Below are 55,246 nucleotides of genomic sequence, written 5' to 3' on the forward strand. Positions count from 1 at the left end.
CGGGTGACGTCAAAACAAACCGACATCGCAAACTCGGTCAGAAGATGACTCCCGGAGTCACCTCGGAACGACTCCCGCACTGAGATACAAAGCCAGGCGCGTCGTGTACGGCCTGCGCCCCGCACCCAAGACAGCCACGCACCGGCGGGAAGTCCACGTCGTCGCGGTCCGGCCCCGGGCGGGCGTCTACGACGAAGTCGGCCGCCGCCTGGGCCTGACCCGCCGGCCGCGCAGCGCCCGCACGCACGCAGCCCGTTCCCGTTCCCCGCAGCTGAGCACGCGTGGTGCCGGCCTGCGGCCACCGCTGCCGTCCGCGGTGCCCGGCCTGCCCCGCCCCGCACAGACCTTCCCGCACCGCCCCACCCGCTGACCCTGGAGTCCCATGCCTTCCGAACCCGTGCCGGGCCCGGTCCGGCGCGCGGTCTCCTCACTCGACCACCGCATCGAGGCCGTCACCGGCCACGACATCGACACCCTATGGGCCCACCGCGACTCCGGCCTTCTGGACGAGGCCCACGCCGAACTGGTCGACCGGCACCGTGAACTGGCCGAGGCCGAGCGCGGCGTCACTTTCCACCGCACCCTCCTGCACCGCCTGTCCAGCGGCGAGTTTCCTGTCGACGGGGCCCTGTTCGTACGCATTGACCGCACCGTCGACCAACTGGAACGGGCCGCCGACACCCGCGACACCCTCACGCAGCGGGTGCTCGTCGCCCTGGCGCCGGTCGAGGCGGCTGCCCGCACCGCTTCCGGGGACACCTCCGAGGCGCTGTCCACCACTGATCAGGCGGCGCTGCTCGCCATCGCCGGCGGAGCCAGACTCCACGAGCACCTCCTGACCAGCCGGCTGTCGGTGACCACCGCCTCCGGTGCCCGTATCCCCTACGCCAGCTTCCAGCGCCTGGAGGCCGCCGGGCTGGTCGCCCTCGACACCAGTCACCCCGTCCACGCCGGACAGCCGGTCACCCTGACCGACGCCGGCCGCGCCGCACTCACCGCACGCCGCCGCCCCCAGCCGAATCCCGCACCGACACCGGGGCCGAGGCCGGGAGCATGGCCGGCCCGCCCCGCACCCCGGCGCTGACCCGAAAGAGACCGCATGGCCCCACGCGAAACGACCCCGGACGCCGGCGAAGGCCCCGACACTCGCCTGGACTTCCGGGTGGACCAGTTGGACCGCGACAAGCAGGCCAGCATGGCGTTCTACCGCGCGGTCTATGTGCGGTGCGACATGCTCGATGCCCTTGCCCAGTACCACAGCGCCGACGACACCCGCAGCTTCTACCTCCTGTACGACCGCAGCGCCACCCACGGACGCCCGGGCAGCCCGCACTACATCGCGCTCTACCTGCAACGAGACCACCAGCACCGCGCCTTCGGCTTCGAGTACGAGACGCTGCCGCTGCCTTCCATGGCCCAGTCGTGGCTGATCTACCGCGGCTGCCCGCCCGAAGCGATCGCCCTCGACCCCGACCGCGGCACCACCGCTGCCGACCAGATGACACAGTCCCTGGAGCGGCGGCTCATCGGGGACGGCGACCACTACGCGCTGGGCTGGTCCTACACCCGTGACGACGCCGATGACCATGTCACCGTGGCGGTGCTGCGCGCTCTCGACGACGGTGCTCCGTCCCCGTTCCGTGTCCTGGTCGAGGAAGTCGACCTCGATACGTGGACGCACACCCTGCGCGAGGGCGGCTGCGACACGGTGGACGAGGCCATGACGTGGTCCCGCGACCGCCTCACCGGCACCGCCGGACCTCTTCCCTCAGTGCGCCCGAAGCCCTTGTCTTCCCGCCCGGCGTCCGCCCAGAAATCGGCCGCTTCCCGTCTGCCGGGCCGCTCTCGCTGAGCGTGTAAGCGCGGCCGGCGCAGCGAAACATAGCCGACGATCGCCGGTTGGCCAAACCGGCGATTCTCCGGACTCTATTACCGGCCGCAGGGATAACGCCCCGGCCGCCTTTCCCGCAGTTCCCGCTTTTCTCGTTCGGAGGTTTCTTCCGCGTGCGCGCAAACCGATTCGCCATATCCGCCGCGATGCTCGGAGCACTCGCTGTGCCGGTGCTGTCCGCGACCGCCGCCTATGCCGCGCCGACTGCCGGCGCGGTGACGCTGGCCAGTTCCAGCAGTTGCCGCAGTCTCCCGCCGCTGCCGTACAGGGTCCACGCGAAGGCCGTGACCATCCGGTCCAAGGCCACCACGAAGTCCACCGCGGTTGGGGTCTTGTACAAGAGCCACAAGTTCACCGTGCACAAGTCCAGCGGCAACTGGCGCTACATCACCGACAAGACCACCGGCGTCAAGGGTTGGGTCTCCGGCACTTACGTCTACCGCGACGTCCGCATGTGCCTTTCCTGAGCCGCTCCACGGAGCCCGGCAGACGTTCTGCCGCGCCGACAATCACTGCCGTCTTCCGCGAGCGACGGCGGCACGACGCTGTGAGGAGAGAAGTCCCGTTGTCCGATGACATGTCCGGTGGTGAAGTGGTGGCGGTGCTCACCGAACAGACCGAGGCCCGGTTCGGGATGAGCATGGACCAGTTGAGGGCCGCGGTCGCCGCCGCACCTGCCGCCAACCCCGAGGCCACCGATGTGGTCAAGTGGCACGGCATGCTCCTCGAAGCACAGGCAGCCCTTGACCGAGCGGAGCACGATCTGCTCACCGTGCTGCAGACCCAGCACCCTGACTCCGCAGGCCCCTCGCGGGACCTGGTCAGCCGCGTGGAGGCGGCCGTGACCGCACGCGACGGGCGGGCCATGGTCGTCCGGTGGCTGCTGGACCCGGACGCCCCCGGCAAGCAGGACATGGCCGCTGAACGGCTCGCCCGGCTCCGCGGAATGCGCAGGGACGGCCCGGCGGTGCCGGTCACCGCACCACCGCGGGCCGCGACCGCCCCGCAGTCCGCAAGGAGCCCGGTGCGGTGATGAGTTCCCGAACCGCACCCAGCTCAGTGGACAGCCGTCTCAGAGAGGTTTTCGGCGCCCCGGTCGCCGACCTCTACACCACGGCCGTCGGCCCCGACGCCTCCGCCGCTCTGATCCGCGTATTGGAGCTGCGGTCGTTCCTCGCCCTGGCCGAGGAACAGGTCACCCGGGTCCGCGACCGCGTCCACCACGCCATGGCCCCCGAGCGGAACATGAACGAGCTGTCCGCCGACGACCTGCGTATGGACGCCCAGTGGCTGGAAGCCGCACTCGAAGCCCGCGACGGCTACCGCACCGCTCTCGACCGTCTGCTGCGCACCATGCCGCCTCCCACCCAGCGGGCGCGGCCCGTCCGTCTGGTCCAGCCGACGCTGAGCACCACCTTGTCTCCGGCCGCCCCGGCACCGCAGCGTGCCGGGACGGCCCGGGCCAGCCGACCGTGAAAGCACCACCTGATTGACCCAGTTGACGTCCACCGAGACTGCCCGGCAGATCGAGGACCTGTACGGCGCCCGCCTCGCCGACCTCGAAGCCGCTGCCCAGGACCAGCCGCCCGGCATGCTCTCCGCGCTCCTCGCGATGCACCACGACCTCGCCTTCGCCGAGCAGAGCATCACCTTCCACCGCGACCGTCTCACCCTTCTCGTCCACCCCGAGCGGCAGATCGGCACGCACGAGGTGTCCCACGTCCTGGACTGCGCCCGCCGCCTTGCCGAAGCGGTCACCACCCGCGACATCCAGGCCCGCACGGTGACGGCCGTGCTCCGCAGCCTGGGCCGCGTCTCCACACCCGATCCGGAGGCGGCCCCGGCTCCCACCGTGACGCCGCCGGTGCCCGCGCCCGCTGTCCCGGCCGCGAGCACCGCCCCGGGCCGCTGACCGGCCCGGCCCCGTCCTTCCGGCCCCTGAATCCAGGAGTTTTTCTTGTCCCTCACCGGTCTGCCTCCTGACACCGATGCCGATGTCACCCGGGTGTCCGAGGCCCTCGCGATGATCACTCCGCGCTGGAACGTACGGATCCTGCTCGCCCTTTCCGGGCCGCCGCTGCGCTACAGCGAGGTGGCGGACAAGCTGTCCTGGCTGCGCAACAGCCAGCTCCACCCCAAGCTGCGGTCGCTGCGCGACGCCGGTCTCGTTAAGCGCACCGAGCACGACGCCCGGCACGTCACCTACACCCACACCAGCCGGGCCACCGCCCTGCTGCCGGTGCTGCCCCTGGTCGTGGCCTGGGCCGAGCGGCATTTGGAACAGCCACAGGAGCCGCTGCCCGCCATCGAGCAGATCGAGGACAGCCTCACCCTGCTCACCCGTCGGCACGCCGCGACGATCCTGTGGACGCTCAAAATCCGAGGGGAGACCAGCGGCCGGGCGCTGGCCCTCACGGTCATGCCCGGCAAGGACTGGACCAACATCTATCCCCCGCTGCGGCAGCTGGTCGCTGACGGCCTGGTCGACACCTCCGGCACCGGACAGCCCTACCGCCTGTCCGCCGCTGGCGAGGACCTCGGGCCGGTCTTCGGCGCGCTGTCCGCCTGGTCGGCGGGACAACCGCTCACCCAGGCCGCCCGGCACCCGGTCTGGGGTCAGGACCGTGCCCCCCAGTTCTCGCGGACTTGGGTCAGCCACCAGGCCCGGACTTCTCCTCTGGCTCCCCGTCCGGCTCCGGCCCAGCCTGTGCAGCGCCCGAGCTGGCAAGGCACCGACCTGTTCTCCCACGCCGCTCCGGTCCGCCCGGTGCCCGCCCTGACGACCGGAGGAATCCGCCGATGAACCCCGCCCTCTCCCACCACCAGACGGCCTGCCGCTCCCTGTCCTCCGCGGGTCTGATCCGCCTGGTCAGCGAGATAGACGACCACGGAGCGATACCGCCGCGCGCCCTGGCCCGCACCCTGAGCGACCTGTCCACCACGCAGATCAGGACGGCCATGGAACAGGCGGACAGGCTCGGTCTTCTGGACCGCTCCGGTTCCGGCCTGGGGCTCAGCCCGGCCGGCCGTGGCCTCGCCGATCTCTACGACGCCATCGCACGCTGGGCCCGCCACCACAATCACCCGCAGCGCATCGGCACCTTCACCGAACGGATCCGCAGCGTGCTCTCCGTGCTGGCCGAACCGGCCAGCACGGAGCCGCTCCTGCGTGACGACGACGCCACCACCGGCCTGGGCCACATCCGCCGGCTGCTGGCCGATTGGGTCGAGACCCACCAGCAGCCAGAGCACCAGAGCAGCTACGGCGTCGCCGCGTGACACAACGGACCGGGAAGCGCCCGGCGGTGAGCCCGCTGGGCACTCTCTACCTGCCCCGCGGGGCGGACGCCGCCGCCTCCGCGATGGCCACCTACGGCATTCCCCTGCTGGTCCTGGCCACCACCAAATCCGTCGCCTGGACCGGGCTTTCCTTCGTACTGCAGTGGCTGCCACGCATCGCCGCGTTCACCGTGGCCGGAACCCTCGTCGACCGCTACGGCACCGCCCCGTGTTTCCGGGCCGCGAGCCTGGCACGCGCCCTGGTCGCGCTCGCGGCAGCCGTCGTCATCGCCGCGGCCGGAGCTCAGAGCCAGGCCGCGGCGGTCACGGTGATGCTGCTCGCCGCGACGACCGGTGCGTTGAGCGAGTTCAGCTACGTGGCCGCCGAGACCGCCGGTGCCACGGCGAGCCGCGCGACCGGAAACCGGGCACACCGCGTGCAATCGGCGCTGATCACCATCGACCAGACCGCCACCCTGGCCGGCCCCGCCGTCGCCGGCCTGCTCCTCGAACACGGCGGCAGCGCGGCGATGCTCGGCACGCTCGCGTTCTTCTCTCTCCTCGCCGCTGCCGTCGGCCCGCGCCACAGTCCGGTACCGGCCGGGGAGACAGCCCCTCAGCAGGGGCTCGGTACGGGATGGGCGACGCTGCGCTCGCTGCCCGCGCTGGCCTGGCTGGTGGGCGGCCTGATGGTCTCCAACGGTGCGGTCGCCCTGCTGCAGGCCGCCGTCCCGGTCATCGTCGTCAGCGAGCTGGATCACTCCAGTACGGACGCCGGGCTCATCTGGTCCGCAGCGGCCGTCACGTCCCTGCTCGCTGTCACCGCCTCCCGCTGGGTGATCGACCGGTGGGGCCTGTGGCCGGTCGGCGCCGCCGCCGGCACCGTAGCGGCAGGAGCAACGCTCGCCGTCGCCCATGCCGACACCTACCGCGGCTACCTGCTGCTGATCGCCGTCGTGATGGCTGGCGAAGGCGGACTCACGGTCGTCCTGCGCACCGTGCGCACCCACCTGATCCCGGCTCGCGTGTTCGGCAGCACCCTCGCGGTGACCATCCTGCTGCTTCTGCTGCCCTACCCCGCCGCCGGCCTGATTGTCGCCGCCCTCCCGGTCACCCAGCTCGGGCACGCCATCACTGCCGCAGCCCTCGTACAGGCCGCCGGCCTCGCGGTCGCCGTCACCCGGCTGCGGCGTCTGACCTTTCCGACATGGAAGGAGCCCTCCTCCCCATGCCCGCTCTGACGCACGACGGCCTGCCCGGCCTCGACCTCCAGCCCCGGACAGGGAGTTCGATCACCGATCAGTTCCACGCCTTCGACTCCGCTCATCCCTGGGTGTACCGGGCGCTGGAGCAGCTCGTGGCCCAGCGTCTGGCCGCCGGCGCCAACAGGGTCGGGATGAAGGCGCTGTTCGAGGCGCTGCGCTGGCGCCACCCGCATGGCGTCAAGGGACTCAACAACAACTACACCGCCCTGTATGCCAGACGGCTGCTCGCCCAGCACCCCGAGTGGGTCCCCGTGATCGAAACCCGCCGTCGGCACAGTCCCTGAGCACCGCCTTGGCCCCTTCCGTCCCACCGCAGCCTCTGAGGAGTTCCTTCTTGTCCCGTCCTGTCGTTCTGGTCGTCGCCGCACCTGATGAGAGCTACCGCCGCTACTGCCTTGAGACCGTCGCCGAGGCGTACGACGTCGTCCTGATCACCACTGAGGAGCCCTCCTGGGAGGTGCCGCTCATCCGGGACTGCGTGATCGTGCCCGATCCCACCGACCAGGCCGCGCTGGCCGCCGCCGGCCGCATGCTCGCCGAACGCCACGACCTTGCCGGGGTGTTCACCTGGACCGAGTGGTACGTCGTCCCGGTCGCCCGCCTCGCCCGCAGTCTCGGCCTGCCCACCACCGCCCCGGAAGCGGTGCGGGCCTGCCGTGACAAGGCCACCGCCCACACCCTGTTCGCCCGCCACGGCGTGCCCTCGGCCGCATCGGTGAGCGTCCGCACCTGCCAGGAAGCCGCAGCCGCCGCCGAACGGATCGGCTACCCGGTGGTCCTGAAGCCCTCCTCCCACGCGGGCGCCATCGGCGTACAGCGGGTGGACACGCCCGCCCAGCTCACGGCCGCCTACCGGGCGGCTGAGCGGACCGCCGGACAGGGCACGGAAAACACCCGCGTGCTGGTCGAGGAGTACCTCGACGGACCGGAAATCTCCGTGGAGTGCGTCACCTACCACGGCGCCACCACCGTGGTCGCGGTCAACCGCAAGACCCTCAGCCCGCCCCCGCACTTCGAGCAGCTCGCCCACAGCGTGGACGCCGACGACCCGCTCCTGGACACCGTTGCTCCGGCCGCCCGGGCAGCGATCCGCGCACTGGGGATCACCGACGGGGTCAGCCACGTCGAGATGCGCCTGGTCGACGGCCGGCCTCGCCTCATCGAGGTCAACGGCCGCCTCGCCGGCGACATGATCGGCCACCTCGTCCGCCTCGCCACCGGCATCGACCTGGCCCGCGCCGCCGCAGACATCGCCTGCGACCGTGCCCCCGACCTCACCCCCAGCCGCTCCTCGGCCGCCGCCATCCGGCTGCTCTACCCCACCACGTCGGGCACCCTTACCCACCTCTCCTACGACCAGCCCCGCCCCGGCTGGCTGGACCGGCTGCACTTCCAGTGCCGCCCCGGCGACCACCTCCTCCTCCCTGCCGACGGAGGAAGCCTGTTCACCGCCCGGATCGGCTACCTGATCACCACCGCCGGCACCGGCCGGCAGGCGCTCACCCGCGCCGGCCGAGCCGCCGACGCCGTCACCGCCGTCCTCGACCGGAACACGGCGACGGGCAACGCGGCGTGAGCACAGCGTCCGCGGCTGACCGACGCAGCCGAAGGCTGCTGACCGGCTACTTCCTCGGTCTCGGCACCGTCATGGCGGTGTGGGGCGCCCGCATGCCCGAGGTCCAGCACGCCGCCCACCTCAGCACCGGAATGCTGGCCCTGGTCCTGCTGGCCGCCGCCCTCGGCATGGTCGCCGGACTCCACATAGGAGGCCGCCTGGCCCGGCTGGCGCGGCTGCCCGCGCTGCTCACCACCGGATCCCTCGCCCTGGCCGGATGCCTGATCCTCCTGGGCCGCAGCAAGAACCTGACCGAGCTGCTGGCGGCGGCCCTCGCCTTCGGCGTCGCGCACGGAGTCCTCGACGTCGCAGCCAACACCACGGCCATCCGCTGCCAGCACGGCATCGGCCGGCCCATCATGTCCGGCCTTCACGCCGCCTACTCCCTCGGCGCTCTCGCCGGAGCCGCCCTCGCCGCAGCCACCGCCCACGCCCCGCACAGCGCACTGTTCACCGCGACGGGCCTGCTGCTGGCCGCAGTCGCAGCCGCCGCGGCCCCGGACACCCGCTCTGTGACCGGCGCCGACCGCCCGGCAGCGCACGCCAGCACCGATCTTCATGTGGAGCCGTCGCGCCCGTCGCCGGGACGGCTCTGGCTCCTGGCGGCGCTGGCCGCGTCGAGCCTGCTGGGGGAGGGGGCCGCCGCCGACTGGTCCGCCGTGCACCTGCACACCCTGGGCGCCACGACGACCGCGAGCGCCGCCGCGTTCGCCCTGTACAGCGCGGCCATGGCCGCAGGACGGCTGACCGGAGACCGGCTCACCGCAGCCTTCGGCGGCCCCACGGTCGTCCGGACCGGCGCGGTCATCGCCGCATCAGGACTGGCCACCGGCATCGCCAGCGCGAACCCCGCACTCGCGCTAGCCGGCTGGACGGTATTCGGGCTCGGCCTGTCCACCACCGTCCCCTCGCTCATCACCGCCGCCGGAGCCGGCGGCGCCCAGGCCGTGGCCACGGTCACCGCCACCGGCTACCTCGGCCTCCTCGCCGGCCCGGCCCTCATCGGCGCTCTCGCCAGCGCCACCACTCTGACCACGGCCCTGCTCCTGCTCGCCCTGCTCGCCGCAGTTGTCGCTGCCCTCGCCCACCGCGCCCTGGAGACCACTACCCCTTGACCCCCGCCACTGCTAACCAGGGCCTGGACGCCGTCATCCTCGACTACAACGGCGTCATCGGCCTGCAGCCCACCACCAGCCAGTGGCACCGCCTGGCCCGCACCGCCCTCTGGCCCGAAGACGACCTCCCTGCCTTCCAGCACGCCTTCTGGAACGCCCGCACCGCATACGACGCCGGCCGGCTCAGCGACCTTGCTTACTGGGCGCAGGTCCTCGGCCACCACCCTGGCGCCCGCCGGCTGCGTGAACTCCGCGACGCCGACACCGACATGTGGACCGCCGCCGACCACCGCGTCGTGGAAATCCTGCACCGCGCCCACCGGGCCGGGCTGCCCCTCGTGCTGCTGTCGAATGCCCCCGGCCACCTCGGCGATGTCCTCGACCGCCAGGACTGGCGCCCGCTGATGACCCAAGCCCTGTACTCGGCCAGGCTGCAGGTGTGCAAGCCCGATCCGGCCGCCTACCAGCACGCGATGGACACCAGCGGCGCAGCCGATCCCCAGCGCGTCCTGTTCGTGGACGACCGGGCCGACAACTGCCACACCGCCCGCCGCCTGGGCCTGCGCACCCTGCACTACACCGCCCGCCCTGCCGACCTCGCCGCCGCCTTGCACCTCGCCGTCTGACCCGCCCCGTCTCGCCCTCTCAGGAACCTGTGCCTCACGACAATCACGACACCATCGACGGAGACGTGTACGTCTCCCCGCGCTATCTGACCGGTAGCACAGCGGTGGGTGATCCCGGCTTCGAGCCCCTCCGCAACCTCGGCTGGGACCTGCACAACGACGATCTCGGCAACGCCTACCTCACGGCCCCCGACGGCAAGATCCGCCTTGGCTACCTCCCCGAAGGGGAAGACGACGGCCTGTGGCGCATCAACGCCTACAAGGACGCTTTCGGCCCGCCGGCCTGGGGTGTCTGCTTCAACGACAGCGCGCCGACGGAGTTCGTCACCGCCTTCACGACCGCACTCGCCACGGCCTACCAGCACGGCCCCGACCACTACCTCGCCCGTCCGCTTCCCGGAAGCGCCGACCGCGACCCGTTCCTGGCCGTCGACCCCCTCATTGACCAGGGCTGGCGGTTCGACCGTCCCCGACTGGACGCCTTCACCATCACGTCACCCGACGGGCTCGCCACCCTGGAGTACACCGTCGGCGACCTCGAACCGGCGACCGAGCTGGACTCGCGCACCGCCCGCTGGCACCTGTGGGCCGGTACCGATGTCGACCGGCCCTTCTGGTACGCCACCGCCAGCACCGACACCCCCGCCGCCCTCCTGCGCGCCGTCACCCAATGCGTGGCCGACCCGGCGCCGCTGCCCCGCTGGCGAGAGGACACCTACAGCTACATCAAGAGCCACGCCCAGCTCACCCCGATCCTCCCGCCGACGCCGGCGGCTCCCACACCGCTCGACATCCAGCGATCCTCCGCGCGCCGCCCGGCCGCACTCCCAGCGACCAGCGTCCCGCGCTGGAGCACCACCAGCCGACCGGCTCTGCCCGGACCTGGTCCCCGCCGCTGACACCAGCCCATCCACGACCGGAGTTCCCCCTGTCCCTGCAGGCTCCCGAGTTCATCGCCGAGCTGCGCTGTGCCTTTCCTTCCACGACCATGCCGTGGTGGGCAACACCTACTTCGCTGCTCCCGTCCAGGGCCGACCGCTGCGGCTGAGAATCAACTTCAGCGCCACCATCAATGCACCCCGGAGTCCGTTTTCCGTACCACGCGGAGAAAGAGAGTCCCCAGTGATGCCTCGCGAATGGCAGGGATGGATTATAATGGATATCGTGCTGCCGAGACTGCGCTTCTTGTCCACAGCAATGTGCCGATAAAAAATCAACGCTTCCGAGGAGAACTCTGTGTCCATCTTGATAGGGCGGCAGTCTCTATCTGTGCGTGTAGATTTCAACGGTTGGTGTCTACAGGATTGGGATGATATGCAAGTCCCGGAGAGGTTCCCTGGCGGCTTCGATTCAAGCAACTTTCTGACGGGGCATCCAGGGCGTCTGGACTTTGGAAGCGCTGGCCATACGCATACCGCCAACCTTGTAGTCGAAGTCTGGGACGCACGGCCGCAGGCGCCCTTCGGAGAGTGGGATGAAGGAGCGGAGTCTCGTGTGAAGTGCACGTCGGGGATGCTGAGGGTGTGGAGCGTCACAGGAGGCCCTGGCCGGACTTTGGTAAAGCTATCTGAGGGGGTGAGTGAATGGAAGGTGAGGGCCGTTTGCGCCGGACGTCAAGAGGTAGCAGAGCTGGCAACTCAAGGTGTTCCTGAAGGAATTGAGCGCTATATTGTTCAATTTTGGCCGAAGGGTTGACGGAGGTGGCACACCGGCCGATTTGAGCCGAAGCACGGTAGTTGTCACATAGGCAGGCTGCTTGTCACCAACGGCGTCACGGCGGAGAGTCACGTCAGTTGGGGCGGCCGTTTGGCCATTGGTGTCTGGTGCTCATGGCATGGAAGACCTTCTTCGGTTCCCATCGGGTCTCGTGCATGCCCACGACGCCGTAGGAGGCGATGTCGCGGTCGCGGGGCTTGTCGTGGTTGATCTTCTTCGTCGAAGATGATTGAGGAGTTTAGGTAACGGACCTGCTCGTCCTCGTCCGGGATCGCTCCTTGCGGTGGCTGCCAGGCCATGCCCACTGGCAGATGATCTCTTCCGCAGACTGCTCCCCATAACCAGCACAAGCACCCCGGAAGTCCGTCACACCATCCCTTTGACCTGCTTCTTCAAGTTGGCGGAGGCTCCCTGGGAAACATCGGCGTGGTCAGACCGACAGACGGGCCGCGATGCCGTCGAGGACGCAGTCCAACCCGGTCTCGAACTGCCACAGCAGGTCGTCCTTGCGGTCGGCCTCGCCGATGTAGCGTGCGTACATCGGGAAGCGGCCGGTGCCCATGAGCCAGGCCATCTGCGGAGCGAGTCCCGAGCGGGCCTCCTCACGGTTGGCCCAGCCGCGCACGCGCAGCAGCTGCGTCAGACCGACCTCCGAGTCGACGGCGCCGTGCACGTACGCGGTGACGGTGCTGTAGACCGCCATCGCCGTGTCCGCGTCGAGCCCGCGGCCGTCGAGCGCGGCCAGCGCGGCCTCCGGCACGGCCAGTTGGTTCGGGGTCGGCGCGCACCAGGTCGTCCGGGTCACCCAGGAGTGCCGCAGCAGGACTTCCCGGATCCGCAGGGCCAGCGTGCGCATGGTCGTGCGCCAGCCCTCCGTTCCGTCTGGCAGGTCAAGTTCGCCGTAGGCGAAGTCGATCATCAGTTCGATGAGCTCGTCCTTGCCGGTGACGTAGCGGTATGCGGCCATGGGGGCCACGCCGAGCTCGGTGGCCAGGCGCCGCATGGTGACGGCGTCCAGTCCTTCGGTGTCGGCGATGCCCACCGCGGCCTTGGCGATCCGCTGCGGGGTGAGCGTGGTGCGAGGGGCCGGTGCCGGGCGTTCGAGGCGTTCCCACACGGAGACGTGGTCCCGTTCCTCGGTCTGTGCCTGTCTCTGCTGGGAGGCCATCGCCTGGGTTCCTTCCGCCGGACGGTGCTGCGTACAGCGTATCAGCAGTAGACAACGTACACGTCGGTGTGTACGTTGTACGTGAAAGATACGGCGTACACACCCCGGAGGTGCTTTCCATGGCTGACGTGACCGGCGGCCCGCTGCGGACCGCGGTGATCATCGGCAGTACACGAGACGGGCGGTTCGGTCCGGTCGTCGCCGACTGGATCAGCGAACACATCTCCCAGCGCGAGGACATGACGGCCGACCTGCTCGACCTCGTCGAGACGCCGCTGCCGACCGTCCTCCCCGCCTACGGCCAGACCCCCTCGGACGAGGTCATGGCCCAGCTCGGCGCGGTGACGCCGCGACTCGCCGAGGCCGACGCCTTCGTGATCGTCACCCCGGAGTACAACCACAGCTTCCCGGCATCGCTGAAGAACGCCATCGACTGGCACAACGAGCAGTGGCACGCCAAGCCGGTCGGCTTCGTCTCCTACGGCGGCCTCGCCGGAGGCCTGCGCGCCGTCGAGCAGCTCCGCGTGGTCCTCGCGGAACTTCACGCGGTCACCATCCGCAACACCGTCAGCTTCCACAACTACGGCGAGATCTTCGGCGCCGACGGCAAGCCGGCCGACCCCGGCTGCGACGCCGTCGCCAAGGCCATGCTCGACCAGCTCACCTGGTGGGCGCACGCGCTGCGTGACGCCAGGCGTGTCCGCCCGTACGCCGCCTGACGTCCCGCCACTCGCGACCTGGGGGCAGCGATGAACGACAGCCCGACACCCACTCCCGCGCCAGACCGTCCCGTCCTGCCCCGGCTCGGCGTCTTCGGGCTGATGCTCGGCATCTTCCTGGCGACGCTCGACGGACAGATCGTCAGCACCGCGCTGCCCACGATCGTGGGCGACCTCGGCGGCCTGGACCACTTCTCCTGGTCGGTGACGGCCTACCTGCTCACCATGGCCGCCGCCACCCCGCTGTGGGGCAAGCTCGGCGACCTCTACGGCCGCAAGGGTGCTTACACCAACTCCGTAGTGCTGTTTCTGATCGGGACGATGCTGTGCGGCCTGGCGCAGAACATGGGACAGCTCATCGCCTTCCGGGCCGTCCAGGGCCTCGGCGCGGGTGGCCTGATGGTCGGGGCTCTCGCGGTCATCGGCGTGCTGGTGCCCCCGCAAGAGCGGGGACGTATCCAGTCGATGGTGGGCGTCATGCTGCCGGTGTCGTTCGTCGGCGGACCCCTGCTCGGCGGATTCATCACCGACTACATGGACTGGCGTTGGACGTTCTACGTCAACGTCCCCATCGGCATCGTCGCCCTGCTGGCCGTCGCCAAGGGCGTAAGACTGCCCGCACACCGCGTCAAGGGACGGGTCGACTACCTCGGCGCGAGCCTGCTGACCACCGGCATCCTGGCCCTCACCCTCCTTGCCGGCTGGGCCGGTACCACCTACGCGTGGACGTCCTGGCAGATCGCGGCGCTCGCGGTGGCAGTCGTGCTGAGCCTCGCCTGGTTCGTCCGCGTGGAACAGCGCGCCGCCGAACCCATCACGCCGCCGCGACTGTTCTCCAGCCGGGAGTTCACCCTCGCCCAGGTCCTCAGTTTCCTGGTCGGCGCGATCCTGGTGTCCGTCATCAACTACCTGCCGCAGTACATGCAGTTCGTCCACGGTGTCTCACCCACGGTCAGTGGCATGCTGATCCTGCCGCTGATGCTCGGCATGCTGACGGCTCAGCTGACCACCGGCCGGCTGATGGACCGCGGAGGCCTGGATCGTGTCGTGCCGCTCACCGGCGGCACCGTCACCGTCGTCGGCGCGCTGCTGCTGCTCCTGCTGGGCACGGACACCCCGCTCGCCGCGGCCTCGGCACTGACCCTCGTCGTCGGAGTCGGTGTCGGGACCCTCATGCAGAGCACCCTGCTCACCACCATGAACAACGCCGCCCCGCGCGACATGGGCGCCGCGACCGGCACCGTCACCCTGGTGCGTACGATCGGCGGTTCCCTCGGTGTCGCCGTCCTCGGAGCCGTGCACAGCAGCCGCATGGCCGACGTCCTGAGCGGCCGGCTCGGCCCAGCCGCCGAGGAGCGGCTGACCGCCGGCGGCGAGCTGACCCCCGCGCTGCTGAAGGACATGTCCACCGGCGTGCGCCACTCAGTCGAGGACGCCGTCAGCAGCGGACTGCACGGTGTCGTGGTCGGCGCCGCCGTGCTGTCCGTGATCACGCTCGCCACCGCGTGGTTCATCCGTGCGGCACCGGCCCCCGACCCGGCAACGGCGGAGACCGTCACGGAAAGCACCCCGGAGACGGACTCCGTCCGCACTCCCCCCGCGGACTGAGCGCGGGCCGGGCCACGTCCGAGTGCCCCGGCACCGGGCCGGTCCGCCCGCACCCATGCTGCACCAACCCATCCGAGTTTCCGGCCGCACGGCGAATCCAATCCCCCGTCACCGTGCGGTCGGCTCCCTACCGAAGGCAGACACTGATGCCCACGAATCCGGTCGAGCGTGCCAAGGACATCCTGCTCCGTCCCTTCTCCCTGGGCGGCCTCAACCTGCCCAACCGCGTCGTGATGGCGCCGATGACGCGCGAGTTCTCCCCCGGTGGCGTTCCGGGCGAGGACGTGGCGCGCTACTACGCCCGTCGGGCGGCGGGCGGCGTCGGCCTGATCATCACCGAGGGCACGTACGTCGGCCACGACTCGGCGGGCAACAGCGCCCGCGTGCCGCACTTCTACGGCGACGACGCGCTGGCCGGCTGGTCCGCGGTGGCGGACGCGGTCCATCAGGAGGGCGGCAGGATCATGCCGCAGCTGTGGCACGTCGGCATGGACCGCACCGTCGGCAACCCGCCCGTGCCGGACGCCCCGCGGATCGGCCCCTCCGGCCTGGCCCTGGACGGCACGCAGTCGGGCCACGCGATGACCCAGGCCGACATCGACAACGTGGTCGCCGCCTATGCCTCCGCCGCAGCCGCGGCCGAGGCCCTGGGCTTCGACGGCGTCGAGATCCACGGCGGACACGGCTACCTCATCGACCAGTTCCTGTGGTCCCGCACCAACCGGCGTACCGACGGCTACGGTGGTGACGTCGCCGGCCGCACCCGCTTCGCCGCCGAGATCGTGGCCGCCTGCCGGGCAGCCGTGTCCGACGAGTTCCCGATCTCCTTCCGGTTCTCCCAGTGGAAGACGAGCCACTACCAGGCCCGGATCGCCGAGACCCCGCAGGAACTGGAGACCTTCCTCGGCCTGCTGGTGGAGGCCGGCGCCGACCTCTTCCACTGCTCCACCCGCCGCTTCCACCTCCCCGAGTTCGAGGGCTCCGACCTCAACCTCGCCGGCTGGGCGAAGAAGGTCTCCGGCAAGCCCTCCATCAGCGTCGGCTCGGTGGGTCTGAGCAACGAGTTCCTCCAGGTGTTCCAGGGCGAGCAGGCCCACACCACGGACATCGAGGAGCTGCTCGACCGCATGGAGCGCGACGAGTTCGACCTGGTGGCGGTGGGCCGTGCCCTCCTGGGCGACCCCGAGTGGCTGGCGAAGGTCCTCTCCGGGCGCCACGACGAGCTCAGGCCCTTCCACGTGGGTCTTGTCGGCAGCCTCAGCTGAGCCGTACGACCCGGTGGCCCCAGCGGTCGTACGCCCGCTCGACCGCGGGCGGCCGCGGTTCCCTCCATCCCGCGGCAGGAGCCGCAGAAGCTGCTCGATGAGGACGATCGGTGGCCGCTCCTCCAGCGCTGCCTGACCGACGATGCCCTGCCCACGGACGTCCGAGCCGCCAGCGCGATCACCCTGCTGTTCGGCCCGTCCACCGAACGTCTCTGTCATCTGACGCCCGAGCACCTCAAGCTCGACGGCAAGCACACCCACCTCGTCCTGGGCCGCCACCCCGTCCTGCTGCCTCCACGGCTCGCCGAGCTCCTTCGCCACCTCGCCGAACAACCCGAGCTACGGCCACAGCTCTCACGAGTGGTCTGCTCGGCAGGCATGTAGACCATTCCCTCGGAGCCCATCAGCAGCACGTTCAGAGGTTCGGGGTCAGCCATGTCCGGGCCCTTCTGAGTCGGTTCTGTAGGTGTCATCAATCGCCGAGGCCAGTTGCTTGGCGTGGGTGTCGAGCAGCGGTTTGAGCGCGAGGTAGTACGGGTGTTTGTCGGCTTCTCGGAGCCAGTGGCAGATGTTGTGCCGCTGTCGGCTCCATTCGGCATGAAGTTCTGGGTCGCGCGCGATGTGAGGTGGGCAGGGCGCGAGTTCGTGTTCGCCTTCGGTGACGCGGGTCCAGATGTAGACGCTGACGGCCAGGCGCTTTCGGTCGTCGCTGATGGGAGGCCGGTTTCCGAACACGGGGAGCGCTCTGACCATGCGCTGCCAGGCATGGGCTTCGAGGGTCCAGGAGTGCATGGCTTCGCGGCGTCGTTGGTAGTCGACCAGGGGGTTGGAGAGGAGGTCGGCGGCGATGGCGTCGAGGGCCAGCTCGAAGTCGTGCAGCAGGTTGTTGACCCGGAGGTAGTGGGTCAGCTTGGTGGTGAAGCCGATGGTCTTGCCCGGAGTGCTGATGCCGAGGAACTGGGCGGCTTCGTCGAGGGTGCCGCCTTGCGCGCGGCGGACGAGGAAGACGGACGCGTTGCGGCGGCGCATTTTGGGCGCGACGTCTGTGAAGGCGCTCAGGTGGCGGTCAGCCAGCGCCTGGGGCAGGGAAGCGGGGATGTGCTCGGGGCGGTAGCGGATGCCGACGGCGGGGAGGCGGGGGCCGCCCTTGCCGGTGCGGCGGTAGGTGGGAACGAGGGTGTCGGCGGCGAGCTGGAATCGCTCGGAGCAGGCGCTGTGCAGCTTCCTGAAAGCCTGGTCCCAGAGCACGTGCCTGGTGGGCGAGATGCCGGTGCGTGTGCGGTTCTCCTGAGGCGCGAGAGGAACGAGTGCTGCGCGCAGGTCGTCGGAGGTCAGGATGCGATCGGTGATCTGGAGGACTCCCGCGCATGCCCGGGAGTCGAGGGGCGGTTTGTTGGAGTGGTAGGGAAGGGCGCCGGCTTCGTCGCGGCCTGTCAGGTACTCGTCGATGGCTGCGGCCAGCGAGCTGGTGGTGCCGGCGGGCCGGATGCGGGACCAGGACGTCATGACGAGCGCGGCGAGTAGTTGGAGCTCGGTGAAGTACTGGTGTGCCGGTTTTGCGGGCTGGTCGGGGCTGAGCAGGCTGAGGATCTTGTTCTGGAGGGCGAGCAGGGCGGGCCCGGGCCGGTGGGTGAGGCGGGGCCCCTGCCCGAGGCGGGCTCCGCAGGGGGCGGCCCATCGGTTCTTTCGGTGTTCGGCCCCGGTTGAGCGGCAGTGGGCGGGGTGGATGCCCGCGACGGCTGGCCGTGCGATCAAGTGGGCTCGGTAGTTGGCGTTGATCGGATCGCGGCAGTCGGGGCAGAGGTGTTCGAGGAAGAGGCGGTGGCGCGGGCAGGCGAAGACGACGGGCAGGCGCCAGAGGGCGCGCCATGGTCCGCCGTACTCGTTCTGAACAGCAGAGCCGTCCCCGGCGAGGCAGGCGGGGCAGTAGCGGGCGGTCATGGCGAAGAGCCATTCCGACGTGTGGATCGTCAGGAAGCGGCCGTTGCGCACGTTCTCCATCGCGCGGCCCACCGGGGGGTAGTGGGAGGCGTAGGGCTCCAGCGTCATCGCGGAGACCTCGCCGGGCGTGAGCCGGGTGACGGAGGCGAAGCGGCCGGCTTGCGCCGGGGTCAGGCTGGTGGACAGGACTGATCTTGCTCTGTCGAATCGGTCCTGATTGGTCAGGCCGGTCAGCCGGACCAGCTGGGCGGGGGCGACGCGCAGACGGTAGGAGAGTCTCAGCACGAAGCCGGCCAGGGACTCGCCGTCCAGCGGGTCGAGGCTGCGGCCGAAGGCCCGCGGCCCGGGTTCTGTGCTCTGATCAGTCACCGGCGGCCGACCTGCCGCCGCGGTCGTCGAGGACCGTGTTCCGCCCGCGCTTGCGACGAGACTTCGGTCGCGGTGTCACGTCCTGCGGGATGTCGGGGATCTCTCCGGCCTCGGGGTCGAGATCGCCCAGGTTGCCGAGGTGGATCGTGGTCTTCGCGAGTAGTTCGGGGGTGAGGCGTTCTTCGCCGGTGGTGATTGCCTCGGTGCAGCCGTCCTCGATCAGCCGCCGCAGCAGGCCGACGACACCGCGGGTGCGGTCGAAGAGGTACTCGGGCATCTCGCCGGTGGTCAGCATGCCCTCGAAGGATCGCAGGAGCCGCAGCTGGTCCTCGATGCCGGCCAGGTGGTCGAGGAAGGCGGTGATGCCGGCCTGGGTGGAGTAGTCGAACGGGTCGAGATCGACCATGTCGAACCGGCGGCCGGTCTGCGTGGCGGCCGCGGCGTTGTGCCCCTTGCCCCGCTTGATGTCGGGGAAGATCCACTGTCCGGTGCGCTGGTCGAAGTAGGCGCCGCGCAGGAGCCCGGAGCCGGGGATGTCCACGCCGATCAGGATGAGGGTGACGTTGAGGTCCATCAGCTCGCGGATCAGGTCGAGGGTGTCCTGGTCATCCTCGCGGTGCAGCCGCAGCCGGGTGATGTCGTCGATCAGCAAAGCGGTGGTGTGATGGTCTCGGATCGCGTCCCGGACGGCTCTGACCAGGTCGTCCAGGGAACCGGGGTGAGGGTCGCCGTAGACGTTCAGGATCGTCTTGCAGAGTCCCTTGGGAGTGGCGCGGACCGGCAGGCGGCAGTAGGCGACGGGCACGAACACGTCCCGGGTGCCGGGGGTGTGGCCGGGCAGCAGCTGGTGGTGGACCTCGCGCCAGACGTCCTCGAAGGACGCGGCCGCGTCGCAGGCGGTCTCCGTCTTGCCCTGGAACCCGCCGCCGTTGATCCTCAGGCCGTCTCGGGTGCCAGGCATGACCTTCGCCGCGTTGTTCTGCAGCCGGCCGCGCATCAGGTTCGCGACCCGTGCGCTCATCGGCGTCTCCTGCAGGCGCATGTTGACGTGCGTCGCGGTGCGGTGCAGGTCGTGCAGGGCCCGCCGCCGGGGGCTCAGGCTCTGGTGCTCGGCCGGCGTCAGACGTGGTGCGGGCACGAAGGTGCCGCGGATCTTCCGCCACTGCTGCCAGCCCTCCCAGCGGGTGCGGTCCGGCGGCGGGCCGGCCCGGAGAAACGGGACGATCGCGTGTTCATCCGGCGTCGTCTGGTCCACCACGGTCCTCCTCCAGGTCGTCCTCGGGCAGGACGAACACGTTGCGGGTGCGGAAGCTGTGGCCCAGCTCGGGCGGCGGGACGGGTGCGGGTCGGGCCGCTTCCCGGCGCCGACGCCGTTCGCCGGCGACCGCTTCCTGCGTCTGGCGGGCCCGGCCCGGCCAGCTCAGCACTGTGGCCGCCTCCTGCTCGGCAGCCGCAGGCACGGGAATGGGCTGTGTGGCCGGCGCCGCCGGGACCCTTGGCCGGTCGGCCTGCGCGGCCCGGGCCTGGTGGGTCTCGCGGGCGTGCTCGGTGCGCTGGGACTTCTTCATCTGGCTCGGCCACTTGCTGACGGGGATGTTCGAGCCGATCAGCTCCAGCAGCACGGGCAGCAGCTCGGTGTCCGACTGCGGCTTCAGTCCGGCCGCGGCGGCCTTGGCGAGCAGGGCGCTGGCCCGCGCGTCCCCGAAGGCCGGCATCTGCCCGGCCTGGGGCATGCCCGTCCAGGGCAGCGGGTGCCAGGCATGGCTGATCGGGTCCTGGAAGAACACCTGGCGCCGGTCGCGCGGGTCGCGGCGGATGAGCCACTTGCCCTTGTGCTTGCCGCCCCGCGTGGACAGCTCGCCGCGGTAGTCCCGCAGGACGTCCGGGTCGTCGTACCAAAGTCCGCGGATCTTCACCCCGCGGCGCTTGTCGATGCGGACGTAGTGGGCGGGCAGCAGCTCGTAGAACAGCTCCGGGGAGGGGATGTCCATCGCGAAGCCGGTCTGCGCGAACGACGCCGCGAACAGCGAGTTCGGGCTGTGCGAGCCGTCCGGATCCCAGGCCGGGGCGTACTCGCCCAGCTTGCGTTTTTGCCAGACGGCGACGATCCAGGTCGCGATCAGGTGCTCGAGTTGGTCGGCGGTCAGCACCGCGTCCGCGGCCGGGTCGGCCCCGCGGTCGGCGACGTCGACGCCGGTGTAGCCGACCAGGTGCTCGAACAACAGTTGCCGGATCACGCCGAAGGCCCGCTCGACGGCGGCCTTGTCGGTCGGCCGCAGCACCCGCGCGGGAAGGACCTGGCAGCCGAGCACCCGCTCGACCTCGACCAGGTGGTGGTTGCGATAGACCGATCCGTGGTCGGTGGTCACCGTCTCCGGGGTGAAGAACGGCAGGCCGGCCACGGCGTGCCCGGCGAACTCGGCCACCACTGCGGCGGGCAGGCCGGGGTAGGGCCATTCCAGGTCCTCGCCCCAGTCCGCCCGCATCGGCAGCGGCATCGTCACGTCCCGCAGCACCATCGCGACGTCGACCGAGGTGTCGGAGACCAGCGTCAGCCGGAAGGCGACCAGCGAGTGCGTGCAGACGTCCAGGGCCAGGGTGAGGTGCATCTTCACCGGGTCGCCGAAGACGTGCTCGCGGACCATGACCGGCAGCACCGTGGTGTCCAGCGCGACGACCTGGCCCGGCCGGTGCACCAGGACGTGCCCCTGCGACTCCGGCAGATCGGCCGACCTGGCGTAGCGCTGCCGGGCGCCGCCGGGGCCGAACCACTCCTGCCAGAGCCGGCGCAGGGTGTCGTAGCTGGGCACCTTCGTCTCGGGCCCGAACTCCTCGCGGACGTACTGGCGGATCATGCGGTCCTTGGTCCGCATCGACACCTTCGCCATCCGCTTCGTCTCCTCGCGGACCGCCAGGACCGCCTCCCGCACTTCCTCGGAGACCGTGCGGGTCCCGCCGCTGCGGCGCAGCCAACGGTCGTCCGCGCAGCCGACCAGCCCGAACCGGCGGCGGGCGTTCTCCCACCGGATCAGCGTGCGGTAGCCGACCGAGCTCAGCCCCAGCAGCTTCGCGTGAGCAGGGTCCAGGGCCGCGAGCTCCGCCACCTTCGCGTGCCGTCGCTCGGTGAGGGTCGTCGTCGCCGGGTCGTACTCGGCTCTCGGCTCGCCCGGTCCCGGGTGGAACGGGTCGCCGGAGCGGAACCCGGTCGCCACTTCCAGCAGGTGGGCCATCCGCAGCTCGGTCAGCTCCAGCTGGCCCGCGTTCAGGTCCTCGGACGCCTTGCGCTGGCGGCCCCGGTCGGCCCCCGCCGCTGACGTCCGTGACGATGGCCGGCACTGCGGATGGTTGGCCAGGAACCGGAAGGTCATCCGCTCGCGGGTGCCGTCGTCCTTCACCAACTGCACCCGGCCCAGGTGCGGTTCGCGGCGCTCGACCGTCCACTCCGTCCCGTCCAGCACCAGCCCGGCGCCGGGGGACAGGTCCAGCACCGCCGCCGCGGTCACCGGCCCGCCTCCCGGGCGGGCATCACGAGCGAGCGGTCTTGGAGCGGGCCGGCCAGGTCGATTCCCAGCTGCCTCGACCACAGCAGGTGCAGCAGCTGGGCCCGGGCGACCGGCTCGCAGCCCGTCGCCGCCGCGAGCTCGCCGAACCTCCGCCCGCCCCCGGCCTCGGCGAGCAGCACCGGCCGCAGCCCCAGCGGGTCGGAACTCAGCCGGCGCAGCGACGCCATCGCGTCCAGCCCGGCGAAGGCGTGCTCGCGCCAGCGGGCGGCCACCGCGTAGCGCCAGCCGCAGGCGACGGCGACCTCGGCGGCCGCGGCGAACGACTGCCGGTCCGACTCCTTGATCAGGGGCTCGGGGCGTACGTCGATCAGCCAGACGCCGCGGCGGGTCACCGCGAGGTAGTCAGGGGTGTGGGCCCGGCGCTTCCCGCAGGTTGTGAAGGAGATCTTTAGCGGCTGCGAGACGACGTCGACCACGTCGCCGGCGAAGTCCAGGGCCAGCAGCACCCGGCTCTCCTCCAGGCTCTCCGCGCCGTGGTGACGGCCGGTGCTGGTCAGGAACTGCAGGCCAGGACGGTGCCGCTGGTCCCGGCGCCAGGTGAAGTGCCGCATCGGGTCGCTCGTGAGCACCGGTTCCTGTACGAGATCGTGCACCGAGCAGGACGCATCGTCCCCACCGGCCCGCCACGAGACCGCCCACCGCCTCGTCCAGCCGTCGCCCAGCTCAAGACCGAACTTGCCCGCGTCGACGTCCGTCGGCACGAAAAGGTCCTCCCAGCTGCACTGATGCGACCAGACAGACCCCGTGTCAGCAGCGTCGACTACCCTTCTCGACCCGGCACGTGTAGCGGACATGAGCTCATGGAAGCGCCCTGGAGAACCTCAGGCTCCCGATCTTCGTTTCTGGTGACAGAAAGACTGCTGAATGAGCGTCTGTGACAAGTCCGATGCCTCGTTGGTGACAACCAGGCTGCCTCGCACGTCCCGATTTACCAGCTCAGTTGGTCCCGCCGGTGACAACTCCGCAGCTTCGGCTCACGATTCGGCAGGTGCGCCACCCGGAATTAGCTGATCTTCACTATGAAACCGTCATCAGGGCCATCAATGATCCTATTCTTGTCATAGAACTGACCCAAAAGAATACCGGCAGCCTCGTTGTCTTCCTTGCGGACTGGCATGGAACTGAAATTCCGCATATCGGCTAGGGCGTCGTGCTCGTACTGCGAAGCGCCTTGATAGGTGGAGGAAAACGGGTACTCGTCGCACTGCTTGGTCCCGCCCTCTGTGTAAGCTGGTCCATAACTGCTGACGCAGTTCCACAGTGCCCGGGAGCGGTTTCTTTCTCTGCGCTTGGTGTCATTGTAGAGTCGTGTCAAGGGTTCGCTGGAACTTGCCCCCGGAAGGTCTTTCCCGGACCAGACTGGGGTTGTCTGCTCTGGGTTGTTCAGCGCCTGCTGGATGTGGAGAGCAACCTCCCTTTCCGGGGCGTCGGCGGCTGTGCTGTACTCCAGGGTCCCCAGGTAGGTGAAGACGGCGGCGCCGCCCGTTGCGGCTCCCGGAAGGTAGTCGGCTTCGTCCCAGCGGACCGGGAGCCAGAAAATGTCTCCGCCAGCGCCTGGTTCCATGACCCAGCCTGGAGCGGCGGTCAAACTGATGGAAGGCTGGTATATGCCGGTGATCATGTGAATTCCGAGGTTTCCAGCCTGACCCGCTGGTGCCGTGACGGTTTGCTTGAACGTTACGCCGTCGGCGATCGATGCCCACGTTCTTGTTCCGGGGAGATTTCCGGCAGTTTCATAGCTTGCTGTTGACGGCCAGCTTTGGGGAATGGACGCCTTGCCGGTGATCCCCATCGCTGGAGCATTGTTATTTCCCGTGCGAGTGAAGTCGAGAAAATAGTAGCTGGCCATCATTGTTCGGCTGCCTTGAGGGATTTCACCGATGACTACTACGTCGAATGAGCTCGTCCCGACCGGTTTTCCGTTAACTAGCCACACTTGATCGAACTGTGCGCCAGAACAAGCCGCGAAACGAGATGTGAAGTAGAACTGTGACGTACCAAGCCCCAGGATGCATTCCTGGAGGGTCATAGAATGAGACGGCTCCGGCAAGGATATCGCCTGAGTGCTCACCTCTCCCGCGGTTGCGGCGTTGCCGGTCGCGGAGATAGGGGTGGCCGATGCCTCATTCGAACGCAGGGCGGCAGGGGTGGGAACGCCTACCGTCTCGCGAGGAAGTAATGGTCTTTCGGCTTCCTGATTCCGCAGCGAGGTGAGCCTGTCCGGTCCGGTGTCACTGTGCAGCTCCTCTATGGAGAGGTGCGGCGCATCAAGTGGCCGCACGTACGTCTCCACTTGTGAAGAGTCTGCGACACCTTCCGCATTGGCCGCACTTACGGGCGCAATAAGGGACCCTACGAGTGCAAGAAGGGCCGTGTATACCAAGCGTCTACGTACTCCGCGCACCATGTCTCCTGACTCAACGAATCGATCAAAAGAAAGATCTATCTTCACAGCAGCTTCACAGCAAGGGGGCGTGGATCAGATGGCTTGTTTTGAGTGCAGGTTTTGTGGCGGCACGCGGTACTTAGTGAGCGTTTGGTTCGCTGGTGTCCGTTTTGGTTGGGGGTTAGGTGTCGCGCCAGTTGGTGGTGTTTTCCTGGGTGACTCGGCGGCTCATGAGGTCGATGGCGGCGACGCGGATCATGGCGGCTGATCGGTGTGGGTGGGTTTCGTAGTCGCGGGCCAGGCGGCGGTGGTGCATGAGCCAGCCGAGGGTTCGTTCGATGACCCAGCGGCGCGGTTGGACGGTGAAGGTGTGGCTGCCGGGGGTGCGGTGGACGACTTCGAGGTCGATGCCGCGGGTGGCGGCGTGTTCGACGGCGGCGTTCTTGTATCCGGAGTCGGCTCAGGCTTTGGTGACGCGGGGGTGGCGGGCGGCGATCTGGTCCAGGAGGCGGGTGTCGGCGGTGGAGTCGTGGATGGCCGCGGAGGTAACCAGGACAGTGAGGAGTAGGCCGAGAGTGTCGGTGACGATGTGTCGTTTGCGACCGGCGATCTTCTTGGCGGCGTCGTAGCCCTGGTCGGCGAGGTGGACGTTGGCGGAGGTCTTGACCGACTGCGAGTCGAGTACGCAGGCGCTGGGGTGGGCGTCGCGCCCCTCGCGTTCTCGGACGAGCCGGCGGAGGAGGCCGGTGAGCTGGTCGAAGATGCCCTCGGTCTCCCATTTGGCGAAGTATCCGTAGACGGTCTGGTGAGGGGGGAAGTCGTGCGGGAGGTAGCGCCAGGAGATGCCGGTGCGGTCGACGTAGAGGATGGCGTCCATGAGGTCGCGCAGGTCGTGGGTGGGGCGGCGGATGCCGGCTCGGGCGTCCCGCCAGGCTTGGAGGGTGGGGCGGATGAGTTCCCATCGCGCGTCGGACAGGTCGCTGGGGTAGCGGCGCCTGGGCTGCATACTGCCGGAGTACGGGACCGTGGCCGGCGCAGGGAGAGTGTGCGGGTCGCCGGTGGAGGCATCGGGGCAAGCCGGGGCACTGCTAAATGAGACGGTGCATTGCTGGGCGAAAACATGCGCCGTTCAGATTCCCCAAGTGGGCCATTGAGGGCTTATCCCCGTATACGGGGTCGTCATACAGCGACCATGCCGGGGCGCAATCTGCCAAGAACTACCGCGAAAGCGAACCAAACGCTCACTTAGTCTCGAAGCTTCGTGACGGTCCGCCGACGGAGTCGGTGGACCGTTTTCGTGCTGTCGGTTGAGGTTGTGCAGGCCGAGGGTCCGAGTGTTGTCTCGGGGTGGTGCCGGGTTCCACTTCTCCGGGTGTCGGGATGCTGTCGTGGGGATGGGTGATTCCGCTGGTCAGCCGGGTCCGGCAGGACGGTGAGCCGGTCGAGTGCGGCGGTGATGTGGCCGGGCCAGGGCCAGTACCCGGCCAGGCGGAGGGTCCGTCGGCGGCCGGTGGTGAGAAGTTGTCCGGCTGCGGTGAACAGGCGGAGCCGCAGGCGGCGGGGTCCCCAGAGGCGGGTTGTGCCGTCAGGGCGCGCATCGGCATCCAGGCAGGGACCGGAACCTTCAGCACCTGCTGGTGGACCTGCTCGGTGATCACCATACCGACCGAGTAGGACAGCCACCGTCCCCGCCGCTCACAGAGAGTAGGTGTGGCAGTTCGCCGGGGGCAGACAAGGAAGATCGTTGAAAGACTGGTCAACGTTCCCGGACGCATGCCAACGTAGACGACCTTCCCCAAGAAACACCAGGTCAGTGAGGTGATGTCTCGTGACCGTCGCGTCCGTAAGTTCCGGTTTCAGTACCACCATCGAGGCGCTGCGTCTGCGCGAGTGGCAGCTCGGACAGGGACAGCCCACGCTCGTCATGGACCAGTTCTCCGCCGACGACTTCAACCTCGTTCGTGGACGACCGCGCCGACGTCCACGTCAGCAGCAAGGACGGGCGCTTCTACCTCGGCTGGTTCCCACTCGGCCGCCCCGGCACCGACGGCGAGGGCTGGAAGATCGCTGTCACCGGCACCGCCCGGGTCCGGGGCTACCAGATCTCCTTCGACGTGCAGACGCCGGCCGACATCGTTGCCGCCGCCGTGGCACGGGTGCTGGAGACCTCCCGTCACCGGTGAGACCGCGTGCCGGGTAGTCCCAGCAGCCGCATCCGTTCCACCTGTCGGCAGCCTGCCGAGCCGCCGTGCGCAATTCTCACCAGGAGGATGTCCGTGGAGCACACGGAAATGACCGTAGACGACCTCGTGAACCTGCTGTCCGGCTGCGACGGATCCGCTCCGGTGCGGCAGGCAATGAACCCGTTCTTCCCGATGGCCCACCGCCTCGAACAGGTCGTGCAGTGCACGGACCAGACGGGACAGACGGTTGTCTATCTCGCCGAGGGCCGTGATGCCGACACCCAGCTCGGGCACCTCCCGCCCGAGGTCGCCGTCCGGCTGGCCTGGCAGTCTCCCACCCAGCCGCCCCCACGCCGTGCCCGCCGCGCTGCCGGCGGCCAGTAGAACCCCCAGCCTTGGAGGCGCCCCTGAACGCCGATTCCCCGCTCGACCCGCCCGCCACGACCTCGGCCCAGCGCAGGTACTGGGTCGGCCCCCGCCACCTGGCCGGTGACGACGGACGCCTCTACGACGCCGTCGCCGACACGCTCACCGGCCTTGGCTGGACGAGCCTGACGATCATCCGCGGACGGCAGGAACCGGACGAGGAACCGGAGGACCGGCAGGTCCTGCGCAGCACCGTCCTGCACATCAGCCCCGACACCCTGCGCTGGGCCCAGTGGATCCTGGCGGACGAGCCGTTCTACCTCGGGGACCTGCCGGTCGCCTGGCAGATCAGCGCCCGTGGGGATGTGGGCAGCCCGCTCGCGCAGTGGTCCGCGTACTTCACCCCTGAAGTCCCCGGTGAAGTCCTCGTCGACTTCGTGACCGCGCTCGATGCCCGCGATCAGCCTGTCTTTCCGTTCGGCGGGCCCGAGGCGGTCGTCGACGCGGTCACCGCGCACGGCTGGATCCGCGACGTCGACCAGCCCGCCACAGCCGCGATCGATCCGACGTTCGCCACCCACATCAGCCTCGGCGACGTGCCCTCGCTCATCCAGGACGCCGACCCGCGCACCCTGACCAAGGAAGCGGACGAGAGGGAGCCGGCCGGCTGGCAGGCATGGGCCGAGCCGGTACTGGGCGCCCGCTGCCTGTGGGCCGCCTCCTTCAGCTCCAGCACGCCCGACGATCTCGTCGCCGCGTTCGCCGGCTCCCTCAGCTCCACCGCACCGGTCCTGCGTCGTCTGCTGCCGGACAGCACCCAGGACCTGCTCCTGCGCGCCCCGGCCACCTGACGAGGCGAGCGTATGGCGGCCGGATATGGGTGAGGCCGGGCCAACCCTCCTCGGAGGGGTGGCCCGGCCTCACCCATATCCGGCGTACGCCGTGGTGTCAGCGGGCTGCTGTCACCTTGGCGAGGGCCTCGTCGAGGTGGAGGTCGACGAGGGCCGGCGAGCCGGAGAGAACCAGGAGGACCTGGTCTTGCCGGATCGCGGTCTGCTTGAGCACGGTGTCGTGTCCGCCGGCGGTGAAGGTCATGAGCAGGCTCCACTGCTCGTCGCCGAGCTGGGGCGCGGCCAGCTCCCGTGTGCTGACGTCGATCGCGGTGCCTCCGACGAGGACTTCGTATGTGGGGCACCCGGTCATGGCGTCGAAGATCCGGCTGGTGTCGGCGGACAGCGCGGCGGCGGTGTCGCTGTACAGCTCCTCGGACAGCTCGGAGCCGCTGCTGGCGTCGTAGGTGAAGCCGGTCTTGGCCTGTCGGGGGAAGTCGAGTGAGCCGCCGGTGGCTGCCTCGCCGCCCAGCGCGTCCAGGGCCGGGCAGCCCACGACGGTGACGTCGTCGTGCTCCGTGCTGGTCTGGGGAGCGTGGACGTACCCGTCGCCGAGGTCGTGCTGGGTGAGCAGCCGTGTCTCCAGCGCGGCCGACGACAGCGGAGCGTTCTCGCTGTTGTCGTTGTCCTGGTGCTGGACGGAGCTGTGCGGGGCCGTGGTTGCGGCCCGGTCTGTGGCAGTGCCGGGGGAGCAGGCGGGCAGGGTGAGAAGAGCGGTGGTGATGCCGAGGGCGGCGGTGGCGCGAACGCGCATGGTGAGGTGACCCCTTGTGCTCGGTGTGAATTGGGCAGTGCGGGTCCTTTGGGCCCGGTGGGGTCGTAGAAGTGGGGGTCAGTGCCCGAGGTGACGCAGGCAGTCCTCGAAGGAGCTGAAGGTCGCGTCGGAGGGCCCGGAATTGCGGTTGAACCAGGCAGTTGTCAGCCGCTGTTCGTGCTGTTGGTGTCCGGCCCTGCAGCGCAGCCAGACCTGGTCGTTGGTGGAGATGATGATCCAGTCCCGGTACGCACCGCACTGGGCGCAGGCGACCACGTCTCCGTCGAGGACGATCGGCTGCGACCAGGGCATCATCTGCCCGGCGATCTGGTCGTGGCTGGGGACCCGCAGCTCGGGCGGGAGGAAGTCGTCCACGACGGCGGCCGGCTGGGCGGCGGCCTGCCGCTCGGCCTGGATCCGCAGCACGTTCTCGGGCACCATGTCGTACAGCTCCGGCCAGAACTGCTCATGTATGCGGTGCAGATCGTCGGTGCGGGTCCTGCGCCTGCGGCTTATTCGGTTGAGCACCCGGGTCCTTCTCCTCTGCCTCGTCCTGCTCGCCTGTTGATCGTGCCCCAGGCCCGGCGGCCTTTTCAATTCGTAAAGTCCACAGTCAGGAACGCCCGCGCCGGGCCTCTGGCCTGCGGGATGCCCGTCCGCTGGTCCGGCGAGCGGGCGCTTCGGCCGTGGCGGTGACGGGTACGGCGTCGCTGGTGTCGGCGGGCAGGTCCGCGCTGCGGCGCAGCCGCCACACGAGGACGTCGCTGACGGAGTCCGCCGTGCCCAGCTCCCGTCGCCCCGCGGCGTCGGCCAGCAGGGCGGCCGGGTCGTGGCCGGCTGCCTCGGCGTCGGCGAGGGTGGCGGCGAGCGCGTACCAGCCCGGTTCGTCCAGGACCCGCTCGGCCAGGGCCGGCAGCGCCTCGCGCAGCACCTGCGTCTGCCGGTTCAGCAGCGGGCGGCCCAGGCGCCGGCCACGCTGGTAGAGCGCGCCGAGAGGCTGGGCGGCGGCGGCCTGGTAGGCGGCGCGCAGGTGCTCGGCGGCCTGGCGCGCGGCGGCGGCCTGCTGGGCATGTCCCTTCTTCGCGTGCCAGTGGCCGGCCGCGGTAATGAGGAAGAACAGCATGTCGATCGCCATGGCCGTCGTCGCCCCGTCCTCACCCCGGCCGAGAGCGGGACCACCGTGGACGAGGTCGCGGGCGGCCTGCCGCAGCGCCCGGTCGTGTCCGCGCTCGGCCCGGACGTGTGAGCGGGAGGCACGCTCGAAGACGAAGGCGACCTCGCGCAGTTCGCGGCGGGTGTGGGCGGCGGAGGTCTTCGCGAGAGCGTCCAGGACCTCGCCGGCCGCCGCGATGTGCGCGGCGGCGACCGCGTCCTGACCGTCCTCGATGACCAGCACCGCCTGCCACGCGGCCGAGGCCGCACGCCGCCGGGCACCGGCCGGACCGCCCGGCACCGCACGCGAGGCCAGTCCAGGGGCGGGGGAGTCCTCGGCATGGGCGTCGGCGGACCAGCGTTCGCGGATCCGGGGGAGGGACAGGTCCGGGGCGAGGCGGGCCCCGGGGTAGAACACCGGCTCTCCGTCCTTGTTGCGGTCATCGGGCAAGGCGACCTTGTACCCGAGCAGGTCCCCCGACGGAGCGGCACGCTTGCGGATCAGCAGGCCGGCGGCGGCCAGCCGGTCGAAGAACTCCTCCTCGCTCCGGGCGCCGGCCACCGCGCGCCGCACCGTCTCCCGCAGCTCCTCGCGTGCCGTGCGCTCGCGGCCCTGACGTTCGGCCTTGTGGCGCTCTGCGCTGGTCGGGCGCTGGGCGGCGGTTCCGTCGCCGGGCGCGACCTCACGCAGTCCGAGTTCCTTCTCGATGAGCCTGGCCTCGGCCTGGGCGCGGGCTCCGGAACGGTAGTCGTCGGGGCGGTGTCCGTCTTCGGTCACGAGGGTGGCGACGATGTGGATGTGGTCGTCGGCGTGGCGTACGGCGGCCCAGCGGCAGCCGGGTTGTCCGTCGCCGGGGTCTATGCCCGTGGCGGCGACGATACGGCGGGCGATGTCCGACCACTCCTCGTCGGACAGGACTCGGTCGCCCGGGTCGGCGCGTACGGACGTGTGCCATACGTGCTTGGCCGGGCGGGCATGCTTGGCCAGGGCCATCACGGGCTGGTCCAGGAGCCGTTGAAGGTCGGTGAGGGTGGCGTTCGGGTCGCGTCCGGGGTCGGGAGACATACCGTCGAAGGAGGCGACGAGGTGAGGGTCTGTGTGGTCCTCGTACTTGCCGGTGTCGTAGAGGTAGTAGAGGAGACCTCTGGTGTCCGACCCGGACGGGTTGACGCTGGGGATCATGAGCGGTGGCGCTCGATCAGCCGGGTGGCGGCTTCGTGGGCGGTGTCGGCGGCACGGCGCACGGCGGCGACAGCCGCTTGGAGCTGAGGCGCCTCGGCACCGGAGTTGAGTGCCTTCACGGCCTGGTTGAGGTTGCTGCCGGCCCAGCCGAGCCGACGTCTGCTGTCGAACAGGGCGGTGATCACTTCGCGTTCGTCGGCGATCTCGGCACTGGTGCGGTCGAGGTCGCGGGCGGCGGCGAGCGCGGAGCGGGCGAGGAATCCGGCGACGGACAGATTGCATCGAGAGGCGGCGGACGTGATCAGGGCGTACTCGTCTTCGTTGAATCGCGTGGCGGGCTGGCGCAGACGCTTCTTGTCGGGTGGTTGGCGCGGGCGCTGACGAGCGCGGGGAGCGCGCTGTCGGCGTACACGCGCATCACTTTGCTTCTCCCCCTGCCCCGGCTTCGATCCGCCCTCGGTCGAAGCCTCAAGGACCTGCGCCCCCTGGTGCAGGTCCTCTCCCGCCCCCTCGGGGGCGGGAATGGCGGAAGCTATGCTTCCGCCCCAACTTGCTCGCCTCGCGACCGAGTTGACGTCGGACGCGGGCTGCGGGGTGGTGCCGTTCTCGGGCGGGATGGTCATCGGTTACGGGTCCTCATGGAGCGGATACGGTGCTGGACGGCTGCGGCCAGCTCGACGACGTCCGTCGGCCGGGGCAGGACCTGGACGGGCCCGTCGGGGGCGTGCTGGACGAGCCACTGCCCGTCCGGGGCGCGGACCGCGGCGTGCAGGAGCCGGCGGCGGACCAGGACGTCCGCCCAGACGCCGGCTTCGGCGGTCGCTGAGGCGGAGCCGGTGGGGTTGGGGTTCACTGGGGCCTCCCGAGGGTGGGGCTGGGTGGTGGCCCGGCGCGCAGCCGGGCCACCAGATGCGATTAGGTGCTCTGACGTGCTGCTTTGGCTGGTCAGCCGCACTCAGGGCAGCGCTGGACGTGGCTGTTGAGCGCCCTGGCCATCCTTGCTTTCGTGGACGCGGCGGTCGTCGCACTCGACTTCGCCGCCGGCCTGCCGGCGTACCGCGCGGCGTGGGCGCTCAGGAAGCCGATCTCCCGCTCGTACTCGCCTCGGAGAGCCGCGAACTGGCGGCAGGTCTTCATCGGGCGCTGCTCCTCGTCGTCGTGCTGTCCTCGTCGCGCAGTTGCTGCAGGACGAGGCTGAGTCGGTCGTTCCGGCCGCCCTTGAGGCCCTCGCGCCGCAGAATCTCCCGCAGCTGGACCCGGGTGACGGCCTCGTTGCCGTCCCGCGCGAGGAGCGCGGGGACATGAGGCCGGACCTGCTCGACGAGCTGCTCCACGGACTGCTCGGCCTCGCGCAACGGTCGCTGTACCTGCGGGCCGCGGGACCGGCCACCGCGTCTGACCCTGGGCTTGGTCTGCTGGGGTGATGGCCGACGGACCGGGACCGCGTGTCCGGTTGGTTCGGGGTGGTTCGGTCCCCGGTCCCCGTGGGTGGCGGTCCCCGGTTCGGGGTGGTTCGGTCCCCGGTCCCCGTGGGTGGCGGTCCCCGGTTCGGGGTGGTTCGGTCCCCGGTCCCCGTGGGTGGCGGTCCCCGGATCGATGTCCCTCGGTCCCCGGTCCCGGGTGCCGGTCCCCGTCGCGTTGTCCCTCGGACGCAGGCGCGTATCAGGCGCCTGAGCAGCCAAGTCGGTGAGGGGACGGGCGGCCGTCCCGGGCTCAGGACAAGAGTCGGCCTGGTGGTGCTCCGCTCCGGAAGTCCGGTCACCGGTGCTCGCTGCGGTTCTCTCATTACGGTCCCCGGTCCCCGGTGTGCGGTCCTCAGTCCCCGAAGCGCGGTCCCCGGTCCCCGTGATGCGGTCCCCTCGGTCCCCGGTCCCCGTGTAACTGCCAGCGGTCCCGGGGACCGTTCCGGCTCCGACGCCTTCAGCGGGGACCAGGACGGTGCCCTTGTTCTGGTACGTAGACCAGGGGGATGCCAGGGGCACAGTGGCGAGGGTGAGAGCGTGCCGACGGGCGGCGAGCTGGGCGAGCAGTTCGGCGCGCTGGACGGGATCGGTACCGACCGAGGCCCTGCCGATCGCCTTGGACAGCCGGCGTGTCAGGCGCCGACCGCGTTGGCTCTGCCGCTGCTGCGGTGTGTACTCGGCGAGGCGTGCCGCGAGGGCGACCGCGCGGGCGGTGGCGCGGTCGCGGGTGATCTGCGCGGCGTCCCGGTCGCGTGCGGCGATGCCCAGGCGGGACAGCAGCCGCTCACGGGTCTCCCGGCCGAGGGTGGCCAGCAGGCCGTGGGAGGCGGCCCCCGGGGTGCGCAGCCGCAGTTCGATGCCCATGGCCAGGTGCCAGAGCATCGCGGCCATCACGGGACCGACGAAGGCGCGGACGGTGCCACCGACGAGGCCGCTCTCGGCATAGGCGGGGACGACCTGCACGGTGGTGATCACCCACACCAGGGTCCCCGGCAGACCCGGCATGCCCTGGGTGGCCAGGTTCTGGCGGGCCATCAGTGCGGTGGCGAACAGCCCCATCTCGGCGGCGGCGAACATGCCGATCCGTTCGGCGGTGCCGGCCATGTCGAGGTAGTCGGCGGCGAACCGCCAGCTGGTGTCCGCGCTGTAGGCGGTGCTGCCCAGCGCCGCGACCGCGGCAGCCGTGACCGCCAGGTTGCCGAGACGTTTCTGCCGGCGTGGCCTGCGGCGCCGGACTGCCACGCCCGCCCAGACCAGGGCCAGGACGATGACGCCGATGGAGCCGGTGATGAGGAGGACGGACAGGTCGGGGGCCGCACCGAGGGACAGGGCGAGGTGGGTCATGCTGCCTTTCCGAGAGTGGCTCGCTCACTGGTCGTCTCCGCTGACCCCGGCTTCACCGGCCGCTGCTGTTCCTGCGGCTCCGTGCCGGGCCTGTCGGCCGCCTGCTTCCGCTTCTTCTTGTTCTGCTTCCCCTTCTTCTTGTAGGGGTTGGGCGGCACACCGAGGGTCAGATCGCGGTCGAAGACCTTGTTGGCGACCTGCCGCAGCAGGTCCCGGGCATGCTTGTGGCTGATCTGCAGGGCGGCGGCGAGCCGATCGGCACGCCAGCCCCGCACGTAGGCGTGGTCGATGACCACTTGGCGCTCGGCATCGGTGAGGTGCACGTCGCGGCCGTTGAAGAAGGCGACCACGCGGCTGTAGTCCATGCGCTGGGGCAGCCCCTTGTGCCAGGGGCGGCGTTCGGCCTTGGTCAGCCCGCCCCAGATGCCGTCCTGGAGGTCGTGTTCCAGGGCGTAGTTGAGGCAGTCGCGGCGTACCGGGCACCAGCCGCACAGTTCCTTGGCCTCGGCGATGGCGGCGTGATCGCGGGGTCCGGGGAAGAACACGGCGTCGGCGTCCCAGGAGTCCATGCCGTGGCAGGCTCCGTACGGCTGCCAGCTGGTGTCGCCGAGTCCGCGCAGGCCGGTGGCCGGCGTGTAGTGGGTGGTGATGTGGCGCAAGGGAAGTCTCCGGAGGTGCTGCCGCGTCGGCCGGCCGCTGGCGGCGGCACGGACGCGGCGTCGGGGCAGGCTGCGGCACTGCGGGCGAGCGAGCGCCGCAGCCTGGACGGAACAGTGGGCGGTGGCCCACCCGGTCAGACCGTCGTGGTCTGCTGAGCCTTCTGAGTGGCGAGGTCACGGCGGCACTCGTGCGGCTGCGCGATCGGCTTGTTGCCGCGCGGGAAGCCGCCGGGGTCGATACGCCGGATGCGGCAGGGCCGGCCGACGGAGGCCCCGCACTTCTCGCAGTCGACGGCGAGCACATCGATCTCGCCCCGGGCGACGGCGGCCTCGTGCGCCGCGCGGGCGGTCCGCCACGGTGCGAGAGCTGCCCGGACCTCCGTCGGGATGCAGGAGCCGAGCCGCTCCGGCATCGCGCGCACCTTCGCTTCGGTCCGGCGGCTGCTGCTGAGCTGCCGGTACTCGGTGGGCTGCGTCTGGCCGGTGGCGACGGCACGGCGGTGGCGGACCAGTTCGTTTGTCCAGGCCGCCTGGTCGTCCGGGTCGGCCGACGGAGTGGGGTCGGTGTGGCGGTTGAGGCGGTCTCGCTTGTAGTTCGCCCAGGGCCGGCCGATGTCCGCGGGCAGGATCTGGTACGGCGAGACGCTGATGTGCCGGCGGGCCACGACGCGGGCATCCCAGCCGTGCGGCGTGGCCAGCGGCACGTCGGCGAGCAGCTCGTGCCACTGGGCGAGCTGGTCGCCGGCCTCGCGTTCGGTGGTGCGGATCAAGCGGGGGTCGAGGCGGCCGATGTAGGCCAGCAGCGCGGCGGTTTCGCGGCGGTCCATGGGCTATGCCTCCGTTCCGGTCGGCGTCGGCCCGCCGAGGGCGGCGAGCAGGGCGGCGGTGTGGGCCTCGGCACGGGTCATCCCGCTTGCCGCAGCGGACTCTCCGCCGGGCAGGGCACGAAGCCGTGGGCGGTCCGGGGAGTGCTCCCGGGCCACCCAGGAGCGCCAGTCCGCAGCCCAGGCAGCCGCCGAGCGGGGCCTGTGACCGGAGCGGTGGGCACGCCACTTGGCATCCGCCGCCTCCAGACCCTCCTCGCCGAGGCGGTCGAGGTGTCCCTGCTGGTGTGCCCAGGCTCGGCTGGCTGGGTCGACCTCCCACGCGTCAGCCGTGGTGACGCAGGTACCACTACTGCTGTACCTACGGTTCACCTTCGGTTCACTACGGTTCTGGGGGCCGGAATCCGTACCGTGCGGGGGCCGGATTCCGGCACGTCGAGGGGTCGGATTCCGTCGCGAGGGGCCGGATTCCGCACCGGCCGGATTGCGCTGCGAGGGGTCGGATTCCGCACCCTTCTTGGGCCAGATCCCGTGCCGCTGAAGCCGCTTCTCATCGACCTCCGGCACCGGGTCGGCCTCGGTGGGCGGCTCGACGTACGCCTCCGGGTCCTCCTCCGCCGCCTCCGCGACCTTCGCCAGCCACGCGGCGGCGCGGGGCAGTCGGTAGACCGCGCTGCGCTGGGGACCCTGCAGCTCCTTCAGGGCCTCCAGCTCCCCGCTGTCGGCGAGGGCGACGAGAGCGTCACGTACAGCGGTCCGGCTCGCATTCGTACGCTTGACCAGACTGGCGACCGACGCCCAGGCGACGCACTGCTCATCCGGTACGCGGTCGGCGATCGACAGCAGCACCAGGCGGGCGGTACCCCGGCTGGAGCTGAACTCCCAGACCCACTCGCGGGTGTCGACGCTCATCGGCCACTCCCGACCGTGACGCGGTGTGCGGGCACCGGCCGGGGTGCCGTGCGGGCCGGGCGGCCGGGCCTTTTGCGCAGGGCGGCGCGCATGCAAGAATCTCCTTTGGTACTGCCACGCTGAAGCGCCCCGTGGAAGGGTTCGGCGTGGTGATGGTGGCGATGTCCGCCCTTGCCGGGGCGGGTTCGGCCGTTAGCGTCCGGCGTCCAGGAGTTGCCTCTCCCGGGCGCCGTCGCTGTGTGTGGGCCTATAAGGCCCGAAGCACACGCATGTTGCGGTGACTCCTCGCGTCTGTCGTGGCCGGGCAGGCCGCCCGGGGGACGACGAACATACGCACGGACCTGTGTCAAGGTCCAGAGTTAGTTCTCAAACTCTGTACTAGTCGCACGGGCGAGCGCTCCTCAAGCCTGCAGGCCCGGACAGCCCCGACAGGGCAGTGCCATAGTGGTGCACGCTCCGTTCGTTTAGACGGTCAGCGACACTTTAGTGTCTTTGTTCGGGGGAAGTTACGCCATGTGGCCCGCCCGCTGTCAACACTGAAGTGTCGCCACGTGCGGGATTGGCGCGCCTGGAAGGTGCTGAAGTATGATGCCGTGAGGCGAGGAGACGGAGGTGAGGCCGACATGTCAGGCGACATGCAAGATCGTGGCGGCCCTGCGCCGGAAGGCGGCACGGTCAAGGACCGTCTGAATGCCTTGTTTGCCATGGAGAACCCGGAGACGGGCCGTCCGTATGTCAACGCAGATGTGGCCCGCGGCACCGGAGTCTCCACCAGTGCCATTGCGCAGCTTCGGCAAGGCGTCAAGCCCAATCCGACGCTCAACACGCTCGAAGCGCTGGGTGGCTTCTTCGGGGTGACGACCGACTACTTCTCCAGGCGAACCAGTGACGAGAGCGCCCGGCGTATTGTTGCCGCTCTGGAGCTCTTGACTGCCGCCGAGAAGGCTGGCGTTGTGGGGCTTTTCGCTCGGGCGAGTGACTTGTCGGAAGACGGTCTTCGCACCGTCCGCGCTGTTATCGAGACGGCTTGCAAGGCCGAAGGGCTGGACGCGCCCGAAGCTGACTGATCGACAAGTCTCCTGCGAAGAGAAGCTGGAACGCGAGAATGGCGATCAAGGTTGAGGTCTTGGCGGCGCAGCACGCCTTCTCGGTGCGGCTGGAATGACAGCTGTCAGGTGACATGACGGCATGTCATCAATCGGGGCTGTCAGCAGACTCACCCAAAATGGCTCTTTACCTTTCCGGGGAAGAAGAATCCTGCGAGGGCAGTCGGACTTGAGACGGGACACGGTCGGCAGTGCCGTGGAATTCCACAGACGGCGGGCTACTGCGTCGGCATGAACGGCCCGGATGATCGACTGAAGACCCGCGTCGTCGCTTCGCAGCTCGGCCTGTAGCTGGAGCAGGGCCATCGGGGCGGGAGCCCAGTCATCCTCCCACTCCACCAGCAGGCGCCTCGCCTCCGGATCGGTGAGCGCCCACATCATGACGTTCGCACCGTCCAGTACCCACGGGAAATCCTGTGCGGCTTCCTTGTTGTAAGCCATCAGGTCCCATCGGTGATCGCACAGGTAGGCCGGCCAGGGCTGCCCCTCGACGAACCGCTGGACGGCTGCCGGCGGGGTCCGGTGGTACGAGGGTGCCCGGTCGGTGTCCGAGGACAGGCGCCCATGGGTCAGGCGCCAGACAGTGCTCCACTCGTCAGCACTCAGATTCAGAATGCGGGCAACGTTCTCCAGGAGTCCCTTCGAGAACGTCAGCGGCTTGCCCAGTTCCAGGCTGCGATACCACTTGACGGAAACGCCCAGCAGGTGAGCGACTTCGGCTTGTGTCAGGCCGGGTCCGTTGCGGGGACCGAGTGCGGCGACGACCTCGGGAACGCTGTGAGGGTCGACGCGTTGCCGAGCCTTACGCAATATGCGAGTCAGGGTCGGCTGCTGCTTGTTCTGAGGGCGGTCGTCGGGCATAGGTATCGATCTTGAGGCGTGGGTCACAATCGTTTGCCGCCCTGTCGGGCGACCCCCCGACGCGTGAGCCTATCAGCGGGAGCCTTGTCGGGATAAAGCGGGCTGATCGCCTCAGTGAGATCGTTTATCGCTCAACCAGTGTTCTCCCTGGTCAGCCATGGGGAACTGTGACTTCCCCATGCGAAAACTCACAGGAAATCTGGGCTTCCTGTGGCTTTAAGATCGGTTCGGCGGTGAGCGGCAGTTCCGTCACTCGAACGATGCGAAAGGGGTATGCGCGTGCCGTGGCGGAAATCCGGACGTGTGCGGCAACGCCCCGGCCAGTGTCCTTCCGTGCTCACGGCGGTCCGGTTAGCTGACGTCCACCGCTGTCAGAGCACACGCCGGAGGCCCAGCCCTCTGGGATTAATCCTCCTGAGCCTGCCTTCCACTCCGGTCTGTTCGGACCGGACACCGGTGTAACACCACCACGGGCCATGTCAGCCGACGACCTCCGGGCCGGGTTCCTTTCGTCCGGCTTCTGGTGCCCCGTTCCATCCGCACTTAAGGATCCCCCCATGTTTCTTCGGCGGAAGCGTGAGAGCCCCGCACGCGTGAGCGAGATGAGCGAGCGCGAACTGCGTCTTCGGCGTACGGCGGAGCGCGCCTTGCACGACGTGCGTATCCCGCAGCCCTTCGACATCGCGGCGTTCTGCGAAGCGCTGTCCGTGAAGCGCGGACGCAAGATGGTCCTGCGGGAACTCCCGGCCGGCAACGGCTTGAACACACCGTGCGGGCTGTGGATCGCTTACGCCGACGAGGACCACGTCTTCCATGTACGGGCTACCAGCCAGCGACACCGTACCCAGGTCATCCTGCACGAGATCGGCCACATGCTCCTGGACCACAGCAGTGACGCGGGCCGGTCCGCCCTGCTGGCGGCGCTGCCGTCGGGGATCGCGCCGTCACGAGTGCGCGCCGTCTTCGGACGCACCGATTACTCGACCGATCAGGAGCACGATGCGGAACTGACCGCGTCCCTCCTCGGCGAACTCGTCGAAACGCTGCCGATCGCGCCGGCCAGCTCCATGCACGGTGTACTCGCCCGGGTCGACGCCACGATGATCCACCCGCGGAAGGACTGCCGGTGAGCGCCCAGATCGTCATCTCCAGCATGCTCTGGACCGTGGCGCTGTGGAGAGCGCCGTCGCTGTGGAATTCGCATAAGCAGCGATTCCTGGAGCTGGCGTTCCTCAGCCTCGCCGCCGCGATGACGCTGGAGATTCCCGAGGTTGCAGACTGGATCGACTCCGTCACCGGAGTCCGCAGCACCGGATACCTGCTGAAGCACCTGTTCGGCGTCGTCTCGGCGGCGTCGGTCCTCGAATTCGTGATCGCTGTGGTGAGACCGGAGGGACTGCTGCAGCGGACCCGCTGGCTTCTTGAGGGGACATGCCTCACGCTCATGATCGTCGCCTTCGTCCTCGCGCCGAGCGACGGCCGGGTCCCGGACGACATCCTGACCGTGCCCAGCCTCTCCGGCTGGGCCCTCCTGCACGTCGCGGTCTTCACCCTCTACATCGGTGCCGCCATGACCGTCACAGCCATCCTGTTCGCGCACGCGGCACGGCACGCCAGCAACCGGTGGGTCCGAGCCGGCCACGCACTCCTCAGCCTCGGAGGAGTCATCGGCGTCCTGTACGCCGTGCAGCGCCTTTGGCACCTGGCGGACGTCGCGGGCGGAGCGGTGACGGCAGAGGACATCGAGAACGCCGCCGCCGTGTCCCAGGTCCTCAAGGACGCGGCGATCACGGCCATCAGCGCCGGCAGTTGCCTGGCACCCGCCTCCATCGCAGCGTCGGCCCTGCGGGAGCGACGAGCGCTGGAGGCCACGAAGCCGCTCTGGCAGACACTCACCGCGACCGTCCCCTCTGTCCACCTGACCGTCGCCGCCGGACCCGGCCGCACGCGTTTCCTGCTCAACCGACGACTCACTGAAATCAGCGACGCCACGCTCGTCCTGCGCGAGTACCTGCCCGTCGAAGTGCAGGAACGAGCCCTCCTCATGGCACAACGCGCCGGCTACCCGCCCATGAAGCACTCGGCTGTCGCCGAGGCGGCCTGGCTCAAGACAGCAGTCCTGGCCAAGCCGGTCGCCACACCTCACCATGGACGGCACCCGGACTCGGGCAGTGACGGAATGAGCCCAGCAACCGAACTGCGATGGATCCTCCGGGTCAGCGCCGCTTTCGACCGCTGCCCCCACGTCGCAGCCTTTGCCATGGCCGAGGCCGCCATGATCCGAGACGAGAACCGGAAACACACCGTATGAGCACCGTACTGTCCCCCCGCCAGGAATTCGCCCGCGTCATCAGCGACCGCCTGCACCCGAAAACCTGGATCGTCATCGTCTGCCTCGCCGTCGGTTGGTACGGCGGCCACTGGACCGGCCTGGCCTGGAGCCTCGTCGGCGTCCTCTTCGCCGCCGTCATACCGATCCTCTTCATCGACCACGGCATCAAGAAGGGGAGATGGGTCGACCGCAACGTCGGAGCCAAGCAGGCCCGCCTTCTGGTGATGGCGGTCATCCTCGCCTCGGTACTGACCTGCTTCGCCCTGATGGCCGCTTTCGCGGCCCCGCACATCCTCATCGCGCTGATCGCCAGCATGATCCTCACGCTGGCTGCCCTCGCCGTGATCACACTGGTCTGGAAGATCTCCGTCCACCAGGCCGTCTCCGCCGGCGCCGTCATCATGCTCGTGCAGACCTACGGACCTTGGGCCTTGTGGGGATACGCCCTGGTCGTCGTCGTCGGCTGGTCCCGAATCGCCTTGCGCGACCATACGCCGGCGCAGGTCATCGCAGGAACGATCCTTGGTTCCACCGTCGCTGCAGCCGTGTTCTCCGCCCTCCGCTGACCGGCTCGTCGCCCCTCTCGCCAAGACGACCAGGTCGTTTCTGGCACGGATTCAGCCCCGAGTCACATGCATGAACGTGGTGGACGTCTCGCCTGCGCCCTTCGCTCCAGCAGCAGTACCGCCGGCCCATGGGACGCGATCAGGGCGGTGGCGCGCACAGTGACCTTGCGCCGCTGTTGGCGGACGCGTTCGGCTGTGGTGCAGGTGCCGTAGCGACCAGGTCCTGGCCGGTGAACTGCCAGCCCTCCGCGGCATTCCGTTCTCGCGGTCTTGTCCCTTGGGCAGTCCGAGGTCGCTCAGCAACCGTGCATGCGTCGGTCGTATTCTGCAGCTGGTTCCAGACCCATCGCGGCGCGGCGTTCGTCGAGCCGGTCAGGGTCGGCAATGGGCTGCGGGCGCAGGTTCGAGCCGTCTGGTTCATGGGTGTACTGGGTTCCGTACAGCTGGGGTTCGCCGGCCGCAACCAGAACCCGGTCGGTGAGGTAGGCCAGATGGCGTGGAGGGGCGTCTCCGGCCGCGACCGCGGCCTTCAGGAGGTCGAGCGCCTGGCGCTGGAAGGCGGGGGCGAGGTCGGCGTGCTGAGCGAGAAGCCAGGCCGCATCGGCGCCCTGCTCACCCACCAACGCGACACCCGGCCAGCCGCGTTCGACGATGACCTGCTGGAGCCAGGCCGTGTTGTCGAGATCGATCCGGCGCATCTCGCGTCCGTCATGGGTTTCGGCCGCGAGGCGGCGTGCCGCTTGGTCATCTTCCGCTCGGCGGTGGAACTCGGCGGCGAGATCGTGATCCATGGTGGGCCGATCTTCGTAGTGTGTGCCGGTCAAGCAAGGGACGTAACGCACCGTCCTGCAGCAGTCGCGACCCGGACCGCCGGTAGGACCGTGCATGGACCTATCATGCCCGTCCACGACATGCCGCGTACACGGAACTCACGGCGTCGACAAAGTGGGTGGGTCGCCGACGAGAACGGGGTAGCGTCATCGAGTGCTGGCAATCGAAGAGGAGTTCGTCGGCTCCGGCTTCTGTCTGTTCCTAGCCGGTGGCATCTCTAAATGCCCCGACTGGCAGAAGACTGTGACAGCCGCGCTCGACGACCTGGACGTCACAGTGTGCAATCCGCGCCGCAGCAACTCTCCGCTGCACGACCCGAACGCCGAAACAGCTCAGGTCGGTTGGGAGTACCGGCATCTGCGCCGAGCTGATCTCGTCGTGTTCTGGTTCCCGGAGTCGTCCACCAGCCACCAGCCGATCGCTCTGTACGAACTGGGTAGGCTCGTCGGTGAGGGCGGCGCTCTGGTCGTCGGAACCGATCCCGGCTATGTGCGCCGTACGAATGTGGTGGCGCAGCTCTCCCTCGCACGCCCGGAGCTTCAGATCTACACCACACTGCAAGACACGATCGAAGCGAGCCGCACAGCCATACGGGCCTCACGGTGATCGAGGCCCACTCGAACCGTTAAGCCAGCCCGGCTGCCATTCGTGTCGGTTCACAGATGGCTCTGTTCACGACTCGTGAACAGAGCCAGGAGCAGTGGTTAATAGGCGCCTGTGCGTTCAGGCCCGGTCTTCCTGCAACTTCAGCATCTCGAAGAAGCAGCCGGCCTTTTCGATCAGTTCTTCGTAGGTCCCGGTCTCGGAGATGCGGCCCCGGTCGAGGACGACGATGCGGTCGGCGAGGCGGGCGCTGGCGAGCCGGTGGGTGATGAAGATCGTGGCCCGTCCGCCCGAGGCGAGGGCCTTGAGTCGGGTGTAGATGTGGTGTTCGGCGCGGGCGTCGAGGGCGGAGGTGGGTTCGTCCATGATCAGTACGGGGGCGTCGCGGTGGAAGGCGCGGGCGACGGCGATGCGCTGCCACTGTCCGCCGGACAGGTCGTGGCCGCCCCACCAGGAGCGGGCCAGCGAGGTGTCCAGGCCGTGTGGCAGGCCGGCCAGGACGGTGTCGGCGCCGGATGCTTCGGCGGCTTCGCGCACAGCGGTGTCGCCGCTGGGGCGGGGTTGGCCGAGGGTGATGTTCTCGCGGGCGGCCAGTGGCCAGCGGGTGTAGTCCTGCGGCACGAGGGCGACCTTGTCCAGCACGGTGTCGGGGTCGGCGTCCGCCAGGTCGATGCCGTCCCAGTGCACCGCACCGCTGGTGGGCAGGTACAGGCCGGTCAGGAGGCGGGCGAGGGTGGTCTTGCCCGCGCCGTTCTCGCCGACCAGGGCGATGACTTCGCCCCGTTTGAGGGACAGGGTGATGCCGTCGAGCGCGGGGACGGCGGCGCCGGGGTAGGTGAAAGACGCGTCGGCGGCTGTGATGACGTGCGGGCCGTCCACCGGGATGGCTGCGTGGCCGCGGCGGGTGGCCCACCGGTTGGCGACGGTCAGGAAGCGGGCCCAGTCGTCCAGGGACAGGCAGGTGCGGAACAGGCGGGCCCCGGCTCGCACCGTCGTGGTGAGCGCGGCTCCGGATGTCCGTACCGCGAGGGCGGCCGTCCCGGCCGCCGCGAGCTGCATGTGCCCGCCGGCGACCAGCAGCACAAGAAGTCCCCAGGTCGCTGCGGTGCCGCCCGCCGTCAGTAAGTCCCCGGCGCCCTTCACCAGGAGGGCCTTGCGGTGGGCGGTGAGCTGTTCGGCTTCCAGACGGCCCGAGATTATGCGGTACTGCCCGAGGAGGAAGGGGGCCATGGTGCTGGCGCGGACCTCGTCGGCGGTGTTGCGCTCCGTGGTGTAGGAGCGGAAGACGTTGCGCAGGCGGGCGTCGGCGAGGTTGCGGTGGTGGGCCGCGTGCTCGATCCGCGCACCCCGTACGGCTCCCCAGGCGCAGGGAGCGGCCGAGACGAGCAGCAGGGGCAGCATCACCGGGTGCAGCACGGTGACGACGGTCGCGGCGGCGATCATCTGCGCTGCGGCGGAGGTGAGGAGCTGGGCGTCGAGGATGAGGTCGCCGGTCTTGGCGGCTCCGCTGGCGGCGGCGGTGTGGGCGTCGGAGAAGTCCGGGTCCTCGTAGGCGACCAGTTCGGCGTTGGTTGCCGCGGTGATGACCCGGAGGTCGGCCTCGCGTACGGCCTTCGGGGCGAGGCGGGCGGCGAAGGCACGGGCGAAGGCGTCCAGCAGGTAGCGGCCCGAGGCGGCGAGGGCGAGCACCGTGGTGGCGGTGAGGTTCTCACGTAGGCCGTCGGCTATGCCGGCACTGCCGGTGAGGACGGCGGACAGGACGCGGGTGGTGGCCGTGAGCGCGGTCGCGGTGAGGGCGGCGGTGCCCGCCTGGCACAGGAGCAGGGCCAGCAGCGCGCGGCGGTCGGTGCGCCAGCCCAGCCGGGCGGCCTGGGCGAGCGCGGACGGCAGGCGGCGGGCGATCGCCCAGGTGGACAGATCTGCACCGGCGTCGGCGTGCCGGTCGGCGGCCAGGCGCATGGCCGGCGGCTGGCCCGAGCTGGTGGCAGAAGGGGAGGACGGAAAAGTGTGCACGCGCCCCATCAGGGCGGTGAAGGGGCCGTCCCGGCAACAGAGTTGTTCCGCGCTCTTGCCGACGTGCCTGGTCGGACCCGCCTGCCGTCAGTGATACGTTCCGGCATTCACTCGTTCGGGTGATGTTGTGATTCGGTGCCGGCGAGGTCCGGCAGGGCGCAGTGTCCTCCTGCCCGTCTACGGCACGGTCAGGACCGCTGTCCATGGACGGTCGACGGCGTCGCCGATGTCCCGGCCGACCGTGCCCTCGGGCACCTCGGCCCAGGCGTGCGCGGTGTGGGGCAGGAACCGGGCGCCGAGCACCCAGGCCGAGCGGCGGCCGGTGAGGGCGGTGGCGATGACGGTGGCGAGGCTGATCTCCATGCAGGCGATCCGCCCCGGCCACCAGATGGGGACCACGGCGAGCACCGCCGTGTGCAGCGCCTCCAGGCGGGCCAGGGGCGCGCAGGGCAGGTGGCGCAGGGTTCGCACGGCAGCGATCTGCCAGCGCAGCGGCAGCCGTCCCAGCCCCAGGGAGAGGGCAAGCGCGACGGCGGCAACAAGGCGGTAGCGGCGCGGGGTGGTGGGCCGGGCGGCGGGTGCCATGACCGTCATCGCCGCCACCTCCTTCGGCTTCGGGGACGGTCGGTGTCGATCAGTACGCCGGCGGCCAGCAGCTCGTCGACGAAGGAGCGGATGTGGCAGTCGACGGCCTGGGGGTTCTGCCCGGCGGGTACGGCGATCTCGTCGGCGAGGCCCTCGATGCCGCCGCGGACGGTGATGGCATGCCAGATCACCGAGGCGTCCGCGTCGAACATCAGCCAGGTTGCCCGCCGGATGTCGAGCACGGCTGTGCCGTGCGGGCCGCCGGCGTGGGCGATGTGGGGCGCGGGAGTCAGCACGCTGCCACCTCCTGGCGGGCGGGCCGGCCGCTCAGCCACCAGGACGTGACAATGTACTGGTGGAGTTCGGCGATGCCCGCAGCGCTCTCGCCGCGCGCTGCCCGGGTGAGCGCGGCCCGGACAGCCGCTGTGTCGACGAGGCCGCTACCGGCCAGCGGGCCGACGGCCATCAGCTCGTCGAGCTGTTCGCGGTGGCGGGCGAGCCCGGCGATGCGCTGGGCGGTGAACGAGCCCTTGGAACGGCGGGAGGTCAGCCAGTCTGGAAGCTGCGGCAGCGCCGCCCCCAGCAGCGGCTTGTAGCTCTGGCGCCCGCGCCGGGCAAGGGCCGGGACGGCGAACGCCGCGCGCACGACCTGGTTGTCGAGATACGGATAGGCCGGGTGGATGCCGAGGGCCTGCGCGTAGGGGGCGAAGCCACGAGCGGAGGTGCCCATCGCACGCAGCGCCGCCCAGTCGTCGAAGACGTCGGCCGCCTCCGGCTGCCGGCCGTCGGCGGCGGCCTCGCGCAGCAGGGCGGCGACGTGCCCGCGTCCCTCTTCGGTCGGCCACGAGGCCGCCGCACCCAGCCGGCACCACGCCCACCCGCGCGCCGCGGTGTCCCGGTCGGGCATGCCGCGCTCCAGCACGGCGGCGGCCTGCTCCAGCGCGCCGCACCTCCCCAGACGGGCGGCTTCCCGCACGGCTTGCCAGTACGGCCCGGGCGCGGTGTTGCGCAGCCGGGCGAACGCCACCACCTGGCGGTGGGCCTCGCGGCGCCGGCCCGTCTGCGCCAGCCGCACCCAGCCCGCCGCCGAGGCGTCCAGCACTACGTCCCCGCCGTGTCCCGTCAGATGCCGCGGCAGGCCCGCGACCGGCGCCAGATACCGGGCGTCCATCGCCCAGTTGGCCATGGCGAACACTGGCTCGCACGCCTCCACGTTCTGCGGGCCGCGCGAGAACGGCAGTTCCTCTTCGCCGCCGCAGGCGACCGTGTGCGTGGCCTGGGTGTGTGCGGCGACACGGGCGGCGTAGGAGGCGTCCTCGGCGCTGGTGTAGCCGTCGGTGTAGGTCACGGCATGCACCGGGCCCCTCGCGGCGGCCAGCACCACGGCCGTCGACGAGTCCAGTCCCCCCGACAGGTCCGCGCTCACCATGCCCCCGGCAGCCCGGACACGGCGCTGGACAGCCTCGGTCAGTTCCTGCCCCAGCCGGCCGGCGCCGCGGCGTAGCCCGTCGGCGGGCTCGATGCCGGTGACGTCCACCAGCCGGGGCGGCACACCGTCCGCAAGGAGCAGTCCGTACCCGCCGGGCACCTGCCGGACGTCCGCGTAGACAGTGCGCTGCGGCCAGTGCTGCTCACCGGCCACCAGCCGGGCCAGGAGGAACGGCACGTCCGCCGCCAGGCGCTGCTGCTGGAGCAGCCGCGGCTGCGTCGCCCACACCGCACCCCGTACCGGGTGCTGGGTGTAGAACAGGGCCCGGACTCCGGCCAGGTCGCCGCAGACGAACCGGTGCCGCCTGTTCTCCGCGAGGACCCAGTACGAGCCCGGCCACCGTGCCACCGCCTCCCACCGGCCTGCCGCAACCGCGGCCAGCATCCCGGCGAGCTCATGTTCGCCGGCCCCGCAGTCCCCCAGCACCGCCAGCCGGACCTGTCCGTCCGTCACCACCCGCACCCGGCCGCTGCCGCAGTGCCGCACCCCCGTGAAGTCGCCGACCGGCTCTCCCGGCCCGCTCGTGCTGCTCGTCATCCACTCCGTCGCCATCCCGACCCTCCCTGTCCGCCAGCCGTGAACGAGGGCGGGGGCCCGGCGTGCCGGGCCCCCGCGGTGAGGTCCTGCATCAGCAGGTCACTCGAAGTACCACTCCTTGTCCGCGTCGTTCTCCTTCTGGCTGCCCAGCGTCAGCACGCCGACCGGGTGGGTGGTGAACCGCGGCGCGAAGCCGCCCGTGGCGGGCACGGTCGCCGTCGTGGGGGCGGGCTGCTGCGGGGCGGGGGTGAGCTGCTCGGCCATGGCCGATCTCCCTTGTCTCGGTGGACCTGTGAGGTGGTGCTGCCTCTATGTCACCGCGATCGGGAAGCCGTTCCCAGAGACGTAGTTGGGTACTTGCTGGGAGCGGATCTGGAAGGAACCTGGGACGCCCCTGGGACGTCAGGCCCCCAGCAGGCCGAGCACGGCTCGCCGGTAGACGGCGTACACCGCAGGCAGATCGGCCAGCCGGGCGCGTTCGTCGATCCCGTGGAGCCCCTCGTAGGCGACACCGAATCCGGCGGTGGCCGGAATGCCCTCCCCAGCCAGCAGATTGCCGATGTTCGACGGCCCCGCTGTTTTGGCCCGCACCTTCAGCCCCGCCCCGGCGGCGGCGCCGAGCAGAGCGGCGGCCGGCTGCTCGTCCCGGGACAGGCGGAACGGCGGCCACACGGCCACCGGGACAACCTCCGTGGAAACCGGGGCGGGCAGCTCCGCGTCGAGCTCCGCGACGGCCTTGCGCACGAGGGTCTCGGCGGCATACGCGTCGAAGCACGGAACGGTGCGGATGTCGACGTTGAGATCGACCCGGTCCGGTGTGACGGAAAAGCCCTGGCCACCGTGGAAAGCGGTGACCGACAGCTTCGGCGGCAGCGGAAACCCCGAATCCCCGCAGTCGGCGGGCAGAGCGGCAGCATCCAAGAGCCGGACCAGGTGCGCGGCCCGGGACACCGCGCCCACCACGGTCTTGCTGGAGCCGGAGTGCCCGGAAGGGGCGTGGACGGTGATCGACGCCCGCCACAGCCCCCGCCCGCCGACCACGACATCCTCCAGGCCCGGGTAACCGATCATCACGCCGGCCGGCCGGACCGCGGCCTGATCGGCGAGATAAGCGCGGGCGCCGCCGAACCCCCCAGTGTGCTCGTCGACGTCCAGGAGCACGGCGAGGCCACCGCGCAGCGTCTCGGCGGCCGGGGCGAGGTCGGCGGCGATGTGGCAGAACATCGCTGCGGCGAGCTTGGAGTCGGCCGCACCCCGCCCCAGCAGCCAGCCGTCAACCACCGCGCCGGACGCCGGCGGGAACGACCAGGCGGACTCATCACCGTACGGAGGGGTCCACGCACGCGTCCAACGTCCACCACGGGCCAGGCAGCCCGCCTCGAACCTCCACCAGCAGCCCCACCAGACCCCCCGCGTCATCGTGCAGACGGCGATGGGCCAGGCCCTGAGCCGCGAGCCAGTCCTCCAGCACGGCGAGAACAGGACCGTAGTCGTCGATCCCGCCCCGGCTCGGCCGCCGCACCAGTTCCTGGGCCAGCTCCACCACCGACGCCACACGTACCCGGGCCACCTGCTGGAAGTCCTCGATCACGCTTCTCCTCGCCCCTTCTAACGGTGCCGCACCGGCAGCGCGCAGACAGCCTCGATCGTCTCCACCGGTCGCGCCGACGCGCACGCCTCCCGACCATGGTGGACCAGGCCCGCCGCCTCCCGACCGAGCAGGACACCGCAGTCGAATCCCTCCGCACCGTAGAACGAGGGCAGCGGCACCACCGCCGCGCTCTCCGAGGCCACGAAGAACCTCTCCAGCGCCTCGGGCGACTCCACCATGCCGATGTGGAGCGTCTTGACTCCGTTACGGCGCTAGCCCGGATCACGCAGCTCCAGCAGCCTCACCAAGTGGTCGGCGAGCGCACGATGCCGCGGAGGCCCGTACAGCACACGGTAGTGAACCAGGTCCGGATGCTGGGACACAGCCGTCTCGACCGCCGCCAGGTACGCTTTCTCCCGCGACCGGGAACCGGTGACGACCAACTGCTCCCGCGCACCGGCGACGACACCGATCATCGCCTCGACCAGATCCGTCCAGCGAGTCAGCACCTCGACCACCACCGCCGTGCCCGAGGTCTCCAGCACGCTCGCGGCCGGACCGTCCTGATGAACGAACAGCGCCTCCGGCCGCTCGCCGTACAACTGACACAGTCCCGCACGGTTCCGCATGCCCGTACGGCGCCGACCCGACTCCCACGCGCTCACCAGACTCGCATCCGCCGCCAGTCCCGTGATCGCGTTCAATGCCTCGGCCGCCTCCTCCAGCGTCAGGTTCCGCGCAAGCCGAGCCCGCTTGAGTAACGAGTCCGCGCCGCTGCCAGTAGCCACCACATCCCCCTCCGCCGACCAGGAGTGCCCAACCATCCACAATCTGAGTGCAGTTGCTGCAGACAACGCTGAAGCCAAGGCAGCCCGCAGCAGCTCTCGTCCAAGACCGCGAAAGCACCGAAAGTGCCCCACAGGCTCTGGTTCAGCACCCTGTTCCCGTGTGACAGGCGCACTGGATGGCTGACATATTTACCCAGACTTCCGTGTGTGAGGCCCGCCAACGGCGCGGGCTCACCCCGTACGGCACCGTCCAGGGCCGCCCGTGGCTGTGGCATGGAGCCAGTCCTCGGGGATGATGCCGAGCTTCTCGCCATACTCGGAGAGTAGGCGTGCGTAGTCGCGGAACTCCGGGTCTTTGCCGAGGAGCACGAGGACGCGCGGGAAGGGCCCCCGTCCTTCCAGATCTTCTTGGGGTGAAGAAGTTCTCCAACGTGGGGCTCCTGATGGCTGTGTGAGGCTGCCGTCCTGGACGGTGAGGGCTGGGCGAGTGGCTTGCGGGAAGTTTTGAGGTCTTCGCGCTCTATCGATGGTTCAGAGCGTGCGGGCGTGCTGGAAGACGGTGTCGAGTCGTTCGCGCAGCCCGGGGTCGCGAATCAGCTTCAGGGCGCGGCTGAAGTCGTCCTGGGCGGCGGCCAGCCGGGGGCGCTGTTGGCGTTCGTGGTCGGCGAGGACGGCGCGCCCGGCCTCGGTGGCGCCGGGCCGCGCCCGGGCGGCGTAGATCATTGTGAGGGGGAAGGCGAAGCAGGCGTGGAGGAATCCGTACGCGGGCCGTTGGATGCCGCGCCATGGGGAGAAGTACGTCTCGTCGGGGATGGTGAGGTGGACCGCGGCGAGGGCGTCGTTGAGCCAGTTGTGGGCGGCTTCGTGGACGAGGTCGCGGCCCAGCACGGCAGCGTCGCCGGTGTGGTCGGTAAAGACGGTTGCCGGGAGCCGCGTGATCGCGAAGCTGCGCAGGGTCTGGTCGGGGCGATGTTGGCCGGTCAGGCAGATCACGGCGGCGTGAGCCTCGACGAGCTCGTCGAGGCCGGTGGCGGCGACGTGGTCGAAGGCGTCGTCGGCCAGCACGGTCAGGGACTGGGCGGCGCTGGTTGTGTCGGGGCCGAGGACGTAGTACGGGGTGTCGGAGTGCGGGCTGCGGATCATCTCGTCCTCGTGGGGGGCGATCACGATGCGCGGGCCGAGGCGGGAGCGGTGGGTCAGGCGGGCCAGGACTGGCCCGGCGGTGTTGCGGTACCAGTCGAGGGTGGTCGTATCGCGGCGTCGGGCGGCGTTCTCGGCGCCTTCGAGCCGGTGGTGTGCCAGGGCGTAGGCCAAGGGCAGCGCCTCGTCTTCCGGCGGTGCGACGGGACCGGGGCGGAGCAGGGTCAGCGTGGCGGCGGTGCGTTCGCGGCGATGGGTGGTGATGGCGTCCAGGCCGAGGGCGGCGGCGATGTCGTTCATGTCGGGAGGCTCCTTGGCGGTGGGCCCCGGTGCCGGGCCGTGGGGCGCCGGCACCGGGGCTGTGATAACGGGCTGGCCCGATCAGCTGGCGCTGTCCGCCGCCGGGGTGGCCGGGGCCGGTTCGGCGCCGGTGTCCGGGGCGCTCCAGGCGTCGGCGGAAACGCTGGAGGTGTGGGCAGTCAGGCGCACGGTGCCGCCGTCGTCGCGCAGCTGGTCCACGGCGGCGAGGAACTCGTCGCACGTATCGGTCGTTGTCATCTCTTCCTCCGGGTTGCAGGGACTGGTCGGGATGCAGCGCACGAGGGCGGGCTGCGGATGGGCGGGGTCATGGCCGGATCAGGCTTGGCTGATCAGCCAGCTGATGAATTTGCGCTCGCGCCCCGCCCGGACCGGCTCGGTGCCGTGGACGACCTGGGATCCGTACAGCAGCGCGGTGCCGGGGGCGGGTCGTACGTTCCAGCGGGTGCGCGGCATGGTGCGGAACCAGTCGGCGGAGTGGTCAGCGCCGTCGTGTGTGAACGCCATGGCCGGGTGGTAGCCGTCGCCGCCGTGCTGGTCGCTCCACAGGGCGGGGTGGGAGGTGGTTTCGACGAAGAACTCCCCGCCGTCTTCGGCGTGGTCGAGGACGACGCTGATCCCGGCGAGCTGACGGACGGGGCCGGTGGGGTGGGGGGCGATGCCGTCGACGTGTGGGGTGATGTGCTGTCCGGGCGCGTACTCGACGTACATCCATTCGCGGCATGAGGTCAGGGCTGGCAGGGCTCGCTGTAGTGCGGGCATCGACCGTTCGACTGCCTGCGTGAGGATCTCGGATGCGGGTTCGGGCGGCGGGTGGATTTCGAGGCGGCCGGCGGGCTCGTAGACGGCCATGGCCTGCTTGCTGCTGTGGCCGGGGATGGAGTGCAGGGTAGTGGTGCGCTCGGTGTCGAAACGGCGGAAGCCGTCATCGCCGAGGGCGTCATCCACGACGGTGATCAGGGTGGTGATTTCGTCGGGGGTGAGGAAGTTCTCGATGCTGGAGACGGTGAGCGTCTCCGCTATGTGGATCACCGTGCCTCCCGGGTAGGGCGGGGCGGGCGGAGTGCGCAGGCGCATCCGGTGACCGCTGGGGCGTGTCGGGCAGCGTGCGTGAGCGTGCGCACGGCCTGGTCGAGTCCGGAGAAGTAGTCGGGCCACGTGCGGCCGGCGGCCGGGGTGAGGGTGAGGTTGAGGACCGGGTGCCGGCGACCGGTCCCGGTGCTGGTCAGATCAGTTCGGACGACGTGCGCGGTGATGGCGGCGGGCAGGTAGCCGTCGGCGGCGGCGAGCGTGTGGCAGAGCCGGGCGGCGAGCGCGGCGTACTCGGCGCGGGTGCGCGGCAGCAGGCCGACGCGGAATGCCGATGGGGGCAGGCCCGTGCCGGTGCGGGCGTGCCCCTGGCAGGCGTCGTGGGTGACGGCCTTCCAGCTGCGGGTGATCGTGTCGACCAGTGGCCACCTCCGGTCCTCGATGTCCTCGCGCCACTGGGGGCGGTGCGGGTCGAGGTCGTCGGCCGTCTGCTCGCCGGGCAGCCCGGCGGTCTTGATGTTGCCGTGGGCGCCGGCGCGGAGCCGCGTGGGGGAACGGTGGGCTGCCGGATCGTCCCAGCGCGCGAGGAAGGCGTCGACGTCATCCATGGCGTTCGGGACGACGGGTCGCCAGCGGGCGCGGAGGCAGTGGGCGCCGGCCGGGTGGTCGGGGGCGGCGAGCAGGTGAGCCATTCCGTCGATGAGACGGCCTCGGTGGTCGCAGTACGCGTCGTCGCTGCCGGTTGCCTGCAGCATGCGCCAGCGGGTCGCGGTGCACCCGCCGCCGCAGACAGTCCGGTATGGGCAGGAGGTGCACTTGGTCATCAGCTCCCGTCCGGCGGTGAGCAGCGGGTTGGCGTGCTGGGCCTCGGTGATGTCCGACTCGCTGCGGGCGGCGGCGAGCGGCAGCAGGTGGGCCTGGGGCCAGGGAAGTTCGTCGCACGAGCCGACGCGGCCGTCGGGGTAGGCGGTGAAGACGTGGGAGCACTTGTGGGCGGCGAAGTGGCAGTGGGCGGTGTCCAGTCCTTTGAGGCGGCGGATCGTGGCGACGGCCGGGTCCAGTTTGATTCGCCGGAAGTGGCCGGCGTCGATCCAGCGGGCTGCGGCGTCGAGGACGAAGGTGGCGTACTGCGTGGGAGTGATCGCCCAGTCCGGGCCGTCGGTGCCGACCGCACGGGCCTGGAGACGACGGCTGGGGCTGGTACGGCGGCCGGTCGCCGTGAGCGGCTTAGTGACGGTGGTGTCGAAGGCGGGCAGGAGGTGCATGGCGCGTACCGCGTCGAAGGAAGCGATGTGGTCGATGACCTCTGCCGCGCGGCCCAGGACGGCGGGGGTGACCACGGTGACGATGCCGCAGGTGCGTCCGTGCTCGGCCAGGAGATTCAGGGCGTCCACGATGTGCGGGTAGATCGCGGTGCCGTCGTAGCCGACGCGCCAGGAGTTTCCCTGTTCGTCGCCGTCCATGGAGATGCCGATGTGCAGGCCCGGGCAGTGGGCGTCGAAGAGGTCGAGCCACTCGCCGTCCAGCCGCACGCCGTTGGTCTGCAGGTGGACGCGGTGCACGGTGGGCTGGGCGGCGAGTTCGTCGAGGAGCGCGGCCATGGCGTCCTTGCCGAGGGTCAGGGGCTCCCCGCCGTGCAGTTCGATCGCGAGAGGCCGCTCACCGAAGATCTGGCCGAGGCGGCGGATGTGCTTGACGGTGATCTGGGCGCCGCCGGGGGCGAGTTTCCGTTTCTCGAAGCAGTACAGGCAGTCGACGTCGCAGGTCTCGCCGCGCAGCTTGAGGACGACGGAGACCGCTGCGGTGTGGTCGGTGTCCTCCAGGGGTCGCCACATTTCGGCGCCGACGGTTGTCGTGGGGATGGTGAGTGTGCTGGGCATCGGGACCTCCCCGGTCGCGGGTGAGTGGATGCGTTCAGGTGCGGGCGCGTTTGGCGGCGGACTGCTGCCAGGCGCGCATCCGGCCGTCGGCGAGCGGGACACGGACATCGCCCCGGCGCAGGAACCAGCCGTCGCTGTATCGCTGCGGCAGCCATCCGAAGCCGCCGAGCCCCGCCTCGTCGACCGGCTCCGGCTCGGCTTCGGTGGGCCAGAGTGCGAGCAGGGCGTCGGCGAGGCGGGCCTGGACGGCGGCGAAGAAGGGACTGTGCGCGGCGGCGCTCTGCCACCGCGGCTCGGGCAACGCGGGCACGGGCCCGAACCGGTCAGCGTCGTCTCTGCTCAGCAGGCTCGGCAGCCATTTCTCACCGAGCAGCGGAGCGCCGGCGGCCACGGTCTCGCTCTGGGCGACGACGCGGGCGAGCTGGTCCCACACGAGGTCGGCGTGCGGGTACAGGCCCGCCTGGGCCAGACCGAGCAGATCCTCGGCCAGGCTCGCCGCGACCTCGCATCGGTCCGCGAGCGCCCATCGTTGATAGGTGGCCCGCTGCCCGGGCGCCAAGACCTTCGCAGGGGCCGGTGCCGTGGAGAGCAGCCGGGCCGTGCGCAGGTGGGTGAGGTCGCTCAGCCGGGCTCGGACGGTGCGGAACGTCTCGATGTCGTCGCGAGTCACGGTGAACGCGTCGAGCAGCGCACGCCATTCGTGCACGGCGCTCTGGCTGACCGCCCGTACGTCGATGCGGACGCCGTCGATGAGGCACGAGCCCGGCCCGGGGACGGGCTTCTTGGTGATCAGGAGTAGATCCACGTCACTGTTCTGGTGGGCCAGCCCTTCGGCGAGTGCGCCCACCAGCCACACGTCGGCGCCGACGTACTGGTCGGACAGCGCAGCGGCGGCGTGCTCGGCGACCCGGAGTCGCGTATCCAGCCACGGCGTGGAGGTCATCGGGCTGTCCTCCCTGCACCGGCCAGGACGTCGGCGGCGGTCGTGGCGACCCAGTGGTCGAGGCGGGCGCGGACGTCGCTGCGCTGGGCGCCGATGTGCGGGGTGGCGATCAGGTTCAGCGGGCCGGGCTCTGCGGCGTCCGGCCACAGCGGCAGATCCGATTCCTCGACAGGATCGAGGGCGAGACCGCTGAGCTGGCCGTCGGCGAGCGCGTGCAGACAGGCGCCGACGTCGAGCGTGCCGAGGCGGCCGACGCAGATCAGCAGCGGAAGGCGCTCCCGCGCCGCGGCGAGGAACTCGGTCCCGAACAGGCCGCGGTTCTCATTGGTGAGCGGAAGCGCCACGACGTGGGCGTCTGCCCAGGCGGGCAGGTCACGA

Annotated in this window: 57 protein-coding genes and 4 pseudogenes (1 of these 61 cut by a window edge); 26 read left to right on the top strand and 35 right to left on the bottom strand. The window is 70.2% G+C overall.

All coding sequences use genetic code 11. The features are described 5' to 3' along the window. Nucleotides 1-97: 97 nt before the first annotated feature. The 15 genes and pseudogenes from ACIQR3_RS29920 to ACIQR3_RS29990 all read left to right on the top strand — a co-directional run. A pseudogene (locus ACIQR3_RS29920) lies at nucleotides 98-370 on the top strand (hypothetical protein); the annotation flags it as partial. Between the two features lie 12 nt (nucleotides 371-382). Next, nucleotides 383-1,084 (top strand): hypothetical protein, encoded by a 702-nt coding sequence (locus ACIQR3_RS29925; protein WP_403543764.1) that lies wholly within the window; start codon nucleotides 383-385, stop codon nucleotides 1,082-1,084. A gap of 15 nt (nucleotides 1,085-1,099) precedes the next feature. Next, nucleotides 1,100-1,852, top strand: a complete 753-nt coding sequence (locus ACIQR3_RS29930; protein ID WP_403543765.1) for a hypothetical protein — start codon at nucleotides 1,100-1,102, stop codon at nucleotides 1,850-1,852. 185 nt (nucleotides 1,853-2,037) lie between these two features. Next, entirely contained in the window at nucleotides 2,038-2,358 is a 321-nt protein-coding gene (locus ACIQR3_RS29935) for an SH3 domain-containing protein (RefSeq protein ID WP_403543766.1), read from the top strand. Between the two features lie 98 nt (nucleotides 2,359-2,456). Further along, nucleotides 2,457-2,924 carry a hypothetical protein gene (locus tag ACIQR3_RS29940; protein WP_403543767.1) on the top strand — a complete coding sequence of 156 codons (468 nt, stop codon included), beginning with the start codon at nucleotides 2,457-2,459 and terminating at the stop codon, nucleotides 2,922-2,924. Further along, nucleotides 2,924-3,367, top strand: coding sequence for a hypothetical protein (locus ACIQR3_RS29945; protein WP_403543768.1), 444 nt, complete (start codon nucleotides 2,924-2,926; stop codon nucleotides 3,365-3,367). The genes ACIQR3_RS29940 and ACIQR3_RS29945 overlap by 1 nt, the downstream gene beginning before the upstream one ends. A gap of 22 nt (nucleotides 3,368-3,389) precedes the next feature. After that, nucleotides 3,390-3,803 carry a hypothetical protein gene (locus tag ACIQR3_RS29950; RefSeq protein ID WP_403543769.1) on the top strand — a complete coding sequence of 138 codons (414 nt, stop codon included), beginning with the start codon at nucleotides 3,390-3,392 and terminating at the stop codon, nucleotides 3,801-3,803. Between the two features lie 45 nt (nucleotides 3,804-3,848). Continuing rightward, a complete protein-coding gene (locus tag ACIQR3_RS29955; RefSeq protein WP_403543770.1) occupies nucleotides 3,849-4,694 on the top strand; it encodes a winged helix-turn-helix transcriptional regulator in 846 nt (281 codons plus the stop codon). Continuing rightward, on the top strand, nucleotides 4,691-5,170 hold the full coding sequence (locus ACIQR3_RS29960; RefSeq protein WP_403543771.1) for a regulator: 480 nt from the start codon (nucleotides 4,691-4,693) through the stop codon (nucleotides 5,168-5,170). Before ACIQR3_RS29955 ends, ACIQR3_RS29960 begins: the two co-directional genes overlap by 4 nt. Before the next feature lie 83 nt (nucleotides 5,171-5,253). After that, entirely contained in the window at nucleotides 5,254-6,411 is a 1,158-nt protein-coding gene (locus ACIQR3_RS29965; protein ID WP_403543876.1) for an MFS transporter, read from the top strand. Next, complete coding sequence (locus tag ACIQR3_RS29970) at nucleotides 6,399-6,719, top strand: hypothetical protein (protein ID WP_403543772.1); 321 nt, start codon at nucleotides 6,399-6,401, stop codon at nucleotides 6,717-6,719. Before ACIQR3_RS29965 ends, ACIQR3_RS29970 begins: the two co-directional genes overlap by 13 nt. Before the next feature lie 50 nt (nucleotides 6,720-6,769). After that, nucleotides 6,770-8,011 (top strand): ATP-grasp domain-containing protein, encoded by a 1,242-nt coding sequence (locus ACIQR3_RS29975; RefSeq protein WP_403543773.1) that lies wholly within the window; start codon nucleotides 6,770-6,772, stop codon nucleotides 8,009-8,011. After that, the gene (locus ACIQR3_RS29980; protein WP_403543774.1) at nucleotides 8,008-9,165 is read left to right on the top strand and encodes an MFS transporter; all 1,158 of its coding nucleotides are present in this window, start codon (nucleotides 8,008-8,010) and stop codon (nucleotides 9,163-9,165) included. Before ACIQR3_RS29975 ends, ACIQR3_RS29980 begins: the two co-directional genes overlap by 4 nt. After that, nucleotides 9,162-9,791 carry an HAD family hydrolase gene (locus ACIQR3_RS29985; RefSeq protein ID WP_403543775.1) on the top strand — a complete coding sequence of 210 codons (630 nt, stop codon included), beginning with the start codon at nucleotides 9,162-9,164 and terminating at the stop codon, nucleotides 9,789-9,791. The genes ACIQR3_RS29980 and ACIQR3_RS29985 overlap by 4 nt, the downstream gene beginning before the upstream one ends. Before the next feature lie 29 nt (nucleotides 9,792-9,820). Further along, a complete protein-coding gene (locus ACIQR3_RS29990) occupies nucleotides 9,821-10,690 on the top strand; it encodes a DUF317 domain-containing protein (RefSeq protein WP_403543776.1) in 870 nt (289 codons plus the stop codon). A 1,247-nt stretch (nucleotides 10,691-11,937) separates the two neighbouring features. On the opposite strand, the gene ACIQR3_RS29995 is transcribed toward ACIQR3_RS29990, so the two are convergent. Then, nucleotides 11,938-12,675 (bottom strand): TetR/AcrR family transcriptional regulator, encoded by a 738-nt coding sequence (locus ACIQR3_RS29995; RefSeq protein ID WP_403543777.1) that lies wholly within the window; start codon nucleotides 12,673-12,675, stop codon nucleotides 11,938-11,940. Nucleotides 12,676-12,794: 119 nt separating this feature from the next. Between ACIQR3_RS29995 and ACIQR3_RS30000 the strand changes: the two genes are divergently transcribed. The 3 genes from ACIQR3_RS30000 to ACIQR3_RS30010 all read left to right on the top strand — a co-directional run bounded on the left by ACIQR3_RS30000 (nucleotide 12,795) and on the right by ACIQR3_RS30010 (nucleotide 16,267). Beyond that, complete coding sequence (locus ACIQR3_RS30000; RefSeq protein WP_403543778.1) at nucleotides 12,795-13,394, top strand: NADPH-dependent FMN reductase; 600 nt, start codon at nucleotides 12,795-12,797, stop codon at nucleotides 13,392-13,394. Nucleotides 13,395-13,424: 30 nt separating this feature from the next. Further along, a complete protein-coding gene (locus ACIQR3_RS30005; RefSeq protein ID WP_403543779.1) occupies nucleotides 13,425-15,002 on the top strand; it encodes an MDR family MFS transporter in 1,578 nt (525 codons plus the stop codon). A 146-nt stretch (nucleotides 15,003-15,148) separates the two neighbouring features. Beyond that, nucleotides 15,149-16,267, top strand: a complete 1,119-nt coding sequence (locus ACIQR3_RS30010; protein WP_403543780.1) for an NADH:flavin oxidoreductase — start codon at nucleotides 15,149-15,151, stop codon at nucleotides 16,265-16,267. Between the two features lie 429 nt (nucleotides 16,268-16,696). Here ACIQR3_RS30010 and ACIQR3_RS30015 read toward each other — a convergent pair whose 3' ends face one another. The 7 genes and pseudogenes from ACIQR3_RS30015 to ACIQR3_RS30045 form a co-directional block, all read right to left on the bottom strand. Further along, nucleotides 16,697-18,577 (bottom strand): TniQ family protein, encoded by a 1,881-nt coding sequence (locus ACIQR3_RS30015; protein ID WP_403543781.1) that lies wholly within the window; start codon nucleotides 18,575-18,577, stop codon nucleotides 16,697-16,699. Next, the gene (locus ACIQR3_RS30020; protein WP_403543782.1) at nucleotides 18,570-19,832 is read right to left on the bottom strand and encodes an AAA family ATPase; all 1,263 of its coding nucleotides are present in this window, start codon (nucleotides 19,830-19,832) and stop codon (nucleotides 18,570-18,572) included. Before ACIQR3_RS30020 ends, ACIQR3_RS30015 begins: the two co-directional genes overlap by 8 nt. Next, complete coding sequence (locus tag ACIQR3_RS30025; RefSeq protein ID WP_403543783.1) at nucleotides 19,810-22,080, bottom strand: transposase; 2,271 nt, start codon at nucleotides 22,078-22,080, stop codon at nucleotides 19,810-19,812. The genes ACIQR3_RS30020 and ACIQR3_RS30025 overlap by 23 nt, the downstream gene beginning before the upstream one ends. After that, on the bottom strand, nucleotides 22,077-22,841 hold the full coding sequence (locus ACIQR3_RS30030; RefSeq protein WP_403543784.1) for a TnsA-like heteromeric transposase endonuclease subunit: 765 nt from the start codon (nucleotides 22,839-22,841) through the stop codon (nucleotides 22,077-22,079). The genes ACIQR3_RS30025 and ACIQR3_RS30030 overlap by 4 nt, the downstream gene beginning before the upstream one ends. 302 nt (nucleotides 22,842-23,143) lie before the next feature. Further along, a complete protein-coding gene (locus ACIQR3_RS30035; RefSeq protein WP_403543785.1) occupies nucleotides 23,144-24,433 on the bottom strand; it encodes a hypothetical protein in 1,290 nt (429 codons plus the stop codon). Nucleotides 24,434-24,707: 274 nt separating this feature from the next. Further along, nucleotides 24,708-25,532 (bottom strand): annotated as a pseudogene (locus tag ACIQR3_RS30040) (IS5 family transposase). A gap of 239 nt (nucleotides 25,533-25,771) precedes the next feature. After that, nucleotides 25,772-26,136 (bottom strand): annotated as a pseudogene (locus tag ACIQR3_RS30045) (hypothetical protein); the annotation flags it as partial. A gap of 218 nt (nucleotides 26,137-26,354) precedes the next feature. Between ACIQR3_RS30045 and ACIQR3_RS30050 the strand changes: the two are divergent. The 3 genes and pseudogenes from ACIQR3_RS30050 (at nucleotide 26,355) to ACIQR3_RS30060 (ending at nucleotide 27,926) form a co-directional block, all read left to right on the top strand. Next, nucleotides 26,355-26,709 (top strand): annotated as a pseudogene (locus tag ACIQR3_RS30050) (DUF317 domain-containing protein). Between the two features lie 93 nt (nucleotides 26,710-26,802). Then, a complete protein-coding gene (locus tag ACIQR3_RS30055) occupies nucleotides 26,803-27,093 on the top strand; it encodes a hypothetical protein (protein WP_403543786.1) in 291 nt (96 codons plus the stop codon). Between the two features lie 11 nt (nucleotides 27,094-27,104). Continuing rightward, nucleotides 27,105-27,926, top strand: coding sequence for a DUF317 domain-containing protein (locus ACIQR3_RS30060; protein WP_403543787.1), 822 nt, complete (start codon nucleotides 27,105-27,107; stop codon nucleotides 27,924-27,926). Between the two features lie 97 nt (nucleotides 27,927-28,023). Here the strand turns inward: ACIQR3_RS30060 and ACIQR3_RS30065 are convergent, their stop codons facing one another. From ACIQR3_RS30065 to ACIQR3_RS30110, 10 genes are all read right to left on the bottom strand, one after another. Beyond that, nucleotides 28,024-28,719, bottom strand: a complete 696-nt coding sequence (locus tag ACIQR3_RS30065; protein WP_403543788.1) for a hypothetical protein — start codon at nucleotides 28,717-28,719, stop codon at nucleotides 28,024-28,026. Between the two features lie 78 nt (nucleotides 28,720-28,797). Continuing rightward, a complete protein-coding gene (locus tag ACIQR3_RS30070; protein WP_403543877.1) occupies nucleotides 28,798-29,160 on the bottom strand; it encodes a hypothetical protein in 363 nt (120 codons plus the stop codon). Between the two features lie 172 nt (nucleotides 29,161-29,332). After that, nucleotides 29,333-31,054, bottom strand: coding sequence for a relaxase/mobilization nuclease domain-containing protein (locus tag ACIQR3_RS30075; protein WP_403543789.1), 1,722 nt, complete (start codon nucleotides 31,052-31,054; stop codon nucleotides 29,333-29,335). After that, nucleotides 31,051-31,677, bottom strand: a complete 627-nt coding sequence (locus ACIQR3_RS30080) for a hypothetical protein (protein WP_403543790.1) — start codon at nucleotides 31,675-31,677, stop codon at nucleotides 31,051-31,053. Before ACIQR3_RS30080 ends, ACIQR3_RS30075 begins: the two co-directional genes overlap by 4 nt. Then, entirely contained in the window at nucleotides 31,674-31,907 is a 234-nt protein-coding gene (locus ACIQR3_RS30085; protein ID WP_403543791.1) for a hypothetical protein, read from the bottom strand. The genes ACIQR3_RS30080 and ACIQR3_RS30085 overlap by 4 nt, the downstream gene beginning before the upstream one ends. Before the next feature lie 92 nt (nucleotides 31,908-31,999). After that, entirely contained in the window at nucleotides 32,000-32,191 is a 192-nt protein-coding gene (locus ACIQR3_RS30090) for a hypothetical protein (protein ID WP_403543792.1), read from the bottom strand. Continuing rightward, complete coding sequence (locus tag ACIQR3_RS30095; RefSeq protein ID WP_403543793.1) at nucleotides 32,188-33,861, bottom strand: hypothetical protein; 1,674 nt, start codon at nucleotides 33,859-33,861, stop codon at nucleotides 32,188-32,190. The genes ACIQR3_RS30090 and ACIQR3_RS30095 overlap by 4 nt, the downstream gene beginning before the upstream one ends. After that, entirely contained in the window at nucleotides 33,858-34,520 is a 663-nt protein-coding gene (locus tag ACIQR3_RS30100; protein WP_403543794.1) for a WhiB family transcriptional regulator, read from the bottom strand. Before ACIQR3_RS30100 ends, ACIQR3_RS30095 begins: the two co-directional genes overlap by 4 nt. 134 nt (nucleotides 34,521-34,654) lie before the next feature. Then, on the bottom strand, nucleotides 34,655-35,347 hold the full coding sequence (locus tag ACIQR3_RS30105) for a hypothetical protein (protein ID WP_403543795.1): 693 nt from the start codon (nucleotides 35,345-35,347) through the stop codon (nucleotides 34,655-34,657). A 3-nt stretch (nucleotides 35,348-35,350) separates the two neighbouring features. After that, nucleotides 35,351-36,256, bottom strand: coding sequence for a helix-turn-helix domain-containing protein (locus tag ACIQR3_RS30110; protein ID WP_403543796.1), 906 nt, complete (start codon nucleotides 36,254-36,256; stop codon nucleotides 35,351-35,353). 623 nt (nucleotides 36,257-36,879) lie between these two features. Between ACIQR3_RS30110 and ACIQR3_RS30115 the strand changes: the two genes are divergently transcribed. Continuing rightward, nucleotides 36,880-37,323, top strand: a complete 444-nt coding sequence (locus ACIQR3_RS30115; protein WP_403543797.1) for a helix-turn-helix domain-containing protein — start codon at nucleotides 36,880-36,882, stop codon at nucleotides 37,321-37,323. A gap of 45 nt (nucleotides 37,324-37,368) precedes the next feature. On the opposite strand, the gene ACIQR3_RS30120 is transcribed toward ACIQR3_RS30115, so the two are convergent. Then, the gene (locus ACIQR3_RS30120) at nucleotides 37,369-38,223 is read right to left on the bottom strand and encodes a helix-turn-helix domain-containing protein (protein WP_403543798.1); all 855 of its coding nucleotides are present in this window, start codon (nucleotides 38,221-38,223) and stop codon (nucleotides 37,369-37,371) included. A 593-nt stretch (nucleotides 38,224-38,816) separates the two neighbouring features. On the opposite strand from ACIQR3_RS30120, the gene ACIQR3_RS30125 reads away from it, so the two are divergent. Genes ACIQR3_RS30125 through ACIQR3_RS30135 form a run of 3 tightly spaced genes read left to right on the top strand, consistent with a single transcriptional unit; the run spans nucleotide 38,817 to nucleotide 41,121 of the window. Beyond that, a complete protein-coding gene (locus tag ACIQR3_RS30125; protein ID WP_403543799.1) occupies nucleotides 38,817-39,353 on the top strand; it encodes a secondary metabolite protein in 537 nt (178 codons plus the stop codon). Next, nucleotides 39,350-40,534: an MAB_1171c family putative transporter gene (locus tag ACIQR3_RS30130; RefSeq protein WP_403543800.1), complete on the top strand. Its 1,185-nt coding sequence runs from the start codon at nucleotides 39,350-39,352 to the stop codon at nucleotides 40,532-40,534. Before ACIQR3_RS30125 ends, ACIQR3_RS30130 begins: the two co-directional genes overlap by 4 nt. Continuing rightward, nucleotides 40,531-41,121, top strand: a complete 591-nt coding sequence (locus ACIQR3_RS30135; protein WP_403543801.1) for a phosphatase PAP2 family protein — start codon at nucleotides 40,531-40,533, stop codon at nucleotides 41,119-41,121. The genes ACIQR3_RS30130 and ACIQR3_RS30135 overlap by 4 nt, the downstream gene beginning before the upstream one ends. A gap of 296 nt (nucleotides 41,122-41,417) precedes the next feature. On the opposite strand, the gene ACIQR3_RS30140 is transcribed toward ACIQR3_RS30135, so the two are convergent. Further along, nucleotides 41,418-41,912, bottom strand: coding sequence for a DUF6624 domain-containing protein (locus tag ACIQR3_RS30140; protein ID WP_403543802.1), 495 nt, complete (start codon nucleotides 41,910-41,912; stop codon nucleotides 41,418-41,420). Nucleotides 41,913-42,105: 193 nt separating this feature from the next. Here ACIQR3_RS30140 and ACIQR3_RS30145 point away from each other — a divergent pair, with 193 nt between their 5' ends. After that, nucleotides 42,106-42,558 (top strand): nucleoside 2-deoxyribosyltransferase domain-containing protein, encoded by a 453-nt coding sequence (locus ACIQR3_RS30145; protein WP_403543803.1) that lies wholly within the window; start codon nucleotides 42,106-42,108, stop codon nucleotides 42,556-42,558. Nucleotides 42,559-42,675: 117 nt separating this feature from the next. Here the strand turns inward: ACIQR3_RS30145 and ACIQR3_RS30150 are convergent, their stop codons facing one another. From ACIQR3_RS30150 to ACIQR3_RS30220, 15 genes are all read right to left on the bottom strand, one after another. Beyond that, entirely contained in the window at nucleotides 42,676-44,514 is a 1,839-nt protein-coding gene (locus tag ACIQR3_RS30150; RefSeq protein WP_403543804.1) for an ABC transporter ATP-binding protein, read from the bottom strand. 231 nt (nucleotides 44,515-44,745) lie between these two features. After that, the gene (locus ACIQR3_RS30155; RefSeq protein ID WP_403543805.1) at nucleotides 44,746-45,162 is read right to left on the bottom strand and encodes a lasso peptide biosynthesis B2 protein; all 417 of its coding nucleotides are present in this window, start codon (nucleotides 45,160-45,162) and stop codon (nucleotides 44,746-44,748) included. Then, nucleotides 45,159-45,449 carry a hypothetical protein gene (locus ACIQR3_RS30160; RefSeq protein ID WP_403543806.1) on the bottom strand — a complete coding sequence of 97 codons (291 nt, stop codon included), beginning with the start codon at nucleotides 45,447-45,449 and terminating at the stop codon, nucleotides 45,159-45,161. Before ACIQR3_RS30160 ends, ACIQR3_RS30155 begins: the two co-directional genes overlap by 4 nt. Then, nucleotides 45,443-47,179 carry an asparagine synthase-related protein gene (locus ACIQR3_RS30165; RefSeq protein WP_403543807.1) on the bottom strand — a complete coding sequence of 579 codons (1,737 nt, stop codon included), beginning with the start codon at nucleotides 47,177-47,179 and terminating at the stop codon, nucleotides 45,443-45,445. The genes ACIQR3_RS30160 and ACIQR3_RS30165 overlap by 7 nt, the downstream gene beginning before the upstream one ends. Before the next feature lie 99 nt (nucleotides 47,180-47,278). After that, nucleotides 47,279-47,443 (bottom strand): hypothetical protein, encoded by a 165-nt coding sequence (locus ACIQR3_RS30170; protein ID WP_403543808.1) that lies wholly within the window; start codon nucleotides 47,441-47,443, stop codon nucleotides 47,279-47,281. Nucleotides 47,444-47,581: 138 nt separating this feature from the next. After that, nucleotides 47,582-48,460: a M20 family metallopeptidase gene (locus ACIQR3_RS30175; protein WP_403543809.1), complete on the bottom strand. Its 879-nt coding sequence runs from the start codon at nucleotides 48,458-48,460 to the stop codon at nucleotides 47,582-47,584. A 37-nt stretch (nucleotides 48,461-48,497) separates the two neighbouring features. Next, the gene (locus ACIQR3_RS30180; RefSeq protein ID WP_403543810.1) at nucleotides 48,498-48,770 is read right to left on the bottom strand and encodes a hypothetical protein; all 273 of its coding nucleotides are present in this window, start codon (nucleotides 48,768-48,770) and stop codon (nucleotides 48,498-48,500) included. Nucleotides 48,771-48,787: 17 nt separating this feature from the next. Further along, on the bottom strand, nucleotides 48,788-49,009 hold the full coding sequence (locus ACIQR3_RS30185) for a hypothetical protein (RefSeq protein WP_403543811.1): 222 nt from the start codon (nucleotides 49,007-49,009) through the stop codon (nucleotides 48,788-48,790). A 33-nt stretch (nucleotides 49,010-49,042) separates the two neighbouring features. Next, nucleotides 49,043-49,558 (bottom strand): hypothetical protein, encoded by a 516-nt coding sequence (locus tag ACIQR3_RS30190; RefSeq protein ID WP_403543812.1) that lies wholly within the window; start codon nucleotides 49,556-49,558, stop codon nucleotides 49,043-49,045. A 531-nt stretch (nucleotides 49,559-50,089) separates the two neighbouring features. Continuing rightward, the gene (locus ACIQR3_RS30195; protein ID WP_403543813.1) at nucleotides 50,090-50,998 is read right to left on the bottom strand and encodes an aKG-HExxH-type peptide beta-hydroxylase; all 909 of its coding nucleotides are present in this window, start codon (nucleotides 50,996-50,998) and stop codon (nucleotides 50,090-50,092) included. Between the two features lie 81 nt (nucleotides 50,999-51,079). Continuing rightward, nucleotides 51,080-51,256 carry a hypothetical protein gene (locus ACIQR3_RS30200; protein WP_403543814.1) on the bottom strand — a complete coding sequence of 59 codons (177 nt, stop codon included), beginning with the start codon at nucleotides 51,254-51,256 and terminating at the stop codon, nucleotides 51,080-51,082. A gap of 78 nt (nucleotides 51,257-51,334) precedes the next feature. Next, nucleotides 51,335-52,048: a 2OG-Fe(II) oxygenase gene (locus ACIQR3_RS30205; protein ID WP_403543815.1), complete on the bottom strand. Its 714-nt coding sequence runs from the start codon at nucleotides 52,046-52,048 to the stop codon at nucleotides 51,335-51,337. After that, the gene (locus tag ACIQR3_RS30210) at nucleotides 52,045-53,925 is read right to left on the bottom strand and encodes a radical SAM protein (RefSeq protein WP_403543816.1); all 1,881 of its coding nucleotides are present in this window, start codon (nucleotides 53,923-53,925) and stop codon (nucleotides 52,045-52,047) included. The genes ACIQR3_RS30205 and ACIQR3_RS30210 overlap by 4 nt, the downstream gene beginning before the upstream one ends. Nucleotides 53,926-53,959: 34 nt before the next feature. Then, nucleotides 53,960-54,868, bottom strand: a complete 909-nt coding sequence (locus ACIQR3_RS30215) for a nucleotidyltransferase domain-containing protein (RefSeq protein WP_403543817.1) — start codon at nucleotides 54,866-54,868, stop codon at nucleotides 53,960-53,962. Then, nucleotides 54,865-55,246: the 3' end of an NAD(P)-dependent oxidoreductase gene (locus tag ACIQR3_RS30220; RefSeq protein ID WP_403543818.1), read on the bottom strand. Its footprint extends 563 nt past the window's final position; 382 of the gene's 945 nt are visible here — the last part of the coding sequence; its start codon lies off the right edge, out of view — the gene reads right to left on this strand; it ends in the stop codon at nucleotides 54,865-54,867. The genes ACIQR3_RS30215 and ACIQR3_RS30220 overlap by 4 nt, the downstream gene beginning before the upstream one ends.

The sequence above is a fragment of the Streptomyces sp. NPDC090994 genome (assembly GCF_044768905.1).
GTDB lineage: Bacteria > Actinomycetota > Actinomycetes > Streptomycetales > Streptomycetaceae > Streptomyces.

Excerpts from the sequence above, each read along its gene's own strand:
- ACIQR3_RS30155 (WP_403543805.1), bottom strand. The coding sequence starts at position 45,162 with ATGACGGTCATGGCACCCGCCGCCCGGCCCACCACCCCGCGCCGCTAC.
- ACIQR3_RS30165 (WP_403543807.1), bottom strand. The coding sequence starts at position 47,179 with ATGACGAGCAGCACGAGCGGGCCGGGAGAGCCGGTCGGCGACTTCACG.
- ACIQR3_RS30200 (WP_403543814.1), bottom strand. The coding sequence starts at position 51,256 with ATGACAACGACCGATACGTGCGACGAGTTCCTCGCCGCCGTGGACCAG.
- ACIQR3_RS29965 (WP_403543876.1), top strand. The coding sequence starts at position 5,254 with ATGGCCACCTACGGCATTCCCCTGCTGGTCCTGGCCACCACCAAATCC.
- ACIQR3_RS30105 (WP_403543795.1), bottom strand. The coding sequence starts at position 35,347 with ATGGACCGCCGCGAAACCGCCGCGCTGCTGGCCTACATCGGCCGCCTC.
- ACIQR3_RS30090 (WP_403543792.1), bottom strand. The coding sequence starts at position 32,191 with ATGAAGACCTGCCGCCAGTTCGCGGCTCTCCGAGGCGAGTACGAGCGG.
- ACIQR3_RS29970 (WP_403543772.1), top strand. The coding sequence starts at position 6,399 with ATGCCCGCTCTGACGCACGACGGCCTGCCCGGCCTCGACCTCCAGCCC.
- ACIQR3_RS30115 (WP_403543797.1), top strand. The coding sequence starts at position 36,880 with ATGTCAGGCGACATGCAAGATCGTGGCGGCCCTGCGCCGGAAGGCGGC.
- ACIQR3_RS29960 (WP_403543771.1), top strand. The coding sequence starts at position 4,691 with ATGAACCCCGCCCTCTCCCACCACCAGACGGCCTGCCGCTCCCTGTCC.
- ACIQR3_RS30065 (WP_403543788.1), bottom strand. The coding sequence starts at position 28,719 with ATGCGCGTTCGCGCCACCGCCGCCCTCGGCATCACCACCGCTCTTCTC.
- ACIQR3_RS30140 (WP_403543802.1), bottom strand. The coding sequence starts at position 41,912 with ATGGATCACGATCTCGCCGCCGAGTTCCACCGCCGAGCGGAAGATGAC.
- ACIQR3_RS29930 (WP_403543765.1), top strand. The coding sequence starts at position 1,100 with ATGGCCCCACGCGAAACGACCCCGGACGCCGGCGAAGGCCCCGACACT.
- ACIQR3_RS30080 (WP_403543790.1), bottom strand. The coding sequence starts at position 31,677 with ATGACCATCCCGCCCGAGAACGGCACCACCCCGCAGCCCGCGTCCGAC.
- ACIQR3_RS29935 (WP_403543766.1), top strand. The coding sequence starts at position 2,038 with ATGCTCGGAGCACTCGCTGTGCCGGTGCTGTCCGCGACCGCCGCCTAT.
- ACIQR3_RS29925 (WP_403543764.1), top strand. The coding sequence starts at position 383 with ATGCCTTCCGAACCCGTGCCGGGCCCGGTCCGGCGCGCGGTCTCCTCA.
- ACIQR3_RS29995 (WP_403543777.1), bottom strand. The coding sequence starts at position 12,675 with ATGGCCTCCCAGCAGAGACAGGCACAGACCGAGGAACGGGACCACGTC.
- ACIQR3_RS30170 (WP_403543808.1), bottom strand. The coding sequence starts at position 47,443 with ATGGCCGAGCAGCTCACCCCCGCCCCGCAGCAGCCCGCCCCCACGACG.
- ACIQR3_RS30005 (WP_403543779.1), top strand. The coding sequence starts at position 13,425 with ATGAACGACAGCCCGACACCCACTCCCGCGCCAGACCGTCCCGTCCTG.
- ACIQR3_RS30110 (WP_403543796.1), bottom strand. The coding sequence starts at position 36,256 with ATGAGCGTCGACACCCGCGAGTGGGTCTGGGAGTTCAGCTCCAGCCGG.
- ACIQR3_RS30135 (WP_403543801.1), top strand. The coding sequence starts at position 40,531 with ATGAGCACCGTACTGTCCCCCCGCCAGGAATTCGCCCGCGTCATCAGC.
- ACIQR3_RS30000 (WP_403543778.1), top strand. The coding sequence starts at position 12,795 with ATGGCTGACGTGACCGGCGGCCCGCTGCGGACCGCGGTGATCATCGGC.
- ACIQR3_RS29945 (WP_403543768.1), top strand. The coding sequence starts at position 2,924 with ATGAGTTCCCGAACCGCACCCAGCTCAGTGGACAGCCGTCTCAGAGAG.
- ACIQR3_RS30150 (WP_403543804.1), bottom strand. The coding sequence starts at position 44,514 with ATGCGCCTGGCCGCCGACCGGCACGCCGACGCCGGTGCAGATCTGTCC.
- ACIQR3_RS30195 (WP_403543813.1), bottom strand. The coding sequence starts at position 50,998 with ATGAACGACATCGCCGCCGCCCTCGGCCTGGACGCCATCACCACCCAT.
- ACIQR3_RS30010 (WP_403543780.1), top strand. The coding sequence starts at position 15,149 with ATGCCCACGAATCCGGTCGAGCGTGCCAAGGACATCCTGCTCCGTCCC.
- ACIQR3_RS30075 (WP_403543789.1), bottom strand. The coding sequence starts at position 31,054 with ATGATCCCCAGCGTCAACCCGTCCGGGTCGGACACCAGAGGTCTCCTC.
- ACIQR3_RS30185 (WP_403543811.1), bottom strand. The coding sequence starts at position 49,009 with ATGGTGGAGTCGCCCGAGGCGCTGGAGAGGTTCTTCGTGGCCTCGGAG.
- ACIQR3_RS30120 (WP_403543798.1), bottom strand. The coding sequence starts at position 38,223 with ATGCCCGACGACCGCCCTCAGAACAAGCAGCAGCCGACCCTGACTCGC.
- ACIQR3_RS30210 (WP_403543816.1), bottom strand. The coding sequence starts at position 53,925 with ATGCCCAGCACACTCACCATCCCCACGACAACCGTCGGCGCCGAAATG.
- ACIQR3_RS30070 (WP_403543877.1), bottom strand. The coding sequence starts at position 29,160 with ATGGTGCCCGAGAACGTGCTGCGGATCCAGGCCGAGCGGCAGGCCGCC.
- ACIQR3_RS30215 (WP_403543817.1), bottom strand. The coding sequence starts at position 54,868 with ATGACCTCCACGCCGTGGCTGGATACGCGACTCCGGGTCGCCGAGCAC.
- ACIQR3_RS30095 (WP_403543793.1), bottom strand. The coding sequence starts at position 33,861 with ATGACCCACCTCGCCCTGTCCCTCGGTGCGGCCCCCGACCTGTCCGTC.